This is a genomic window from Aeromonas salmonicida subsp. salmonicida (assembly GCF_001643305.1).
Taxonomy (GTDB): Bacteria; Pseudomonadota; Gammaproteobacteria; order Enterobacterales; family Aeromonadaceae; genus Aeromonas; species Aeromonas salmonicida.
Genome location: NZ_LSGW01000046.1, coordinates 1 through 56189, shown reverse-complemented (window position 1 = coordinate 56189; position 56189 = coordinate 1). Strand labels below are relative to the sequence as shown.

Sequence of the window (56189 nt, the reverse complement as noted above, 5' to 3'; positions counted from 1 at the left end):
GTTGCTACACCAGCTTGAGGCACCGGTTGGTGCGCCCGCATCCGCTGGGTTTGGCGAGCCAATGGCCCTGCCAATCGGTGACCAGCCGCAGCAGGGGATACTCCAGATCGAGCCTTGTCACCACCAGTTGGCCGATTTCGTCGCCGCTCACCGGTTCGCCGTTGGCCAGATCGACTATCTCGACGATGCAGCTCTACGTTGACGATAAAACCCAGACCGGGCTGGCTCTCGTAGGCCACCACTCCCACATCCTGCCATACCAGACAGTTGAGGGCTGCAATGCCGTGAATGGCGCGCAGCGGCGCGGTTTCAGGATGGGTAGCTTCGCACAGCAGGGCGCGGCGCAGCGAGTCGCTCGGGATCTCCGCCGCCTCGGCAGCCTCCAGCAGGTCGAGCAGGGTCACCAGCGGGCCGACGTAGCTGGTGGGCTGATAGCGCAGCAGCGCCTCCAGCTGGCGCTGGGTATCGTGTGGCCCGCAGGGCACCACGGGGGCACCGAGCTGGCGGGCACCGTTATCGAAGATAAAGGCGGTGGGGCCAGCGTGATAGTCGTGGCCGTTGAGCAGCACTTCCCCCGCCTTGAAACCGGCGGCAAACAGGGCCCGTGCCGCGCCCCACCAGTCCGCGCCCGCATATTCGGGAATGGCCAGCTGGCCCGGACAGGCGAAGACCCGCAGCGCCTGACTGGCCGGCCGACCCGTGAGGCCGGCGAAGGGCGGATGGGCCTGCTGGGCGGCAAACAGGTCGGTGGCGTCGAGCAGGGGCAGTGTGGCCAGCTCGCCCAACTCCTGCAAACGGCGCTGGCGATAGGCGCTGGAGTAACCGGCGCAATACTGGCCGACATGGGTGAGCAGGTGATTGAGCTGCTCCAGTTGTTGTTGCTCTCGCAAGGGGGAGGGGCGAATTTCCAGTCCGTCGTAATAGTGCTGCATGAGGCCTCCTTGGTCGGCTGATCCTGCTCAAGGTTAGTTCAAATGGCGATGCAGATGGGGGTGTGTTGCCGGCTCACTGGCTGGGGTAGACTGTGGTTCCTTATCTTCATCACGGACGAGATATCATGATTGCCATTGGCCAGACCCTGCCTGCGGGCGAATTTACCTTTATCACCGCCGAGGGCAAGCAGGTGCAGGATAGCCAGGCCCTGTTTGCCGGCAAGACGGTGATACTGTTTGCGGTACCCGGCGCTTTTACCCCCACCTGTTCCAATGCCCACCTGCCCGGTTACGTGGTATTGGCCGACCAGTTCAAGGCCAAAGGGGTGGATGCCATCTATTGCCTGTCGGTGAACGATGCCTTTGTGATGAAGGCGTGGCAGGTGGCCCAGAACGCCGACGCCATCACCATGCTGGCGGACGGCGACGGCAGCTGGACGCAAGCCTTGGGCCTTGCCAAGGAGACTGGCGCCTTCGGCGGCTTGCGGGCCCAGCGCTTTGCGCTGATCGCGTTGGATGGTGTGGTCACACGGCTGTTTGTAGAAGCGCCCGGCAAGTTCGAGGTCTCCGACGCCAGCAGTCTGCTGGCGGCACTTTGAAATCATCAATCAGTGTTTGATTTCCCCTTGAAAAGGCAAGTCGGACCGTTACACTGTGCCCAACTTGGAAGGGGTCAGGCTCAATACCTGGCTCCTGTTTTTTCATCTGATGAGATAGAAACATTATGACTCTGGCTGTTGTTGCCCTGATTGCCGGACTGGCGCTGCTGGTCTGGAGTGCAGACAAGTTTGTGGACGGTGCTGCCGCGACCGCCCGTTATGCCGGCATGCCGCCGCTGCTTATCGGTATGGTGATCATAGGTTTTGGCACCTCGGCTCCCGAGATGGTGGTCTCGGCGCTGGCGGCTTCTCAAGGCAATCCCGGTTTGGCCCTTGGCAACGCCTATGGCTCCAACATCACCAACATTGCGCTGATCCTGGGTTTGACCGCCCTTATCAGTCCTATTGCGGTGGCTTCCCAGGTGGTGCGCAAGGAGATCCCTATACTGCTCGGCATTACGCTGCTCTCCGGCGCCCTGCTGATCGATGGTCGGCTCGACAGCACGGATGCCCTGATCCTAGGCGCTGTGTTTCTGGTGCTGATGGGCTGGTCCATCTGGGCTGGCATGCATGGCAAGGGAGATGCGCTCGATGTGGATACCGAAGAGAGCATCAGCAGTGAAGGCATGTCCCTCAAAAGCGCCATTATCTGGCTCATCGTCGGGCTGGTACTGCTGATTGGCGCCTCCCGCCTGCTGGTATGGGGCGCCGTTACCATTGCCCAGGCCCTTGGCATCAGCGATCTGGTGATTGGCCTGACCATAGTGGCGGTGGGCACCTCCTTGCCGGAGCTGGCTTCTTCTCTTATCGCCATTCGAAAGAATGAGCACGATCTGGCGCTCGGCAACGTGCTCGGCTCCAACCTGTTCAATACCCTGGCCGTGGTGGGCATAGCCGCAGGCATAGCGCCGCTGGATGTGGCGCCCGAGGTGCTCAGCCGTGACTGGAGCATCATGATGGGGCTGACCCTGCTGTTGCTGGTGATGTGTCTGGGCCGCAAGGGACAGGGCCGGATCAGCCGACTGGAAGGAGGCATACTGCTCGCCATCTTTGTGGCTTACACCGGATGGTTGCTGACCAGCCAATTTATCTAGCCAGTCTGGATAAAGCGCAATGAGAGAGGGGGAAGCATCGGCTTCCCCCTCTTGTTTTTGTCTCTGGGCAGGCTCAGCCCGCGTCAGCGTTTATCTTCAGGCAGCCGCCACCAGCTTCTGACCTTGCTGCGCGCTGTCCAGGATCAGGATGCTCGCCTTGGGGAAGAAGTTGAAGGTCGAGGCTGAGGCCCAGGTGTAGGCACCCATGACCCGGCCCACCACCAGTTCGCCGATCGCCAGATCCGGCAGCATGATCTCCTCGCGGATCACGTCCACGCTGTCACAGGTCGGGCCGGAGAGCACAGAGTTGTGCTGCTCGCCACGGGCATAGGGGGTCGAGACCGGATAGGTGACGTGATCATAGAGCTGACCGTTGTAGCTGCCATACAGGCCGTCATCCAGGTAGTACCAGATCTTGTCACCGCGGTGGGCCTTGCCCATCACGCTGGAGATTGAAGTCATGGCTGGCGGGCTGATGAAACGGCCCGGCTCGGCAATCTTCTGCACAGTGGCGGGCAGCTTGGCAAGCGCCTCGCGGATTGGGGCGCAGAAGCCGTCGATGTCGAACTCGCCGCCATCATAATCCACCGGGAAACCACCGCCGATATCCAGCACCCAGGGTTTGAGCCCCAGATCCCAAGCCTGCTCCATGATCTCGCGACAGGCGTCGATGGCCTGCACATGGCGACGGGCGTGGGGCACCTGGGAGCCGACGTGGAACGACAGCCCCATCACCTTGATCCCCTTGGCGTGGGCCAGTTGCAGCAGCGGCAGCGCCTGCTCCGGGGTACAGCCGAATTTTTTGGAAAGGTCGACCTTGGTCTCGGGGTTCGGGAAGCTGACCCGCAGCAGCAGCTTCACTTCGTCCTTGTAGGGAATGAACTTCTCCAGCTCCAGCGGATTGTCATAGACAAACACTGTGCAGCCGTACTCCAGCGCATAGCGGATATCGCTGTCGCGCTTGATGGGGTGGGTATGAATACAGCGTCCCGGGCGAACCCCTTGGCTGCGCACCAGATCCACTTCGCCATTGGTGGCGAGATCGAAACAGGCCCCCTCTTCCTTCAATACAGAGACCACAGCCTCATGGGGCAGTGGCTTGAGTGCGTAGTGCAAGCGTACATCGGGCAGGGCGGCGACCAGGGCCCGATACTGTTTGCGGACGGCTGCCTTGTCGAGCAGCAGCAGGGGAGAGCCGAATTGTTCAACCAGTTGACGGTAATCTTGTGCTACCAGGGTCTCGTTCATTCTCTTTTGATCATCCTTAGGGGGCAGATTTGCCCTAGCCTTGGTTTGTTGAGACGGCAGCGGCCGGCTCAGGCGAGTGGTCCGGAAGTACCGACCAAACACAGTGCATAACTCCATCGCAAAGTGCTTAGTTATGCGCGGGATTATCGGCTTATTGCGTTTCTGTGCAAGCATTTTGATTGGATATGTTGGAAAGTTTTTCTGGTCGAGACGAAAGATCATCTTGATACGCGAGCCGGTCAATAATGTTGATCGGGTTGATCCAGCATAATGCTCGTTAACCTATTGATAGTTAACGAACAAGTAACATTTATCCCGACGATGGACTGAACGGAAAAAAAGCCGGGGCCAGGATGGCCGAGTGCGAGACAGCTCACATTTTTTGGATTAACATGCCCGCTTCCTAATCCAAACTAGTTCGGATGAAGGTAGCAGGAGAGCGATGGGGGACCATCCACCGAAGAAGTGAATCTTTCAGGTACCGGGCAACCGGTGTGGACTGCTACTGGACGATACTCTGGAGAGACCCGTTGAATCGGGCGCCGAAGGAGCAAGGCACCATGACTACCCGCAAGGGCAGGCTGGCGCCGGAAACTCTCAGGCAAAAGGACAGAGGGGATGGGATGGTTGTACCTGGGCTTGGCCCGCATCCGATCACCCTCTGGTGATCGCGACTATTTGGGAAGATCATCCTTCTCCTCCTTAATCTTTGTTTTTTAAGGAGGACGCATGTCATCAATTCAATCGGCGTTAACCGCCATCGATAATTTTATCTGGGGTCCGCCCCTGCTGATCCTGCTGGTCGGGACCGGTGTCTATCTCACCCTGCGTCTGGGTCTGCTTCAGGTGGTGCGTTTGCCGCTCGCCTTGCGGCTGGTCTTTGGTCGCGATCAGGGCCAGGGCAAGCAGGGGGACGTCTCCAGCTTCGGCGCTCTCTGTACCGCACTCTCCGCCACCATTGGCACAGGCAACATAGTCGGCGTCGCTACCGCCATCAAGCTCGGCGGCCCGGGGGCCCTGTTCTGGATGTGGATGGCGGCCCTGTTCGGCATGGCGACCAAGTACGCCGAGTGTCTGCTGGCGGTCAAATATCGCCAGCAGGATGCCAACGGCCAGATGGCCGGTGGCCCCATGTACTACCTGGAAAAGGGGCTCGGCTCCAAGCCGCTGGCCAAGCTGTTTGCCCTGTTCGGCATTGGTGTCGCCTTCTTCGGCATCGGTACTTTCCCCCAGGTCAACGCCATCTCCGACGCCATGAGCCTCTCCTTCTCGGTGCCCCGTGAAGCGACCGCCGTTGTGCTGACCCTGATAGTGGCGCTGGTAACACTGGGGGGGATCCAGTCCATCTCCAGCGTGTCGAGCAAGGTGGTGCCCTTCATGGCCATCTTCTACATCCTCGCCTGTGCCGGTGTGCTGGTGAACAACGCCGGCGCCCTGCCCGAGGCGATTGGTCTGGTGATAAGCAGCGCCTTTACCGGCCACGCGGCCACTGGCGGCTTTGTCGGCGCCAGCATCATGCTGGCGATCCAGTCCGGTGTGGCGCGGGGAGTCTTCTCCAACGAGTCGGGTCTGGGCTCGGCCCCCATAGCGGCAGCGGCGGCCAAGACGGATTCCTGCGTGGAGCAGGGGCTGGTCTCCATGACGGGCACCTTCATCGACACCATCATCATCTGCACCATGACAGGTCTGACCCTGGTGGTGACAGGGGTGTGGGGCGGCGATCTCAGCGGTGCCGCCATGACCAGTGCCGCCTTTGCGCAAGGCTTGGATGCCCATATCGGCCAGTATCTGGTGAGCATTGGCCTGTTGTTCTTCGCCTTCACCACCATCCTCGGCTGGAACTACTACGGCGAGCGCTGCACCGAGTACCTGTTCGGGGTCAAGGCGATCAAGCCCTACCGCCTCATCTATCTGGTGCTGGTGGCGAGCGGCGCCTTCCTCCATCTGGACATGATTTGGCTCTTGGCCGATATCGTCAACGGCCTGATGGCGGTGCCCAACCTCATCGGTCTCATCGGCCTGCGTCATGTGGTGATCGCCGAAACTCGCGCCTACTTCAGCCGGGATCGCGACACGGAGTCCGAGCCCGAGCCGCAGACCGCCTGACCCGGCCTCTGCACTACGCGAAAACGAAAAAGCCACGACCCGGGTCGTGGCTTTTTTTTGGGGGGCCGTAGTCGTTCTCAGCCTTGGTGAGTGAGATGTTTATTGCTTGGTCAGCAGGGTCTCCAGCCGTCCTCGCACCTTGTCCACCAACGCCTCATCGCTCCCCTGCCATGCAATGCAGCGGGCCAAGGTCGTCGAGGTGCCGGCCATAAAACGCAGCTCCCCGCCCGCCAGCTCGTAGAAACGACTCGCCATCCGGGTGCCCTCATCAACATCACCCGCCACCAGCAGCATGGCTTGCGCTAGCACGGCGCCGTTGTGATCCTGGCCCGGTGCCAGCCAGCGCTGGGCCGTGCCGGTGATCTTGCGATCCCCGATCACCAGATTGTACTGGCCATCGCAAAAGGAACCGGGCACGAAGTCGTAGCCGCCACTCAGGCCATGGTCGGCCAGCAGGGTCAGCAGAGGGGCGCCCAGTAGCCGGTAGTAGTGGCCAAGATCCGTGGTGGTGCGGGGCAATAGCAAAGAGAGGTTGAGAATACCCGCCCCGTGGGGCACGGCGGTGCCACCGCTGTCGCGCACATGGACGGGCCAGCCTTCGCGAGCGAGCTGTTCGCAGGCGGCCTGATAGCGGGGGAGTCGCGTGTCCTTGCGGGTGACAATCAGGCATTGGGGGGCCTGCCAGAGGTGCGCTCGGGCTTGGCCGTCACGGGCACAGTCCCGCAGCCAGTGCTGCTCTTGCGCCAAAATCAGGTCGGGAGTGTGGGCATCAGCTTGAGGAGGGAGCAGGGCATAGGGCATGACGGCATCCTTGGAAAAAGGCTGCCCAGCACACTACCTGCGGGAACCGGCAAGGTAAAGCCCCGCAGTGCGGGGCCTGGATCATCTACCTGGGTTATGCAATGTGCAGCGTTATCAGCGAGAGGCCACTCATGGATGAGAGATGCCGCGTTTGGGCAGCAGCAGGTTCATGATGATGGCGGTGAGGCCACCGGTGGCAACGCCATAGGAGAGCACGCTTTTGGCCAGCTCCGGCAGATGTTGCAGCACTTCAGGCACCTGTGCCACACCCAGTCCCATGGCCAGCGACACTGCCAGTATCATGAGGGCGCGCCTGTCCAGCTCCTCACGGGAGATGATGCGCACCCCGGCTGCGGCTATGGTGCCGAACATGACGATGGTGGCTCCACCCAGCACGGGTTCCGGGATCTGCTGCACCAGACTGGCGACCGCCGGGAACAGGCCGAGCAGGGCGAGCATGGCGGCGATAAAGAGGCCGACATGGCGACTGGCCACCCCGGTCAGCTGGATGACGCCGTTGTTCTGGGCAAAGGTGGACATGGGGAAGGTGGAGAAGACCGCCGCCAGCATGGAGTTGGCGCCATCGGCCAGCACGCCCCCCTTGATCCGCGCCATGTAGACGGGCCCTTTCAGCGGTTCCCCCGAGATGTCCGATGTGGCCGTCATGTCGCCGATGGCTTCAAGCGCAGTCACCACGAAGATGATGGCCAGCGGCACAAACAGCTGCCAGTCAAAGCCGAGCCCGTAGTGGAGCGGGATCGGCACCATCACCAGGGGACCGTCGAAGGTGGGGGCCGTGACCTTGCCCAGTATCAGTGCTGCCGCATAGCCCACCAGCATGGCGATCATGATGGCGGAGAGGCGCAGCCAGGGGTTGCGGCTGCGCTGCAGCAGCACGATAAGACCCAGCACCAGCAGGGAGAGAAAGAGGTTGCTGTGGCTGGCGAAGCTGCCGTCAGAGAGCGCGGCGTAACCGCCACCCATGCTGATGAGTCCCACCTTGATCAGGGTCAGGCCGATCAGCAGCACCACTATGCCGGTTACCAACGGGGTGATCACCTGCTTGACCAGATGGAGGAAGCGGCTCATCACCACCATGGTGAGGGCGGCCACCAGCATGGTGCCAAACAGGGTACCCAGCAGATCCTCGGTAGGCATGGCTGCCTGTTTGAGAGCGAGGCCACTGGCGATGATGGGACCGAGGAAATTGAAGCTGGTGCCCTGTACCGAGAGCAGGCCGGAACCGATGGGGCCGAAGCGGCGGGTCTGGATGAAGGAGGCGATGCCGGACATGACCAGCGACATGGAGACGATATAACGGGTGTCGGCGGCAGGGAGGCCGAGGGCGTTGGCGATGATGAGGGGCGGAGTGATGATGGCGACAAACATGGCGAGCATATGCTGCAGGGCGGCGAACAGGGTCTGGGGCAGGGGGGGGACATCGTCTATGCCATAGACCAGTTCGCTGTGGGCACGTCTGGGGGGATGTGCCTCTCTGGTTGCGCGCGCGGCGGCAGCCTGTTCCATAAATACCTCGAATGTGTGGGGGGAGGGGGGAGAAAATTGGGCGCTATTTTAGTGATTGAAATCAGGCTGACCAGCGCTAATTCGGGCTGAAACCGGTTTATTTTTCCATGGGTTGAAACGTTTGCGCATGGCGTTTATGATCCGCCGGTTTGTGTGACGGTGCTCGCCCTCAAATGGCGTCTGTTCCATAGGATTTTGTACTTTCACGGCGTAGAATGAGCCCTCTCTCGTGACTTGGAGGCTCTGGATGCTGAAGCTGTCGGAGTTCTGGAGTGCCCGTGCCCACTCCGAAGATTTTACCCTGACCCGCATGGGCTTTATGACGGTGCGTCTGCGTCTGCTCACTTGTTTACTGATGGTGGGGCTGCCCGCCTGGGCATTGGTGGACTGGTTGACCCTGCCTGCCGCCCAGTTTGATGCGCTGCTTCAGGCCCGGATTTTCTGCCTGCTGGCCCTCTCTCCGCTCATTCCCTTCTCCTATCTTATCCATTTCCAGCGCGAGCGCATGAAGTGGGCGCTGGGCTATCTGATGACGGTGATGCTGCTGTTTGCCCTTATCTGCCAGCACAGCTTCGGTGCAGATCAGGAGCTGCAAGCGGGCTACATGGCGTTTCCCTATCTGCTCATCAGCCTGTTTGCCATCTTCCCCATTCCGCTCTCCCTCAGTTTGCAGTTGACAGGGGGCATTATGGTGACCACCCTGGTGGGGAACTGGCTGCTGGTGGGGCAGCCGCTGTGGAGCATGCAGACCCTCAATCAGGTCTGGTTGCTGGGGTTGTTTGCCATGACCAGCGCCTGGGTGCAGTGTGGCCAGCTCAACATGCTGCTGCAGCTCTACCGGGAGTCCACCACGGACGAACTGACCGGCATGATGAACCGCCGCCTGCTGATGAAGCAGCTCGACAAAGCCAGGGTAACCATGGATCATAAGCACTCCCCCTTCGCCGTCATGCTGCTGGATCTGGACAGGTTCAAGCGCATCAATGACACCTTTGGTCATCTGGCGGGGGATGCGGTGCTGAAAGAGGTTGCGGCGACCCTGGCAGAACAGCTGGAGCCCGGCATGGTGCTGGGCCGCTATGGTGGCGAGGAGTTTGCCATCCTGTTGCCCCGTTGCGGCGAGCTGGCCCAGGCGAAGCGGGTGGCGGAGCGGCTGCGGGTGGCAGTAGAGGCGCGACTGGTGAAGAGCCCCACCTCGGATGAGCTGCTGGAGGTAACGGTGAGTATCGGTCTGACCCTGGCCCAGCGCGGCGAGAGCGTCGAAGATCTGCTCAATCGGGCTGACGAATGCCTCTACATGGCCAAGATGGCGGGGCGCAACTGCGTGGTCGGGGAGCTGGCGGGTGAGCCTGGTCTGAACCCGCCCGCAAAGACAGATGCCGCCTGAGGGCGGCATCTTGCTGGCAGCCTGGTTATCTCAGCTCAGCTGATATTTGCCAGAGAGCTGCTGGGCAAGCAGTTTGAACATGTTGAACACCGCCATTGTCTTGCCGGTTGGAGTGCCATCTTCGGCCAGGAAGAATTCCCCCTTGAACACCAGAATATCCCCTTTCTGTTCCACCGAATCGGCGCGCATGCCGTGGATGAAGTCTTCGTGGCTCTTGATGATGCCGTTGGCCATCTCCAGCAGGGCAGTCTCGGTGATCAGCTCTTTTTGTGGTTGCATGCTCGTCTCCTTAAACGACTACTGGACAGGGCATTGCACCACTTCACACAGTGGCGCCCTGTCTCTGATTGAAGAGGTGGAAAGCATACTGCAAACAGGGTTTTTCTGTCATTGATATGACCCCGTGTTTTGCCCCTTCCCGCTTTACCCCATCACCAGATTTCTGAGCCAGTGACGCTGGCGGATCCTGTGCAGTACCAGAAACACCTTGCACAGCTCCTCCAGCAGCACCACTGCCACCACCCAGGAGAGGGGCCAGCCGAGCAGGCTGACAGCTACCCAGGCCAGCGGCAGGCCGATGCACCACATGGCGATGATGTCGATGAAGATGCTGTAGTTCACATCGCCGCCTGAGCGCAGCACGCCTATGATGCCCACCATGTTGAACACCTTGAGCAGCATGCCCAGACACATGACGGCGAGCACCTGACTCGCCTCTCCCATCAGGGAGCCCGGCAGGTTGCCTACCCATTGCAGCAGATTGGTTTGCAGCAGCCAGACAGCTATCCCCACCAACAGAGCACCTATGGGGGCCAGCAGCAGGAACAGCTGGGAGTGCTGCCAGGCGGCTTCGTACTCTTCCGCCCCGAGTCGGTGGCCGAGAAGGGTGGAGCAGGCCACCGCCAGCCCGAAGAAGAGGGAGATGAGGATGCTCTCCAGCGTCCCCAGTGTGGTCATGATGGCGAGCGAATCCGTGTCAAGATGAGCATAGAGAAAACCGTAGATCAGCATGCCGAAGGCCCAGAGCCCGTCGTGGAACAGCAGTGGCAGGGCGATCAGGGTGAAGCGCACCACCTCCTTGCGCCGAAAGGCGGCCCGCCAGTCGGTTTTACGCGGGATCAGGCGGGGCTCCTGGCGCACCAGATAGAAGATCAGCAGTGCTGTCTGCAGCAGGCGTGAAATCGTGGTGCCCCAGGCAGAGCCTGCCACGCCCATGGCCTCGAAGCCAAAATGGCCGAAGATGAGGGCATAGTTGAGGATGACGTTGGCAATGATGGCGATGATGCCGATCCGGGTCGGGGCGGCGGCGTTGCCCACGGATCGCAGGGCCGCCTCCAGCGGCACTACGATGGCGGTGCAGAGTATGGTGGCGCCTGTGATCATCAGGAACTCATCGGCCAGCAGGCGCAGCTCGGGGTCCTGGCTGGCAAAGCCCAGTACGCTGCCCGGCGCGAGTACATAGATGAGCGCAAACGGCAGGCTCACAAGCAGGGCACCGACCAGCGCCAGCGCCAGGGAGCGGCGCACCCCGGCCAGCTCGCCGCGACCGTAATATTGGGCTGCCAATACAGAGACTCCCCCCGAGAGCCCCGCTATCACCAGCAGATTGAAGAAGAAGACCCGGTTACCCAAGCCGACCGCCGCCACTGCCGTGGTGCCAAGCTGGCTCACCATCATGATGTCGATGAGACCCAGCAGGGAGAACATCATGGACTGCAGTGACACTGGCAGGGCCAGTCGCCACAGTCGGGCCATGAAGTCGCGATCGGTGGTTTGTTTTAAAATCGCTTGCCAATAATTCATTTATGTTAACCGGGTATGTGAAAAGCAAGGTTTGTCATGGGTATGATAGGGGCTGGTGAGAGAGGGTTCACTGTGAGCATCTCTCGGCTTTCTTGTGCAAAACTATCTTGTTGAGGCGTTATGGCATTTATCAGCGAGTGTCTGGAAATTGCCCCTGGTTGCGAGGAGCGGATGCTGGGGCGCGAAGGGCTGCCCCTGCTCGGTGAGGCGGGGATCTTCCTCAGCGGTCTCTCCCGGCTCAGGGATCACTACCTCATTCGCCGCAACCGGCCCGAGTTCCACATCCTGATGGTGAGCCACGACGAGGGAGGCGCCCTGCTCACCGACGCGGGGGAGCAAGCCATTCCGGCCGGCTCGCTGATTTTCCTGCCCGCCGCCGTGCCCGGTGGCCTCAAGCTGATTGGGGAGCGCTGGCAGATCAGCTGGATTTTGCTCGATGACGTGCCGCGCTGGCAGCACCTGCATCGGCTTGGTCACCGTATCTGGCAAGGGGATGAGGGGGAGCAGCTCTACCATCTGCTCAGTCTGATGCAGGGAGAGGGAGTCCGTTCACCCCTGCAACCCCAGTTGCTCAGCCTGTTGTTGGCGCTGCTGGAACGCACTCTGCAAGGGGAGGTACGCGGCACCCCCGAGCTGAGGTTGCAGGCGCTGTTTCGCCGGGTGGAGGCGCGCCTTGACGAGCCCTGGAGCGTGGCCTTGCTCGCTGGTCAGATGGCCTGCTCTGTTCCCCATCTACATCGCCTCTGCCAGCAGGTGTTCGGCATGGGGCCCATGGCCTGGCTTACCCGACTGCGAATGAACAAGGCGCGCCAGTTGCTGCTCTACACCAACTGGCCCCTTGCCGAGCTTGCCAATCGGGTCGGTTACAGCGATGGCGCCAACTTTGCGAACCGCTTTCGCCAGCTGACTGGTCAGACCCCCGGTGCCTTTCGCCGCCTGGGTCGCAAACCTTTTGCAACGAATGTGCAAACTCTTTGAAATTCGTGGCGCAAGCTCATAGGATCGGCAGGTTCCTTCGTCCAGGCCATCGTTTAGGTACCAGAAACATGTTTGAAGATAATAATCAGAAACGTCCCCTCTACATCCCCTATGCCGGTCCCGCCCTGCTGGAGACACCGCTGCTCAACAAGGGCTGCGCCTTCACCAGCGAGGAGCGCAGCAGCTTCAATCTGGAAGGGCTGTTGCCCCAGAATATCGAGACCATCGAAGAGCAGGCCGAGCGTGCCTACCGCCAGTTCATGGCGTTTGGCAACGATCTGGACAAGCACATCTATCTGCGTAATATCCAGGACACCAACGAGACGCTCTTTTACCGTCTGTTGCACAACCACCTGACCGAGATGCTGCCCGTCATCTACACCCCGACCGTGGGCAAGGCGTGCGAGGAGTTCTCCAACATCTATCGCCGCGCCCGCGGTCTCTTCATCTCCTATCCGGACAAGGACAGGATCGATGACATGCTGCAAAACGCCACCAAGCAGAACGTCAAGGTAATCGTGGTCACCGATGGCGAGCGGATCCTGGGTCTTGGCGATCAGGGGATCGGCGGCATGGGCATTCCCATCGGCAAGCTGTCGCTCTACACCGCCTGTGGCGGCATCTCTCCTGCTTACTGCCTGCCTGTGGTGCTGGACGTGGGTACCAACAACCAGCAGCTGCTCAGCGACCCCTTCTACATGGGCTGGCGCAATCCGCGTATCTCGGGGGAAGAGTATGCCGAGTTCGTCGATGCCTTCATCCAGGCGGTCAAGCGTCGCTGGCCCGATATCCTGCTGCAATTCGAGGATTTCGCCCAGAACAATGCCATGCCGTTGCTCAACCGCTACAAGAACGAGCTCTGCTGCTTCAACGACGATATTCAGGGCACGGCCGCCGTGACGCTCGGCAGCCTGATCGCCGCCTGCAAGGCCTCCGGCGCCAAGCTCTCCGAGAAGCGGGTCGCCTTCCTCGGTGCGGGCAGCGCAGGTTGCGGCATCGCCGAGCAGATAGTGGCGCAGATGAAGGCCGAAGGGCTGACGGATGCCCAGGCCCGTGGCCGGGTCTTCATGGTGGATCGTTTTGGTCTCATTACCGACAAGATTCCCAACCAGCTCGATTTCCAGCGCCGCCTCTCCCAGCCGGTGGGTCGCATCGCTGACTGGCCGGTGGGGGACAACATCTCCTTGCTGGAGGTGATGGAGCATGGTCGCCCGGATATCCTGATCGGGGTTTCCGGTCAGCCGGGTCTGTTCACCGAAGAGGTGGTCAAGACGATGCACAAGCACTGCACCCGTCCCATCATATTCCCGCTCTCCAACCCCACCTCACGGGTGGAAGCGACGCCGGCGGATCTCATTCGCTGGACCGACGGTCAGGCGCTGGTCGCCACCGGCAGCCCGTTCGCCCCCGTGGAGTACAAGGGCAAGCGTTACGTCATTGCCCAGTGCAACAACTCCTTCATCTTCCCGGGGATAGGGCTTGGCGTCATCGCCTCCGGTGCCACCCGCGTGACCGATGCTATGCTGATGTCGGCCAGCCGCGCCCTGGCGGAGTGCTCGCCGCTGGTAAAGGGGGCTGAAGGTTCCCTGCTGCCGGATCTGGCAGACATCCATCAGGTCTCCCGCTACATCGCCAAGATGGTAGCCAAGACCGCCATGCTGCAGGGCAAGGCGGTACAGACCCCGGATGAGGTGATCGATCAGGCCATCGAAGCGAATTTCTGGCGGCCCGAGTACCGGCGCTATCGCCGTACCTCCTTCTGATCCTCTCGCTGCGCGCAACAAGCGAAAATGCAAAAGGGATGCCTCGGCATCCCTTTTTTGTGCACGGCTGACGAGTCTGGCCTGTTACATCTCGGCTTCTGCCACCGGTGCTTCGGGAGTACCTTGCACCCCTGTTACCCTGACTTCGACCCGGCGATCCGGCCCCAGGCAATCGATGAGGGCCGCTTTGGCCTTGATGGCATCACACTGACTGCCGGTGACCGGATTGCTCTCGCCATTGCCCTGAATGCTCACCTTGTCGGCGGGTAAACCTTTGCCAATCAGGAAGTTGGCCACAGTGCTTGCTCGGGCTTCCGACAGCGCCAGATTGTTGATATCCGAGCCGATGCGGTCTGTATAACCCATTACGAGAGCGCTGCCATCCTTGGGCTGAACATCTACTATCTGCTGGTAGAGTGCATCCAGTGCCTGCATCCCTTCCGGTTTCAGCTCTGCCTTGCCGAACGCGAACAGCACATCCGAGCTCAGGTTGAAGGTCTGATCTACTGGTTCCGGGGCGGGGGGTGGGGGAGGTGCGACCAGAACGGGGGCGGGGGCTGGTGCGACCGTCTTGCTGCGGTTGGGATGGATCACCAGCTCCAGCGTGGCGGTGCTGATGTCGCTCACCCAGCGCTGGGTGCCGCTGCCGACCTTGTCGTTGTCAGAGTCATCACCGACCCGGACCAGATAGCGGTAGCGTGCCTGGATATCGACCCAGTCGTGCAGTTTGGCCGTCAGCCCAAGTCCCGCCAGCGGAGCCAGGTTGTCATCACCACCGTTGATGGATTTGACGTGGTAAAGGTAACCGCCGCCCTCGGCAAACACCGAGAAGATGTCACCCAGTGGCAGCCTGCCGATCACAGACAGGGTGGCTCCCTGACTGCTGAAGTCGGTACCTTGTACATCCCAGTCACCGGTCGACAGATAGCCGAGCTCGGCCCCCAGATTTTCGGTGAAGTTGTAGCCGCCAAACAAGGTGAGCGCTGTGGCGTCCTTGCTCGCATCCTTGCCAAAATCACCCAGATCGTGGGCGATGGCCCAGCCTCCACCAGCCCCGACGTACCAGTCGTTGACCGGTGCTGCCAGCGCCCCCGCGCTCGCCAGTGCCAAAGCAATCCAAACAGGTTTCAGTTTTATGTTCATCGCGTATCCTCGTCGATGCATGGTGTCGTAGGGCTCCGGCCCTGTTATGTACAACCACCACTATTTATAGGCGATAAAGGGTGTTTGACCATGTTGGGCGACAAGGATGGGGAGAGGATCACGAAATGGTGCCGGGATGCGGCTGAATGCAGTAAAAACACAATAAAAAAGGAGGCCGGACGGCCTCCTTCATGTGCATTTAGGGCTTGTTACTGAGTCACTTCCTGAATGCCGGTGACGCGTACTTCAACACGACGATCCGGGGCCAGGCAGGCGATCAGCTGAGCCTTGGCCTTGATGCCGTCACACTGGGTGCCGGTCACCGGGCTGGCTTCGCCACGCCCTTCAATGGCAACCTTGCCAGCTGGCAGACCCTTGCCGACCAGGAAGTCTGCCACAGTGCGGGCGCGAGCTTCTGACAGCTTCAGGTTGTAGGCGTCAGAGCCGATGCGGTCGGTGTAACCGACGACTACGGCGCTGCCATCTTTGGGCTGCACGTCGACGATTTGCTGATACAGGGTGTTCAGCGCAGCAACCCCTTCCGGCTTCAGAGTGGATTTGCCAAAGGCAAACAGCACGTCCGAGCTCAGGGCGAAGCTCTTGTCGACCACGACAGGTTCAGGTACCGGCTCGGGCGCTGGCGCAGCGACAGGCGCCACATAGGAGGTGCGATTCGGGTGCATCACCAGTTCCAGAGTGGCCACACTCATGTTGGTTTCCCAGGTCTTCTGCTCATCACCCAGGTTCCACATGTAACGGTAGCGGGCTTGTACGTCGATGAGGTCGGAGAGCTTGGCGGTCAGGCCGACACCCGCCAGCGGCGCTGTGCCGTTGTCGCTGTTGCCGTTGCCGTTGACGTGGTTGAAGTAGGCACCGCCTTCTGCAAACACGGAGAAAATGTCGTTCAGGGGCAGACGGGCAAGGCCGGACAGGGTGGCACCCTGGGTCTTGAAGTCGACACCGTCGACGCCCGCTTTACCGGCATAGAGATAACCCAGCTCGGCAGCGTAGTAATCATTGAAGTTGTAACCACCAAACAGGGAGAGCGCTGTGGCATCCTTGTCGGCGTCTTTGCCAAAGTCGTTCAGGTCGTGGCCATAAGCCCAACCTGCACCGATACCTGTGTACCAATCGTCGGCTGCCTGAGCGGTAGAAGTTCCCATGGCCGCGATAGCCAGAGCAATCAGGGCGGGTGCCATTTTCATTTTCATCGTTTTATCCTCGTTGAGTTTGCCGTGCTAGGGCGTACTGCGCACTCTTCAGTTATACCGGTCGCAAGTGACATTTCAGCGGCGACCTCCGTGGCTGACCACGGGTGGTACGAAGTAAAAAATGGATGGTTCCTGGATACTCATGAAGCCTTGGCTTCATGGACAACTAACCGGGCAAGAAGCACTTTTAATAGTTCATCCAATGCCTTACAAGCGGGGTTACTGTATTCCTTTGACTCGTATTGATCAAGTTTCTGTACAGATATCCAGCGTTGGCGCAGGGTTGCATGAATAGGCAGCGAGTGTGGCGGGGGAAACGGTTTGACAGAAAGTGACGCGACTTGTTGTGTTTTTAATCAAGATGCAGAAAGTGGATAGACAAAGGGGATGCCGTGGCATCCCCTTTTCGCATTATCTGAACGGCGTCAGATTATTGCTGAACTACTTGTACACCGGATACGCGGATTTCAACGCGACGGTCCGGGGCCAGGCAGGAGATCAGCTGAGCTTTGGCTTTCACGCCATCACACTTGTTGCCGGTAACCGGGTTGGCTTCGCCACGACCTTCAACAGCAACTTTGCTGGCAGCCATACCTTTGCTGACCAGGAAGTTGGCAACGGTACGGGCACGGGCTTCAGACAGCTTCTGGTTGTAAGCGTCGGAACCGATGCGGTCGGTGTAACCAACAACAACGGCGCTGCCGTCTTTCGGCTGGAAGTCAACGATCTGCTGGTACAGGGAGTTGAGCGCTTCGACGCCTTCGGCCTTCAGGCTGTCTTTGCCAAAGGCAAACAGCACGTCGGAGTTCAGGGCAAAGTTCTTCTCAACAATCGGAGCCGGAGCCGGCGCTTCTTCAACAACAACCGGGGCAGGAGCCGGGGCTACGTAGGAAGAGCGGAACGGGTGGTATACGGCTTCCAGGGTCGCAACGCTCTGGTTGGACTTGTAGCGTACGTTGTCGGCGTGCAGATCAGCCACGTCCCACATGTAGCGGTAGCGAGCTTGCAGATCCAGCGCGTCGTTTACCTGGTAGGTCACGCCCAGGCCGGCCAGCGGGGATACTTTGGTATCACTGGTGCCCATGCCATCGGTGTGAGCCCAGTAGGCGCCACCTTCAGCGAAGGCAGAGAAGTCGCCCCCCAGCGGCAGACGAGCGATACCGGACAAGGTAGCGCCCTGGTTCTCGTAACGGTTGCCATCGGTGTTACCACGGCCAGTGTACAGGTAGCCCAGTTCGGAACCGAAGTTCTCGTTGAAGTTGTAACCTACGAAGGCGTTGGCCGCCGCAGCGTTTTCTTCACCATTTTTCACGCCTTCGATCTTGTTCAGACCGTTGAAGTGAGCAGCACCGGCACCGGCACCGAAGTAGATATCGTCAGCGGCGTGAGCTGCAGTTGCACCCATGGCGGCCATAGCGATGGCGATCAGGGAAGGAGCCATTTTCATCATAAAAAAATCCTCGTTGAGATGGCACGTTGGTTACGTGCTTCGCACTTTTTAATTTATGTAAGCTGCAGGCTCTGCCGAACAACAGTGTTGAAGCTGGCAGGGATCCCGGTTCCATCCGAGAGGCACTCATTCCTGGTGCACAAGCGAGCGGTTGGCATCGCATGCGATGCAATCAACCCTTCACGAACAGCCAATGTCATTCCGATGACGTGGCGCACTCTATGCCGATTTCAAAACATGATCAAGCTCACACATAGTCCATATGGCAAATTGTGTCGTGTGGATAACTGGCTGTTTATCCAAATTAATTAGTGATCCAAATAGGCTCTGTGCAGTTTCTTTTCGAGTTTCATATAGGCCTGAACCCAGTCAGATTGCGCCATGGCGGGACATTCGCGTGCCTGGAACACCGCCAGATAGTCGGCTTCGGTTGCTTTGCACAGTAAAGGGGTAAAACTGAGCAGGAAATGACGAGCCAGATAGGGGTCGAGTGGCCAGATGTTGAGGATGGCCCGTGCTACGGGCTGCACCGCGGCTGAACAGCGAAAGTGCAGGTGACCCGACTCCAGCCATTGCCCCATTTCGGCTAGCCCGGAGGCGGGCACCAGGCCTCCATCTCCCGGCACCTTGGCAAGGGTGATGCGGTTGCCGTTGCCAAGCAGCAGTGTGTGCGCTTCTTGCACCATGCCATCGTGACTGCGCAGGGAGAGGCCCGCAACGGGCTGCTCAAGAAACAGACTGCATTTGTCATCGAGCGCAGTCAAAACCGCTGCCGCCTGTTCATGCATGCTGGCGGGTAACCAGAACGCTTCGGCGCGTGTCTGCTGACCTTGCATCAGCTGGCGGGTGAGAGCTTCAGGATCTGAAACTGGATGTAAACAGGAGATTATGCCGGGAAGCGCCATGAGTTCTTACTCTTTAGGGATAGCTGGCGGATTATACGAGTTATTCTGGCGGCAACAATAAAGGTTTCTTTTCGAGACTGTTTACCTGAGGCGGTTGAGCGATTACCATCCCCGAGGTTTACAAGGGTTGTCGTCGAAAGACGCTGATTAAAGATAGAGGCTCGACCATAACGAGTCCGTTCAAAACTGATACACTTGACTACGAGTCGTCGCGAAAAATAAAGGTGGAGTCAATCCGCCGTACGGAGTATGGAACAATATGAATTCAAATATCGTAACTGTTGGCAAGAAGATCCGTCAGATCCGTGAAGCGGTCGGTTTGAGCCGTCCTAAATTTGCCGATCTGCTGGGCGTTCCCCCCACCACCCTGAAGAACTATGAACTGGGTTATCGTGAAGTAGGTGGCGCCTTCCTGGTGGCACTGGCTCATCACCCGGAACTGCACAAGTTCACCCTCTGGCTGCTGGCTGACAAAAAAGTCGCCGAAATCGGCCAGATCGGTCCGGACGATATTGCCAAGGCTTGATTTAATTGGGCTTTGACAAAAATGCCGCCATTGAGGCGGCATTTTTTTATCCATCAAATAATGACATCAATTAATTAAATTTGGCTAATTGTTCTCTCGTCCGGGATTTTAGCGAAAATATTTTGGCAAGCCGGATTAATCCTCAGAAAATTCTGACCCTGAAATTAGGGGTATCCCTTGCATGATGCGCACAGTGAGACAAGCATGAGCCAAATCCTTCCCAAGGCCAGAGATGGCTTTACCAGCAAATTCGGCGTCCTTGCCGCTACCCTGGGCTCTGCCGTCGGGCTAGGCAATATCTGGAAATTTCCCTACCTGACCGGTGAAAACGGCGGCGCCAGCTTCCTGCTGGTGTATGTCATTGCCACCCTGCTGGTGGGTCTGCCGGTGATGATTTCCGAGATCATGCTGGGCCGCAAGGGCAAAGCCGATGCGGTGACGACCTTGAGCAAGCTGGCACCCAGTGGCCAGCCCTGGTGGCTGATTGCCCTGATGGGGGTGGTTGCGGCCTTCCTCATCATGTCTTTCTATTCCGAGGTCGCGGCCTGGGTGTTTGCCTATATCTTCAAGGCGGCCAGCGGCGAGATACTGTCAACCGATCCTGCGGTCACGGGGGCAGCCTTCAATGCGCTTATCACCAATCCGCTACAGAGTCTGCTCTGGCAGTGGCTGGTGCTGGCGCTGATGGGGGGCATACTGCTGATGGGGGTCTCCAGAGGGATCGAGGCTGTTACCAAGAAGCTGATGCCCGTGCTCTTCATCCTGCTGCTGGTGATCGGCATTCGTAGTCTGACCCTGCCAGGGGCGAGTCAGGGGCTGCATTTTCTGTTCTCGCCGGACTTTTCCAAGATCACCGCCGGTGTGGTGCTGACCGCCATGGGGCTGGCGTTTTTCAAGCTTTCCATCGGCATGGGCTGCATGATGACCTATGGCAGCTATTTTCGGGATGATCAGAACATACCGCTGACTACCTTCCGGGTGATGTGCGCCGATCTGTTCGTCTCCATGCTGGCGGGGATCGCCATCTTCCCGGCTGTGTTTGCGTTCGGCTTCGAGCCAACGGCGGGTCCCTCCCTGCTGTTCATCACGATTCCGGCCGTGTTCGCCAGCATACCCTTCGGTCACCTGTTCATGGTGCTGTTCTTCGTGCTTTCCGCCATTGCGGCCACGGGCGCCATGCTCTCCATTCTGGAAGTCCCTGTGTCCGTGGTATCCGAGCGTTTTCACATGAGCCGTCCCAAGGCGACCCTGCTCAACTTGCTGGTGCTGGGGGCCGTCGGGTCGACCTGCGCGCTCTCCAACAGCTCACTGGCAGAGGTGCAGATCGCCGGCAAGACCTTCTTCGATCTGTTCGACTTCGTCTCATCCAATGTGTTGATGCCCCTTGGCGGTATCTTCCTCTGCCTGTTCGTGGGCTGGGTATGGGGTTTCGAGCGGATGAAGGCGGCGTTGACCAACGACGGCGAACTGGAGCTGGCCATCCTCAAGCCGCTGTTTTTCATCATCCGTTATGTGTCACCGCTGCTGATCCTGATCGTAATGTTAAAGGGGCTGGGGCTGTTCTGATGGCTTGCCCACCGCAAGAAAGCAAAAGAGCGCCGCTGGCGCTCTTTTTTATGGGCTCGTCAGGTTGGCGCCTGGCGTCAAATCAAGCCGAGACGGGAAAGCTCATCCTTGAGTTGCTCCATGTTGCGTTCGACACAGGCTTCCCCTTCGTTGATGGCATCGGAGGCCCGGTGGAAGTCCATGATGGAGAAGCTGCCAAGGCGCGGGCAGAGCTGGATTTCGGGGGGATCCCCCGCCATACGGGCGCGGGTGATGCGTTCCTGCATTATGTTGATGGAACCCGTCATCACGCTCCACATCCCCGGGGTATTGGGGCCATCGCCCCGGTTCAGCCACTGACTGAAGCGGTTGCCGGTGACGGGCTCGTCCGGTTCATCTGTCCAGGGCTGGTGCATGTCGGCGTTGAGGTTGACGGCGATCACCACCTCGGCCCCCATGGCGCGGGCCAGCGAAATGGGCACGGGGTTGACCACGGCGCCATCTACCAGCCAGCGATCCTCGACCAGGGTGGGGGTGAGTATGCCAGGCATGCCGCAGGAGGCGCGTACACACTGGCGCAGCGGCCCCTCTTTCAGCCAGATCTCGCGGCCGGTATCGAGCTCGGTGGCAACGCAGGCGAAGGGAAGGGGCAGGCTCTCGATGACGGGGTCGCCCAGGTGATTGGCGGCGATGCCAAACACCTTTTCCCCGCGAAACAGCCCGCCGGAGAGGGCGGGGTCGAGCAGGCTGACCACCTGCAACCGGCTGAAGCCGCGCACCCAGGACTCCAGCTTGTCCAGCTCGCCAGCAGCATAGGCGGCACCGACAAAGCTGCCGATGGAGCAACCTGCCACCAGATCCGGTTTGACGCCCAGGCGCTCCAGCGCCCGTATGATGCCGATATGGGCCCATCCTCGGGCAGCACCACTGCCCAGAGCCAATCCCACGCGGGGTTTTCGTGACACTTTGTCTCTCCTGAGGTGAGTTAGGCTCCCAGCTTACCCCGTGTTTTTGGCGCCGTCATCCTGCCAGCCTTCGCTTCGATTGCGTCCATTGGCTTTGGCTTGATAGAGGGCGAGATCCGCCCGGTGGATAGCCTCCTTCAGTGGAGTCCCGGCACGGCAATGGTGATAGCCCAGACTGATGGTGACCGCAAGATCTGGCGCTATCTCCTCCCATGGATGTTCTGCTATCTGCAGGCGCAGCCGCTCGGCCAGTTGTTCGAGGGGCTCGCGCCCTCTGGCGAGCAGCAGAAATTCCTCGCCACCCCAGCGGATCAGGGCATCTTCTTTCTTCAGCAGAGGCTGGCAGAGTGTGACCAGCCGGATCAGCACCTGATCGCCAACCTCGTGACCGAAGCGGTCGTTGACCTGTTTGAAGTGATCGCAATCGAACATGACCACTCCGACTTCACGGGCTTTGGCTCGCAGATGAAGGCGCTCGAATTCGTCGAAATAGTGGCGATTGTAGGTGCCGGTCAGGGCATCGTGACTGGATAAATAGTCGAGCTGCCGGTTCAGACGACGGGCTTTGAGGCTCGAGAGCGCCGCCCACATCATGAAGAAGATGGTGATCAGGGAAGGGAGTGAATGCCAGAACAGTGCCTGGGTGAGTGCGGTCAGCGGGATACGGTGGATCAGGGTGAGTTGCGTATCAGGAATAGTCTGGACCAGTTGGAGTGCTCCTTGCCGCCACTGGTAACCATGCCTGTCAGTCTGGAACTTTGGGACAAAGTCAGCCCCCTGCGCGCTGCTGGCCAGGATCTGCTGGTGTTGATTGACCAAAAACAGCGTGCCAATGGCGGGGGTGGATTCATGCAGCAGCCGATCGAGCCGCTCGAGCAGCACATCTATGCTGATGACCCCCACCAGCACCTGGTCCTTCACTATGGGTTGTGACAGGGAAATCATCTGGCCCTCCCCGGCAAAATCTTCGTAGGGGCGCGATACGATGGCGCGCTGGCTGGGGTTTTGCTGTTTCAGGGCATCCTGCCAGTAAGATTTGAGATAGATGGCGCGATGAAAGCGAAACTCGCTGGAGGGGATCCAGGGGTAGAGATAGATAAAGTCATCTACCCCGGTGAAGTAGAGCCAGGCAACTTTGTCCCCCAGCAGTTTGCTGGCGGTGGAGAGCAGGGGCGACAGACTGAGCGCCAGATGCAGTCTGGCTTCTCGCTCGCTGCCCGGGGCAGGCAGTCGGCCCAGCCCGGTCAGATTGCCGCTGAGCCCGGCGGGCAGGTTGGCGGGAACCTTGTCCAGCGAGAATCCCAGCTCAGGATCTGTGCGCAGGGCTTGATAAAGCTGGCGGGTCAGGGCCGACTGAGGATTGCTGCGCAGCCGCTCCTCGGCCTGACCACGCATGGCCTCGAGCACGGTTTCCATCTGCTGGAATTGGGATCGCAAACGGGCGGCCATGTTGAGGGTATCGCGCTCGTTGAGTTCGGTGACCTGTTTCAGAGTCTGATGGAAGGTGAGGGCAAGCAGCAGTATGACGAGGGTACCAAGTAGCCAGTGCTGGCTGCGTGTGACGATATGAATGCGTGGTGCTGGCATAGGCGGCCGGGCCTGATCTGGACTGGTTCGGTTCATCAGTTTAGGGCAGAACCATCAAGAACGTCTCCTGTGGTGACGATTTCGGTGATCTTCCACCGCTTCTGTTACGTTTTGTCACATTTATACATAGTCACGGCATAGTCAGGGGGTAACATGATGCCCATCATTGATGAAGTGCCTCCTTTTTCCCTAATTTCATGGATTGCTTGATGAAAATGCGTATGTGGCTGTCGATCGCCTGTCTCTCCCTGCTGATGCTGGGTGTCTGGTACTACCGTAACGGTGAAGCTGTCAGCAAACCCCAGCCCAAGCAGGTCAATATCAGGGCGCAAACGGTCAAGCAGAGTCTGGCTGAACCCTCCATCAAGCTGGTGAGCAAGCTGGCCGCCAATCGCTCCGTGGTGATAAGCCCCGAGGTGACAGGGCGTATCGTCAAGATAGCGGTGCGTTCCGGTCAGCAGGTCAAGCAGGGCGATACCCTGATTGCGCTGGATGCGGGCAAGCAGCAGGCGGAGCTCGCCGAGCAGAGTGCCAGTGCGCGCGATGAGGCTCGCAAGCTGCGGGACATGCGCCGGCTGGTGGCGCGCGGCGCCGTGACCCAGTCAGAGCTGGAAGGGCAGGAGGCCACAGTGGCGCAAGTCCAGGCAAGGGTGGATGCCGCACGTTACGAGCTCTCCTTGCGCACCCTGCAAGCGCCGTTTGACGGCTCCGTCAGCCTCATTGACTTGAGTGAAGGGGCCCTGGTCAACAGTGGTGACACCCTGCTCCATCTCGATGAGCTTGCCAGGCTGCGGCTCGATCTGGCGGTGCCCGAGCGTTACCTCTCCCTGCTGCGCCCCGGCATGGCGGTGACCGCCACCAGCTCGGCCTGGCCGGATCAATCGTTTCATGGCGTCCTGGAGACCCTCGACAGCCGAGTGTCCAACGATACCCAGAACATCAAGGCGCGGGTCATCATCCCCAATCCTGACGGTCAGCTGCGGCCCGGCATGTTGCTCAATGTAGAGCTCTCCCTGCCGCCCCAGAAGATGACCCTGATCCCCGCCCAGTCAGTGGAGTACGCCGGTGAACAGCGCTTCGTCTATCGCCTCGAGCCCGATGGTCGGGTCAAGCGGGTGGCCGTGGTACTGGGGGATACCCATGGTGAAGAGGTGTGGGTCACCGAGGGCTTGAAAGTCGGCGATCGCATAGTGGTAGAGGGGCTGGTCAATCTGCGTGACGGCATCAGTGTGCACGATCTGGCGGAGGTCAAAGGCTGATGTGGCTCTCCGATATATCTGTTCGTCGCCCCTTGGTGGCTGTGGTATTGAGTGCCCTCTTGACCGTGTTCGGTCTGGTGGCTTTCAGCAAATTGACGGTGCGCGAGATGCCGGATGTGCAGACGCCATCCGTCTCCATCACCACCATGTACGAGGGGGCGGCCCCCGCCGTCATGGAGAGCCAGGTCACCAAGCCCATCGAGGATCAGCTCTCCGGTATCAGCGGCATCAAGAACATCAACTCGGTGACCCGCAAGGGGCGCTCCGTCATCACGGTAGAGTTCAAGCTCGGCTGGAACATGGTGGAGGGCACCTCGGATGTGCGTGATGCTCTCTCCCGCGCCCGGCCCAGGCTGCCGGACGACGTGGATGAACCCATGGTCACCAAGGACAACGGCAACGGCGATGTCGCTGTCTGGCTGAATTTCAGCAGCACCCAGATGGACCGTACCGCCATGACCGACTACGCCAACCGCGTGCTGGTCGACCCCTTGAGTCTGGTGGACGGGGTGAGCGAGGTGGCCCTCTCCGGCGATCTGACCCAGGTGATGTACGTGCGGCTGCGCCCGGCGGACATGGCGGCCCGTGGCATCACGGTGGCGGACGTGCAGGACGCCCTCAAGCGGGAGAATATCGAGCTGCCCGGGGGGGAGATCCGCAACAACAGCATGACGATGGCGGTGCAGATTGCCCGCCTCTACCACACTGCCGCCGATTTCCAGGCCTTGCAGGTGCGCAGTGCCGACAATGGCCAGAGCATCTATCTGGCGGATATCGCCGATGTGGAGGTAGGCGCCAAGAATGAAGACAGCGCCTACCAGCGCAACGGTCGCGAGAGCCTGGGGATCGGTATTGTCGCCCAGTCCACCGCCAACCCGCTGGCGGTGGCCCAGGGCATCGAGCAGAAGATAACCGAGATGCAGCGCTTCCTGCCGGAAGGGGCCAAGCTCGAGGTCGACTATGACTCCACCATCTTCATCAAGCAGGCCATCGACGAGGTGTACGAGACGCTGGCCATCAGCGCCGAGCTGGTGGTGGCCGTGCTCTATCTGTTTCTGGGGCAGGGGCGTACCACACTGATCCCGGCCATTACGGTCCCTGTGTCGCTGATCTCCGCCTTTATCGGTGCCTGGTATCTCGGTTTCTCCATCAACCTCATTACCCTGCTGGCACTGATCCTCGCCATCGGTCTGGTGGTGGATGACGCCATAGTGGTGGTGGAGAACATTCACCACCACCTGCAACGGGGTGAGCCACCGCTGATGGCGGCCTGGCACGGCACCCGCGAGGTGGGTTTTGCCGTGGTGGCGACCACGGCTGTGCTGGTGATGGTGTTTGTGCCCATCGCCTTCATGGATGGCATGGTGGGGCGGCTCTTCACCGAGTTCGCCATCCTGCTCTCCCTGGCCGTGCTCTTCTCCTCTCTGGTGGCACTGACCCTGACGCCAGCCATGGGCTCCTGGCTGATGCGCTCTGTCGACAAACCCAATGTACTGACGGCGGCGCTCGATCGCGGCCTCGGCTGGGTGGAGAAACACTACCGACGCCTGCTTGGCTGGGTGCTGCGTCGTTCAGCCTGGACGCCGCTGGTGCTTTTGCTCTGCCTTGGCGGAATCGGCGCCCTGTTTGGCCAGCTGCCCACCAGCCTGACCCCTACCGAAGACAGGGGCGTGCTCTATGTGTTCGTGAAGGGGGCCGAGGGCACCAGCATAGAGCGGATGAAGCGAAATATGCAGCAGGTGGAGGCCGCCATCATGCCGCTGCTGGGCAAGGGAGTGGTGCAGGCCATGAGCTTCAGTACCCCGGCCTTCGGCCGTGGCGGGGATCAGACCGGGATGGCGATCATTCAGCTCACCGACTGGACCGAGCGGGACGAAACCGCCACCGAGTTTGCCCAGTCCCTGAGTGGACGACTGGCGGGGATCCCGGATGTGATGATCCGCACCTTCCAGCCGGGCTTTCGGGGCGGCTCCACCGCTGCCGTCCAGTTCGTGCTGCAGGGCTCCGACTATGCCGAGCTCTACCAGCAAGGGCTGGCGTTGAAAGAGGCGGCGGCCCAGAGCGGCCTGATGTCGATGCCGGATCTCGACTACGCCGAGAAGACCCCCGAGCTGCAAGTGACCATAGAGCGGGACAGGGCCAGCCAGCTCGGCATTCCGGTGTCGACAGTGGCCAGTTCGTTGCAGGCCCTGCTTGGCGGCGTGAGCCAGACCACCTATGTGGACAGGGGCGAGGAGTACGACGTCTATCTGCGTGCCAATCAGCACGACTTCAACGGCGTGTCCGATCTTAGCCGTATCTATCTCAAGGCTGCCAGTGGCGAGATGGTGAGTCTCTCCACCCTGGCCACCGTCAAACAGGTGGCAAGCCCGCAGCGGCTCAACCACTACCAGCGGCAGAAGGCTGTGACCCTCACCGCCGATCTGGCGCCGGATCGCACCCTGGGGGAGGCGCTGGACTTCCTCGATGGCTGGGCCAATGCCAATCTGCCGAGCGGCATGACGGTGGATTACGCCGGTGAGTCCAAGGATTATCGCGATAACCAGGGCGAGATGGTGATGGTGTTCGGTCTGGCCCTGCTGGTGGTCTATCTGGTGCTGGTGGCTCAGTTCGAGAGCATGCTGACCCCGGCTGTGGTCATGGTGACGGTTCCCCTTGGCATCTTCGGTGGCCTGCTCGGCCTCTGGCTGACGGGACAGGAGCTGAGCATCTACAGCCAGATCGGCATGATCATGCTGATCGGCATGGTGACCAAGAACGGCATCTTGATCGTGGAGTTCATCAACCAGCTTCGCCAGCGTGGGGAAGCGTTCGATGAGGCCATCATTGCCGGCTCGGTGCGCCGCCTGCGGCCCATTCTGATGACGTCGTTGACCGCCATCATAGGGGCAGTGCCGCTGATGCTCTCCATGGGAGCGGGTTACGAGAGCCGGATGGCGGTGGGCACAGTGGTCTTCTTCGGGCTGTCTCTCGCGACTCTGGTGACCCTGCTGATGGTGCCTGCCATCTATCATCTGCTGGCCAAACGGGCGGGCATGACAGGGGCGCGAGATCTGCTGGTGGACGAGGCGCTGGCAGCCGAGTTGGCGGTGAAAGCTGAGGATAAACCGGCTGCATGATACCTACACCCATATAGGTGCAAGCCGCAGAAAGCGGATGGTATCACGGCAGCCGGCGGTTAATATGTAACCAGTTTTAACCTTGAGGTGAGCTATGTTGCCATCTGCTATCTATGAGCCGCTGCCTTTTGCCTATATGGGCAGCGGTTTGCTGTTGCTGGGGGTTGCCGAGCAACCGGGTCTGCTGCTGGCCGGACTGGCGTTCTATCTGGCCGGTTCCCTGGCCTGGTTCAGACGCAGTGCCCATAGGCGCATCGACAAGCCACTCCCTGCCCGCAAGCAGGGCTGGCCGCTGTGGCTCTACGAGAGCCGTCCGTTTGCGCTGATCCTGCTGGGGTTGCTGATGCTGCGCCTCGCGACCCACCCCATCTTCCTGGTGCCGGCCCTGGTCTGGTGTCTGCTCGGTGGTTATCAGCTGCTGCAGCGCCATTACAGCCGCATAGTGCTGGCCCGCGTCCTGGCCTGATCCCGTTCAACCCGCGTTATTGAGGCGAGCCCGTCACTGGCTCGCCTTTTTCCTCGTGCTCTGTAGGGGCAAAAAGCCATCGCCGCCGCTTCGCTCTGCCGGTATAATGCGCGACCCGAATTGTTCCAGGTGTTCAAAATGCAGCCGGTTACCCACCTTTTCTCCTATCCCCGCTACTGGGCAGAGTGCTACGGCACAGCGCCCTTCCTGCCCATGTCCAGAGCGGAGATGGACAAACTCGGCTGGGACAGCTGTGACATAGTCCTGGTGACCGGTGACGCCTACGTGGATCACCCGAGTTTCGGCATGGCGGTGATCGGCCGCATGCTGGAATCCCAGGGCTTTCGGGTCGGCATCATTGCCCAGCCGGACTGGTCATCCAAGGATGACTTCATGCGTCTGGGCAAACCCAACCTCTTCTACGGGGTGACGGCGGGCAACATGGACTCCATGATTAACCGCTACACCTCCGACAAGAAGCTGCGCCACGACGATGCCTACACACCGGGAGACATAGGCGGCAAGCGGCCCGACCGCGCCACCCTGGTCTATACCCAGCGCTGTAAAGAAGCTTTCAAAGAGGTGCCTGTAGTCATCGGTGGCATAGAGGCGTCGCTGCGCCGCATCGCCCACTACGACTACTGGTCCGAGACCATACGCCGCTCCATCCTGCTCGATGCCAAGGCCGACATCCTCATCTACGGCAACGCCGAGCGGCCGCTGATCGAGGTGGCGCACCGCATCGCCAATGGCGAAACCATCGACACCATGCAGGACATTCGCGGCACCGCCGTGATCCGCAAGGAGCCGCTGCCCGAGTGGCGCGGGGTGGATTCGAGCAAGCTGGATCAGATCGGCCGCATCGACCCCATCATGAACCCCTATATGGAAGGGGCGCCTTGCTCGGATGACGAGGGCACGGCGCCAGTGGAGCAGGAGGCCAAGCCGGTATTGGTGCAGCCACCCAAGCAGAAGCCGTGGGAGAAGACCTACGTGAAGCTGCCGGCGTTCGAGCGGGTGAAGGAAGACAAGGTGCTCTACGCCCATGCGTCGCGCATCCTGCACCACGAGACCAACCCGGGCTGCGCCCGTGCGCTCTCCCAGGCCCACGGCGATCGCATCATCTGGGTCAACCCGCCCGCCTTCCCGCTGGAAACCGACGAGATGGACGGCGTGTTCGGCCTGCCGTACCAGCGGGTGCCGCACCCGGCCTATGGCAAGGAGAAGATCCCGGCCTACGAGATGATCAAGACCTCGGTCAACATCATGCGCGGCTGCTTCGGCGGCTGCTCCTTCTGCTCCATCACTGAGCACGAGGGGCGTCTCATCCAGAGCCGCTCGGAAGAGTCGATCATCAAAGAGATCGAAGAGATCCGCGACAAGGTGCCTGGCTTCACCGGCGTCATCTCGGATCTCGGCGGCCCCACCACCAACATGTACAAGCTGCGTTGCAAGAGCCCCAGGGCCGAGCAGACCTGTCGCCGCGCCTCCTGTGTCTGGCCGACCATATGCCCGCACATGGACACGGACCATACTCCGACCATCAACCTCTATCGCAAGGCGCGGGATGTGAAGGGGATCAAGAAGATACTGATCGCCTCCGGGGTGCGTTACGACATAGCGGTGGAAGATCCGCGCTACATCAAGGAGCTGGCCAAGTACCACGTCGGCGGCTACCTCAAGATTGCCCCCGAGCACACCGAGGAGGGGCCGCTCTCCAAGATGATGAAGCCGGGCATGGGCAGCTACTACAGCTTCAAGGAGCTGTTTGACAAGTATTCCAAAGAGGCGGGCAAGCAGCAGTACCTGATCCCCTACTTCATCTCCGCCCATCCGGGCACCACGGATGAAGACATGGTGAACATGGCGCTCTGGGTCAAGACCAACAACTTCAAGCTCGATCAGGTGCAGAACTTCTACCCGTCGCCGCTCGCCAACGCCACCACCATGTATTACACCGAGAAAAACCCGCTCAACAAGGTGAGCCGCCAGGGCGGGGACGTGTTCGTGGTCAAGGGCGAGCGCCGTCGCCGCCTGCACAAGGCGCTGCTGCGCTACCACGATCCGGCCGGCTGGCCCATGATCCGCGAAGTCTTGCTGGAAATGGGCAAGGGTCACCTGATCGGCAACGGCCCCAACTGCCTGGTGCCGCCGGAAGGACGTGGCGAGGCGGTGGCCTCGCGCAGCATCAACAAGGGGCTCAAGCCCGCGTTGACTCGTCATAGCAACATTGTTCACCAGCGGGGTAATGGGGCGGGCAAGGGTGCCTCTGCCGGTAAGGGCGCAGTGGCTGCCGCCTCGCAAGGCAAGGCTCGCAACGACACTCCTGCCGCCAGCAAGGGCGGCAAGGCGGGCAATGGCAAGCCAGTCGGCTCCCAGCTCAGCAAAGGTGCTGGCGCCAACGGCAAGCCTGCCGCGCAGGGCGCAGGTCAGAGCAAGCCAGCAGGGCACAAGGGTAAAACCCCGACTCGTGCTGGCTCTGCCAAACCTGCCACTCAGGGCGGCAAGCCTGCGGCCAAAGGGAATGGTGCCAAGCGACCTGCTCGGTGAGTTTTCCTGATTGGAAAGCGATAGAAATAAAAAGGCGACCGGGGGTCGCCTTTTTATTTTATGAACATGGTAGTAGGTGTCTTAGAACAGCTTTTAAAAAAGCACTAGTATTGTTGTTTTGGATGCATTCAACTTCACCAGTGCTAATATGATACCCTTGAGATACAGACATCTTATCGTCTGAACATCTATTTATAATATATTGTGCAACTGGGAATAATAAAGAGTCGAATGTCCCCGGGGTAGTAGTGTTTATATTATTTTCAAACATCTGTACATACAGCGCACCCAAATCATCAATCCATAAGTAATATTCAATATTGCCATCACCTTTTATCTTTGGTGCTTTCCCTTGAAAACCCTCTATTTTTTTCATGTCAACTCCATATTGAATTAAAATAATTTGGATACCCACCTTTTTGACCGCGGTGGACCTTCTTATTCGGTGAGAATGCTAATTTCGGTCAGCGAAATGGTGTGTGTTCCAGCTTGTTTTTTGAGGATTATTTATTCCATACGTTAACAGTGGCTGCATCATAAATTTCAAATTTCTTTTTAGGAAATGCTTCACGCCACATTTCTACTTTATTCAATATCCTTTTGTTATGTTCTTGATCAAGGTCGCCAAAAACTCCAATGAAAATAGTAAGTTTACTATTATTATGGTTTATAAAGTCAAAGACATGATTATCTTCATCCCTAATTGAATGTCCGAATATGAATAAAGATCCTGTAATGCTTTTTAATGATGAAAATGTTCTAGATAGATAACCATTCTTCTTTATTCTTGCAAGCTTATGACTTGTTCTGCAAGGGGGATGCCAGTGCTAGAATAAGAGAGTTTCTCAATATCTGAACCATCACTGAAAATGTGCATGGCTCCGTGTATATAATAAACAGATTGCCCTTGTTCCATGCCTATCTCCCAGTGGAGTGATGTGTCTCTTTCTTCAAGGGGAAGATATTCATCTTGATATGGATATCGAAAACCATCATCACACTTCAACTTCTGGTTCGGCATATCCATAAAATGCATGTACACCCAGTATAAAAGGAGGTCATAGTTGAATGTATATACTTTGCCACCATCAAAATGCATTAGAAACTCACGACAACTATTATATTGTCTATCAGTGATTTCTGATGGCTTAGGCGGGTGGGCTTTACTTATTACATGAATTAATGTTTGTTTTAACTCTTCAATGTCATTGCTAATGTAGTCTGATATAACCCCATCTGTATCATAGTGCTGTATTATATCAAGAGTCTCTAGAAGACGTCGCATAACAAATTCGAAGTCATACGTACCAATAGAACTAAATAGATCTTTCATCCTTTCTGAGTCAATATTTTCTGATAATGTCTTATAATTAAAAATTTTAGGGAATAGTGATATGCTGAAACCATTACCTAACATTAGGTGTTTTTTAGTATTTCCAGCAATAGCTAAACATTCAGCAAAACTTTTAATGTTCATTTAATATCTCGCAAATATGTTGAAACCAAACTTTTAGAGAAAAAATTTGGGAGGGAAATCTGGGACACCCGCTGTTTGTATGAGGCGTATCACCACCAAATCCTACGCTACCGCCCTTGGATGACAGCTTCCAATATGCTCCATTGACCTGTGAGGGTAGTAACCCATCGCAGCTCAACAGGTTCTGAATGGCCATGGTAAGCCAAACGCAACTGCCGAGGTGAGCCTTAAAGTGATGTAACTATCAGAAAAATCTAGTTTTTTTTACCTCTATCAAACTCTCCTTTCTCTGCGACCTTGCCACCAACCGGACAGAGATCGGGCGCTGGCTGCTGGCCATCCTGTGGCTATGGCTTGGCGCTGGATCCCCCTAGATTGTTTTGCTGGTGCAACGTATAAGCTGTCAGCTGCTGCGCAGATGGAGCAATCAAGGGGCTGTGCCGGTAGGGCAATTGAGGCAGGGAGGAAAAAACAGCCCCTCTGACCTGAACGATGGCATGGCCGACAAAGCAGTCAGCGGGCGGTTTACTCGATACGCACCACATCGGGATGGGCGGCGCTGGCGGCTTCGTGATAGATATCGTCAAGCCAGCGCGCGATCTCATCCTCGGTCAGAAAGTCGGGAATAATGACGTCGCGGATCCGCGAATATTTACGCTCGGGCAGGCTGACGTTAAACAGCAGCCACTGCTTCCCCTCTCGTTTTACGCCAACCAGCCTGCCAAAGACGCTGAATATCATCATGTCCATGCTCCTTCTCGTGCTCTTTGCCAACGCCGCTGTGGCCTGTTGCGTACTACTGCTTTACCGCGCTGCGTTATCGACTGAGCCTGCCTAAATGCCTTGCTTAATACCACGCCAACATGGCATCGAACACGCGGGTATGGGTTACCTGCAGGTTATCCTCCTTGACCGCAATGGCGGCGCTATAGAGCTGGGCATCGGACTCATTATAAAACTGCACCAGATAGTTCTTATGGCGACAGGCTCCATAGAGAGACAGGCTGTTTCTCGCGCAGTGGCCGAGAAACAGCGCTGAGCCAAGGCCGATCATCAGGCCGGACATATCCATCAGATTGACGGCGGGCAGGGCAAATAGTGCCTCGGCTTGCTGCGCGAGTTCATAGAGCGACATGGCAAACATGGCGCCACAGAGCAACAGTTTGAGGCGGGCTAGGCTGGTGAGCTTTGTCTGCATCAGTTCTGGCGAGACAAAATAGAGGTTCTCCAGATGTCGTCTCTGCTCCGTGACAAGGATCCCGCGTACATTGACATCGACCTCGACCAGGGTCGATTCGCGATAGACCAGCCCCTCTTTTTCCCAGTCGTTCGCCAGCATGGCAACCAGCACCGGATAGACAACCACGGCGAGGCCGCAATAGATCGGCAGCGCATTGTATCCGCTGGATAGCAGCCCAACTGACAAAATGACGAATATATAGGGCGACAGGGCTTTGACTGCAATGGATGATTTCATCGTTATATATCCATCGGAAATCTGGGTCATCCACCGTTCTGGGCAAGGCATAACGCCACCGAATCTCACGCTGCCGCCCGTGGATTACAGCTTCCAATATGCTCCATTGACCAGCGAGGGCAGTGACCTATTGCAGTTCAACAGGTTCTGGATGGCTATGGTAAGTCAAACGAAGCTGAGCCAGCGAGCACAACACGGAGGCAACCATCAGAAAATCATCGTTTTTTGAACTGCGTCATCAAAGCGCTTAAGCGGACGGGATAAAGGCGGGCAAGCAGGCGCGGCTTTGCTATCTTGTTCGGCCTATGGATAAGGGGAGGGGCTGAATGGCCGGCTCCCTTGCACAGGAGCAATAGATGGCGGTGAAAGCCAAATCCAGAAGAGAGAAAATGGGCAGCGGGCTGGGGCTGCTGCTCGGGATCCTTATTTTCAATCTGATTGCCTACCAGTTTGTTCAGACAAAAGCGCTCTCCGAGACCAACCGGGTGATAGGGGCCATTGTCAGCGCCCTGCTCTGCTCCGAGCTGGGGGTCAGAGTGGGCAAATGGTTGGATGCCAGGGAGCAGGCCAAGGGGCTGGGGAAAGAGCTCGAATAGAAAGCTCTCTATAGAAAGGTCGGATGTTACCCTGTGCCATCGCATCCATCACAAGGAGTTCCCCCATGCGCATTGCCCTGATTGGCCTTGGCGATATTGCCCAGAAGGCCTATCTGCCGCTGCTGGCCAGCGACGAGCGAGTCACCCCGCTGCTCTGCACCCGCAATCCGGCGGTGCTGGGCAAGCTGGCCCGCCAGTACCGGATCCCCGAGTGCTTTACCGATGTGGATGCGCTGCTAGGGAGTCGCCCGGATGCCGTGATGATCCATGCCGCCACCGCCGTACATGGCAAACTGGCCGAGCAGTGCCTGCGTGCCGGCATCCCTACCTTTGTCGACAAGCCGCTCTGTGACAACGCCGCCGAAGTGGAGGCGCTCGCCAATCTGGCCATGGCGCAGGATTGCCCGCTGTTTGTCGGCTTCAACCGCCGCTATCTGCCCGCCATGAGTGCGGCCCGTACAGATAATCAGCCGCTCACCGAGCTTAACTGGCAAAAACACAGACACGCCCTGCCGGGGCTGCCGCGCCAGTTCCTGTTCGATGACTTTATCCATGTGCTCGACAGCCTCTATTTCTATGGCGGCCTGCCTACCGGGGATCTGCATGCGGTGCTGCGGCGAAGTTCCCAGCAGCCCGAACTGCTGGCCGGGGTGAGCGTCGCCTGGCAGAGCGGGCAGACGGCGGTGAGCGGCAGCATGAATCGCGGCGCCGGCATCACGGAGGAGCGTGTCGATGCTTACGGCGACAACCTCTCCCTGCACCTGGAAAACTGCACCCGGGGCACGATTGCCCGAGACAAAACTGTGCAGACTCTGGCACCGGACGACTGGCAGCCGGTACTGGCCCAGCGGGGCTTCGTGGCAATGCTCGATCACTGGTATCGGCAAATCGAGCTGGGCAAGGCCGATGGGGCACTCATCGAGAGCTATCTGCATGGCCATCGACTGGCCGAGCGGCTGGTGGCGCTGGCGGACTGACCTTTCTCCTGCGCCTGCCGTGCCTGATTTGGCGGGCTTGCACGGGTGAGTAAATAGGCAAACCACTGTACAAGATGACGGATCCCTGCGCAGTCAGCCGGCGAGGGCGCCGCCGCGCGAGCCAAGCGGACGCTTGTTTGCTATCTTGGCGCCCATGAACTGCCTTCAGAGCAACAGAGTGTCATGAGCATTATTTTGGGCATAGACCCGGGGTCGCGGATCACAGGCTACGGCGTTATCCGCATAGTCGCAGGCAAGGCGGAATACCTGGGCTCCGGCTGTATTCGCACCGACTTCGGCGAGCTGCCGTCGCGCCTCAAGCAGGTGTATGACGGGGTGAGCGAGATCATCACCCAGTTCAAGCCCGACGAGTTCGCCATCGAGCGGGTCTTCATGGCCCGCAACGCCGATTCGGCCTTGAAGCTGGGTCAGGCCCGTGGCAGTGCCATAGTCGCGGCGGTCAACGCCCTGCTGCCGGTCAGCGAATACTCGGCGACCCAAATCAAGCAGGCGGTGGTGGGCACGGGCGGCGCCGCCAAGGAGCAGGTGCAGCACATGGTGACCCATCTGCTCAAGCTGTCGGCCACGCCCCAGGCGGATGCGGCGGATGCGCTGGGGGTGGCTATCTGCCACTTCCATACCCGCCAGAGCCTGATCAAGATGGCGGGGCGGGCCACCAGCTCGGTGCGCGGTCGCTATCGCTGAATCCAGCCGACGCTGACTGGTGTCTGAGTACCACTGTAAGAGGAGGGCGCCCGTGCGCCCTCCTCGTTTATCCGCTCCATTGATCCACTCGCATGCTGACTTGTTGTCAAAAGAGTCAGCAGTGTCACAAGTTGTCGCATGGCATGGATGAGCTCCGTCTGGTGCAGTTTGCATCTTGACGGCAATCCCCCTAACTAATCAATAACTTGTGATTCTCATCACATTTCAGGAATAAGGCAGGCCCACTTCGCCTTGTTATTTCACACTCCCATAATGTGTCGCCCGTTTAATAACGGCGACCTCATGAGCGCTGGCTCATGTTCCATTCATCATTGGGAGATATAAATGTGAAACCTTTTGCAGCTGAGTTTATGGGCACCTTCTGGCTCGTGTTGGGGGGCTGTGGCAGTGCCGTCTTGGCCGCCGCCTTCCCGAACGTGGGGATTGGTCTGCTGGGCGTGGCGCTGGCATTTGGTCTGACTGTGCTGACCATGGCCTATGCCGTCGGCCACATTTCAGGTTGTCACCTGAACCCGGCCGTGACACTGGGGCTGTGGGCCGGTGGCCGCTTCCCGGCATCCGGCGTGTTGTCTTACATAGTCGCTCAGGTATTGGGCGGGATTGCTGCCGCGGCCGTGCTCTATGTGATTGCCAGCGGTCAGGCCGGCTTTGATGTGAGTGCCGGCTTTGCCTCCAACGGCTATGGCGAGCACTCACCAGGCGGTTACAGCCTGCTGGCGGCCCTGGTGTGTGAAGTGGTCATGACCGGCTTCTTCCTGTTCGTCATCATGGGTGCCACCGACAGCCGTGCACCGGCCGGTTTTGCCCCCATTGCCATCGGTTTGTGCCTGACGCTTATCCACCTCATCAGCATTCCGGTGACCAATACCTCGGTCAACCCGGCGCGCAGCACAGGGGTTGCCCTGTTTGTGGGGGATTGGGCCGTCAGCCAGCTGTGGCTGTTCTGGGTTGCTCCGATCGTCGGTGCCATTCTGGGTGCGTTGGCCTATCGCGTGATTGCAACGAAAGCGTGATCCGTGACGAAAAAGTGTGGTATCGACACGCCCCCGGGCGTGTTTTTTCGTTTCAGGGGGAGGCATTCAAAGACCCCGAGCGCTCAGCATCTCCTTGTAGCGCAGGTGCAGCAGTTGCACCCGTTCCACATAAGCGCGGGTCTCGGCGTATGGGGGTATCCCCCCATGTTTTTGCACCGCACCGGCCCAGGCGTTGTAGGCGGCGGTCGCCAGCGCTATGTTGCCGCCATATTGCTTGAGCAGACCTGCCAGGTATTTCACCCCGCCAAAGATATTCTGCTCCGCCATCAGGGCATCACCGACCCCCAGCTCACGGGCCGTGGCGGGCATCAGCTGGGTCAATCCCATGGCCCCCTTGCGGGAGATGGCTTGCGGGTTGAAGGCCGACTCTGCGTGGATCAGCGCCCGTATGAGTGCGGGCTCCACCTGATAGGCCTTGGCCGCCGCCTGTATGGTGCTGGCATAGTCATAGAGAAAGAGACCCGTGGTGTGCCAGTTGACCCTGGAGGCCGGGTTGCAGGCGTAGCAGTCGTTGAACAGCAGCAACTCATAGTGACCCTGATCCGGCATCAGGTCGGAATAGCGCACCACGCCATTTTTTTGCACCGATTTGTAGACCTGGATCTGGCGAGTGCCGGATGGCTGCGTGATTTTTGCAGGCGCTGGCACCGGTGCAGAAACAGGGGAGGGTGACACGCTGGGGGCAGGTGCCGCCTTGGGAATGTGAAGGGGAGCCTGGGTCTCGGCGGTCAGGATCACCACCTCCGCCGGCGGTGGCGTCCGGCTCCAGCCGGGCGGGGAAAACAGCGGGATCAGCCCCATCAACATCCATGCTTTCAACGGCTTGCTCCTTCAGCCTGATTGGCCTTGTGAGTAAAGCATCCTGATGGTGGCAGAACAAGCTGCCGATGAGCGCCGGGTTGAAATAGGCGGAGTAAACAAGCGGGGCCGCGCAGTGGCGGCCCCTGGCAGAGTAATACTCCTTATTCTTGCAGCCAGAGTCGGGCGCTGCGGGCGGGAATGGCGACCCGCACCCACTGACTCTGCACATTGATGACGGCATTTTGATCGAGCACATCCCGGTAATTGCGATACCAGTTCATCTCGAATTTGGCGGTATCGAGCCAGTACTCCTGCTCGTACTCGCACTTGTTGACACCAACCAGCCCCTGCTTGCCCCGTTTGAACAGCACGAAGCAGTCGCCGCTGCCGACCAGTTGCATGGGCTGGCCCTGTACGGCGTTATGGAAGCGGATCATGCCTTTGAGATCCGCGCGCTGGTAATAATCCTGCCAGCGCAGCCCATCCTTGGCCTGGGTCTCGCCGTGATCGGAATAGACCAGCGGCGAGCCACCATCGCGACCGAGCAGGTAGGCATAGGCCAGCTTCTCGTCGGTCTGGTTCAGGATCTGGTAGCGAAAGCCATCGTTGGTGGGAATGTCGTGGGTGATGGCGAAGGTGACGGCACGGCTGCCCGGCAGGGCCTGACCGTAGGCACCGGGGTCGGCCAGCAGGCTCATGCTGCCGCCATAACCGAGCGCCCCGCGCAGGGAAGCAAACAGCGGAAAGTCATAGGCCCCCTGACCGCTGTTGTCGAGATAGGGTTTGAGGAAGCGCTCGTAATCCGTGCTGCCGGCGCCCCCCGTGGTGATCACCTCGCCAAAGACGTGCATGCCCTGTTTTATCTCTGGGGTGAACACTGCATTGATCTGGTAATCGCTCATGTGCTTGACCGCATCGACCCGAAAGCCCTTGATACCCATCCCCTTGAGCGCCTTGAGATAAGCCTGCTGCTGGCTCACTACCCAGTTGTTGGGATCAAGGTCCGGCAGCCCCTTGTCACCGGCGCCGCCACACAGGCGCCAGTACTGGACGTGGCCCGGATCGCTCCAGTCGGTGATGCAGCCTTCGGGGTGAAAATCCGATCCGGCCAGCAAGTTCTGGCCGAGATCGCCGAACAGCTTCTGGCGTTCGAAGTAGGTGGGGTTGGCCGCATACTGGCCGAGCAGCTCGCTGCCCGGGTAGTTGAGATCGCTGCGCTTCCAGCTCTCGTTGGCCATGTGGTTGAGCACAATATCGGCATAGACGGCTATGCCTCTTGCCTGCATGGCGGCGATCAGCTGCTCGAGATCCTGTTTGTTGCCAAGGGGGGTATCGATGAGGCGCAGATCCTGCGGTTGATAGCGTGCCCACCACTCGTTGCCCGATGATTTGAGGGGCGGCGAGATGAGCACCTGCTTGTAGCCGGCGGCCTTGATGAGATCGGCCTTGGCGATGACTTCGCTGTATTGCCAGTTGAAGGCGTGCAGTATGACGTCGGCGTGTGCCAGAGGGGCGATCAGCATGCCTGCGATCACCCAGATTCCCGCTGTTTTTTTCATTATTGTCTGTCCTTGTTTGGGTGCCCATGTGGGCACCCAGAGCCTCACACCGGCCCTTCGGGCCGGCAATCTCCTTTTGACTGTTTTGTGAGCGTTTTCAAAGCAGACTGTGCGGATCTGTGACGGCTTGCATAAAACCGCCTGGCCCCGTCATTACTGACTTTCCCATCACTGCAGCGGTTGGCCGGCAACTCAGTCGAGGCCGTTGTTATAGAGTGGCTGCCAGGCACAGAAGCGCTGGCCGTTGCGGCTGTTCTGCAGCCAGAAGCGGTTGCAGTTGTCGTCGTAGTTGCTGGCGCCGACGTTGACGGCATAGCTGCTCAGACGCTGTCCCTGCAGGGACTGGAACACGCCGTTGTAGAGCAGGGAGAAGTGCAGGTGCGGACCCGTGGAGGAACCGCCCTCGCACAGCGCCTCGTTGCGATTGCTGGCGTAGGTGCCTATGGGGGTATCCGCCGCCACATAGTCGCCGCTGCGTACCGAGATGCCGCTCATGTGGTAGTAGTTGGTGGCCCAGCCGTTGGGGGCCGTGATCCGCACCTGGCAGCGGGAGAAGACGGTGACAGTGCCGCTGTTGGCGGCGGTGACAGTGTAGGTGGCACCGCCCCAGCCCGGCCAGTCGTAGGAGACGTCGATGGAGGAGTAGGGGTAGCCCGAACCGGTATGGGAGTGGGCGCCGTTCACCTTCCAGCTGTAGCCCTGGCGCCAGGGCAGCTGGAACTGGCCACCGGCCAGCCGGGCCGAGGGAAGCGCAGCAGGGGCTTTGGGCGACGTCATGGCTTCCTTGCCAAACAGGGTCTGCCACTGCTCGCTCAACTGCTGCCGCTCGTGCGGGCCAAGCAGACTGCCCAGGGCGGCCTGATGCGCCGCCAGCGGGGGGAGGGCAGGGACGCTGCGCTGGCTCAGTCGCAGCTGGGCTTTGGCCTGGTAGAAGCGCTCGGAGAGCTGGCGTGCCATCTGTTCGAGCTGGTTATCGAATCCCCGGGCCTTGACCAGCTTGGCGAAGGGTGCCGCCATGGCTTGCTTGGAGGGGGCCGAGATGAGCTGGCTGTTTGCCTCCATAAGGGCCAGCAGCAGTTGGGGGTTGAGGCTGGTAATGCCGCTCCAGTGCAGGATCACCTCTTCCTTGGGCAGCAGGTGAGGCGCCTGTTGCAGCAGAAAGTCGTGCAGATCGAACGCCATGGCTGCCTCGCCAAACACGAAGTGGGCCTCGTCCAGTGGCACAGTGGCGCCGCCGGTGGCGTTGAGCTGCTGCTGGGTGAAGTGGTAGGGAGCAATCGGGATGTGGATGTCGCCGGCCCAGCTGGCGGTGGGCAGCAGTGCCAGCATCAGCAGGGAAGGGATAGGTTTGAACATGGTATCTCCTTGGCAAAGTGGTGAGGTGACAGCGTGGGGGTTGTCCCACTCAGGCAACGACAGCGCTATGCTATGCCAAGGCTTCACCATAGGGTGAAACACCAAGATTGCTATTCGATTGAGGCTTTTTATGGCTGGGTGTAACTCATCAGGCTTGTTAACAAATGTTTACGAAGTGATTTTGATATTTTAAATCATAGGTTTACGTACGATTAAATAGTCCCTTGCCGTAAAATTAATCACCGCGAGCAAGCCGTGCCCACATTGGGATACCGTGGTAGCATTGCCTGTGATTTATGCGGTCAGCAGTGTGTTAAAAAGTGTACAAATAGGCGCGGTTACTGGCTTTTTTGTTACTAAAAGGCGTGATATCTTGCTGACTTGTCTGGTCGGATCTCTTTCCTAGCAGCCACTGACATTTGAAGACTGGCCGAGCGGCCAAGGATGGAACGGGTGTGATAAGCAAGCGGGCGATGGAACTCACGTTCGAAGAGTACTGTGATGCGGATCTTTCCCTGATCAGGGATTACTACGAAACGACTTTCTCCCATTACGTGCCGGATTTGGCTGAGCGTATCTTCGTGGTGCGCGATGCGCACTGGCTGGTGGGCGCCGTACGCCTGCGCGACGAACAGGATTACTACCACCTGTGCGGTTTTCGGTTGCTGCCCCACTACCAGTCACTGGGGCTGGGCTCCCGTTTGCTGCAACATGCCTGCAGTGATCTGGTGGACAAGCCAGTGGTGTGTCAGGCATTGCCATTCGAGAAGCCGTTTTACCTCAAGGCCGGTTTTGCTGACCTGCCCCTGCATGAGCTCGATGGCCCCCTCTTTTCTCTCTATGACCAGCAGCGCGAACAGGGTTACCAGATCGAGCTGCTGGTGCGTCAGGCCAACACCCCCGTCTACAACTGACGACTCACTGCGGCTTGGTCAGCAGGTGGATCTTGCCCGGTGACAACTCAAGCCCCAGCAGATTCTCTTTCAGCCAGGCCTGGTTCGGGTCCTTGTCGTTCAGCCGATAGACGGGCTGGGTCTCCAGCCGTTTCTCCATGCTTTGCAGCAGCATGCCCAGCATGAAGCCGAACTTCTGCTGCGCCGCTTCCGGTTCCAGCTTGTACTCAATCAACTTGATGTTGTCGAGGAAGAGGGCGCTCTGAGCCTTGTCATAGCGTGGTCTGGCCTCGTAGGTCATGTTCAGACGCGCATCGTATTCGGTCTGATCCGGCAGGGCGATCCTCAGTTTTCCCTTGCCATAGACACGGGCGGTATCCGGGCTCTGACGCCCTATCTGGACGTCACTCTGCTCGAGCTGTACGTGGGCCTTGATGATGCCGGGTAATTCCAGCTGTTTGTTCACTTGTACCTGGGATTGCAGGTACTGATTTATTTGTTGCTCATTGATGTCATATGAGCCTTGACCTAGCATGGCCAGACTGAGCAGCATAGATTGCAGGATCATGCTAACGACCTGATAGAATGGATGTGTTTCACAGCATACCATCCTGGCCCCGTGGGGTCTGCCCACCGCATTTACCCTGATGTAAAAGGAGTCCTCTTGATCAATGGTTTGGAGTACGACATCCAGCTGCTGTTTTCCCAGTTTCTTGGTTGGCTGCTGCTGCTATTTCACACCGTGATCGTGGCAGGGATCTCCTTGCGGGTGGTGATGAAGCGGCGCCCCATCGGCGTCTCGCTGGCCTGGCTGGCGCTCATCTATGCCATCCCGTTTGCCGGGGTCGGCTTCTATGTGCTGTTTGGCGAGATCCGGCTCGGTCGCCGCCGCGCAGAACGGGCCAAGGCCATGTACCGCCCCTACGCTATCTGGATCCGGCAGCTGGCCAGGCTCTTTCCCCAGCACTGCTGCGAGGTGGGCAGCAAGGCCCAGCCATTGCACGATCTGATCCAGGGGCGGCTGGCCATGCCCATGCTCTCCGGCAACCGCATGACCTTGCTGAGCCAACCCGAATCGATACTGCGCGAGATAGCGCGCGACATCCGCCAATCCTCCCAGTCCTGCTATCTGGAGTACTACATCTGGCACCCCGGCGGCGATACCGACGATGTGTGCGACGCCTTGATGGAAGTGGCGGCGCGCGGCGTGGATTGTCGTCTGCTGCTCGATTCCATGGGCAGCAAGGCGTTTTTCCGCTCGCACTGGCCCAAAAAGCTGCGCAAGGCCGGGGTCAAACTGGTGGAGGTGCTGCCGGTCGGTGCCTGGCGCATCCCGTTCCAGCGCCAGGATCTGCGCATGCACCGCAAGCTGGTAGTGATCGATGACAGGGTGGGTTACACCGGCTCCATGAACATGGTGGATCCCCGCTTCTTCAAGCAGAACGCCGGGGTAGGCCAGTGGGTCGATATCATGATCCGGGTGCAGGGGCCCGTGGTGCCGCTGATGTGGTCCATCTTCGTCTGGGATTGGGAGATGGAGACCGGCGAGCGGTTGCTCGACAGCCTGCAGCATGATCCGGAAGCCTGGCCCCAGAGCAACTACCGGGCCCAGCTGATCCCGTCCGGCCCCTTCGTTGGCGGTGACTGCATCCAGCAGAGCCTGTTGCTGGCCATCTACCAGGCCCGTCACCACCTGGTGCTGACCACCCCCTATTTCGTGCCGGACGATCCCCTGGCGGCGGCGCTCTCCTCGGCGGCGGCGCGAGGGGTGCAGGTGCAACTGGTGTTGCCTGCGCGCAATGACTCCATCATGGCCAACCATGCCTGCAATGCCTTCATGGAGGAGCTGCTGGAGGCCGGGGTTGAAGTCTATCGCTACGATGCCGGACTGCTCCACACCAAGAGCGTGCTGGTGGATGACGACTTCGCACTGGTGGGCACGGTAAACCTGGACAGACGCAGCCTCTGGCTCAACTTCGAGGTGACCCTGCTCATCGACAACCCGCTGTTTGTCGCCGAGATGACCCATCTGGTACAGGGTTATATGACGGAGGCGACACCCATGTCCCTGGCCAAGTGGCGCGATCGTCCCAGGTACAAGAAGGTAATGGAGAACATCTTCTATCTGTTCAGTCCCTTGCTGTGACATTACATAATTGCGGTCGATGCTGAATTGGACTTGCCTAGCCCCGATATCGCCCCGTAGAGTGCGGCAATGAGCCTTTGGAGAATCATATAAAAATGAAGAAGCGAGTAACGCTGGCCGTGTGTGCGGCCTTGGTAGTGGGTGGGCTGGGTGCCTGCTGGTACACGGGCAATACGTTTGACCGCATCATGGACGAGCAGATCGCCAAGGTGAAGCAGGAGAGCGGCGTCGAGCTGAGCTGGGTGCCTGGCGCCAGCAACCTGTTTACCCGTGACGGCATCTTGAAGGTGGTGGTCACGCCGCAAACTCTGGCCAGCCTGGACGGTCAGCTGGAAGGGAGCGAGCCGGTCGAGGCGCAGTTCATCGTCAACAGTCGTATTCTGCCGCTCTATATCAAGAGCAACATGCTGCTCGACACCAAGCAGGGCACGCTGGCCACTGTGTTCAGCGCCCTCAAGCTGGAGCAGTGGCAGTTTGGCATAGAGTCGGTCAGCAGCCTCTGGACCATGAGCAACAGCAGCCGCTTCTGGGCCAACGAGTTCAAGGTCAAGCAGGGGCTCGACGAGTTCAGTTTCCTGCCGATGACGGGCGACTACCGCGGCGATATGGATGGCAACGGTCACGTTACCTTCCACTGGCAGGGCATGACACTGCATGAAGAGCAGAGCAAGATGGACATGGTGCTGGCCGAGCTCAAGGGCAGCGCCGACATGGCCGAGATCAGCGGGATCTGGCTCTCTCCCCGTAGCGACATGACCCTCTCTGCGCTGTCGGTGCAGCTGCCAGACAGCGTCAAGGTGTCACTGCAGGGCCTGACCACGGAAACCCAACTGGAAGGCGATGATGCCCAGACCCTCTCCAGCAGCTATCAGATGAAGGTGGATACTCTCAATCTGGAGAACGAGACCGATAATCTGGCGCTGACCCAGAGCAAGCTGGCCCTGAATCTGAAAGGGCTGGATCTGGAAGGCTATCAGGCACTGCAAGCCTCCAGCGGGCAAGGGGTGGAAGATGAAGCCATCCAGCAAGCCCTGGACAAGCTGCTCAAGCGCGGCGCGACCCTGGAGCTGGTGGACTTGAGCGCCCAGCTCAACGGTGAGCCTGTCTCCATGAAGGGGGACGTCAAGCTGGCATCCACCTCGCTGGAACAGTTGTTCAATAGCGAACAGGGAATGCATGCCCTCTCCGGCCTGATGCATGCCAATCTCAGTGACAAACTGGGCAAAGCGGTGCCGCAACTGGCCCCCATGCTGGAACAGTTCGCTGCCATGGGGTATCTCAAGGCGGACAAGGCCCAGCTGACCGCCGAGCTGAAGCTCGACAAGGGTGCCATGACCATCAATGGCCTGCCGCTGTAAGTCGGTGGCAGAAACAACAAAGGCTCCCTCGGGAGCCTTTGTTGTTTCTGGCGTGGTGCGGCAGGTGGGTTACTTGAACACCACCGTCTTGTTGCCGTAGACGAACACCCGTTCATTGAGCACCAGCTCCAGCGCGCGGCTCAGCACGGATTTCTCCACGTCACGACCGGCTTTGGCCATGTCATCGGCACTGAAGGCGTGACCGACATGGATCACGTCCTGCTCGACGATGGGACCCTCATCCAGATCGTCGGTGACGAAGTGGGCGGTGGCGCCAATCAGCTTGACTCCGCGATCGAAGGCCTGACGGTAGGGACGGGCACCGATGAAGGCCGGCAGGAAGGAGTGGTGGATATTGAGGATCTTGCGCGGATAGGCTTCGACGAAGCTCGGGGTCAGCACTCGCATGTACTTGGCCAGGATCACATAGTCGGGCTGGTAGCCGTCTATGATGGCACGTACCTGCTCCTCGTGTTCGGTGCGGCTCAGGTCCTCATGGCTGACGGTGTGGAACGGAATGTCGAACTTGCCCGTCAATTCGGCGAGCGTATCGTAGTTGCCGATCACCGCCACTATGTCCATGTCCAGCGCACCGGCATAGTTCTTCATCAATATGTCGCCGAGGCAGTGGGTCTCCTTGGTCACCAGGATGACGATGCGCTTCTTGCCCGCCTTGACCAGGCGGCGCTGGGCGCCGGCGGGCAGGGCATCATCCAGATCCGCCAGCAGGGTCTCGTCGTTGAAACGCCCCTCCAGCTCGGTGCGCATGAAGAAGCGACCGTTTTCATGATCCACGAACTCGTCGTTCATGTTGATGTTGAGCTGGTGCTTGTAGCAGATGTTGGTGATCTTGGCGATGAGGCCCTTGGCGTCCGGACAATCCGTCAGCAGTATTTTCTTTTCCATCTCTGTCATGATTCCGTTTGTGGTGTTGGCGCCTGAGTCTGCGCAGGCAGCGCGTTTTTTCAGGCACTATGCCATAAACAAAATCAGAAAAGACAGCGCGCCGTGCGTCCTTGGGTCAAGTCGTTGTCTACGGGCGCTGGTCGGTTCCGTATTCATCTTTGATGGGTTTTGGACTGGTATCCTGCGTTTTTTTTCTTTAGGCTGTCTGCGCTTATTCTCAGGGCGGGGTGCAATTCCCCACCGGCGGTATCCCGATCTGACTCGGGGAGCCCGCGAGCGCCCGACTTTGGTTTCACACCTGAGTCGGGGTCAGCAGATCCGGTGAGATGCCGGAGCCGACGGTCATAGTCCGGATGAAAGAGGATAAGACAGATATTGCAGGCATGCCCTCGTTGGGCCGGCCGCTGCATACCTATCTCTGTCTGCCTTTCCATGCCCTGATTCTGGTCCTTGTCTTATTTAGGAGTCTTACCATGAATCAGTCTCTACTCAGTGAATTTGGTGATCCCCTTGCGCGCGTCGAAGCGGCGCTCGCGGCCTTGCGCGCCGGTCGCGGCGTTTTGGTGGCCGACGATGAAGATCGGGAGAACGAGGGGGATCTCATTTTCGCCGCACAAACCATGACCAATGAACAGATGGCCATGATGATCCGCGAGTGTTCCGGCATCGTTTGCCTCTGTCTGACCGATGAGCGCGTTCGCCAGCTGGCGTTGCCCATGATGGTGGAGGCAAACTCCAGCCACTATCAGACCGCTTTCACCGTCACCATAGAGGCGGCGCAAGGGGTTACCACGGGCGTTTCAGCGGCCGATCGCATCACGACCATTCGCGCGGCCATCGCCGATGGTGCCAAACCGTCCGATCTGCATCGCCCAGGCCATGTCTTCCCGTTACGGGCTCGTACCGGTGGTGTGCTGACGCGCCGCGGCCATACCGAAGCCACAGTCGATCTGATGCAGCTTGCCGGCCTCAAACCGTTCGGGGTTTTATGTGAGCTGACCAAAGAAGATGGCTCCATGGCTCGTCTGCCAGACCTGGTTGCCTTCGGTCGCCTGCATCAGATGCCTGTGCTGACCATCGAGGACCTGGTGCAATATCGTCAATTGCTGTCAGAACGTTCTGCCTGAGCCTCATACGAAATTGTAATAAGCACAAAATTTGGTTACGCTCTGTGCGAACCTCATCCAGAGGCACTCGTTTTTGATTAAAATTTGCACATAAAGTGTGCAACTAAAAAAAAATGAGGGTTTTAATGCATTTATCTGTGATGAGGCCTATCCAAAGTATGATTCTTTTGTGCCATAATCACGCCGCTTGCTAAACGTCTGGCGAGTTAAAGGGAGCTTTTAAAAATGAAAAAATTGTTGTTGGTAGGTGTTGTTGGTCTGTCCGCTCTGCTGGGCGGTTGTGCAAACACCAGCGAACTGGAAACCTCCGTTCAGAATCTGTCTAACAAAGTTGACCAACTGGCTCAAGATGTTAGCGCAGTTCGTGCTGATCAATCCAAGATTGCTGCTGATGTTGCAGAAGCCAAGCAAGAAGCTATGCGTGCTAACCAGCGCATCGACAACATGGCTACTTCCTACAAGAAGTAATCCATGCGAAAAAATGGCGCATTCATGCGCCATTTTTTTTTGCCTGAAACTCGTCAATTCCCCGCTTTTCTTCCATATGCTCTCGCCTTGCCAGAGCAATGCCGATCTCTCGGCATCACTCTCACTTTTTATCCCTTCATTATTCAGTAGAGCAGGCTGTATAGCTTGCGACGGTAACTCTGTGCGGCCGGATGGGCACCCATGGTGGTCAGTATGTCCAGATAGGTCTTCTTGGCATCGCCAAAGGCCAGATCGCGTTTGAGAATGGTGAACAGTAGCGCCAGTGCTTCCTCCTGACGGCCCGCCTGGCTGTATTGCACCGCCAGCTCCTGGGTCAGGGTGAAATTGTCCGGCTCCTGCTCGTAACGGGCTTCCAGCGCACGCAGCTCAGGGCTGTCTGCGGCTTGCAGCGCCAGCGCCAGACGAGAACTGAGGGTCTGGTAGTGGTCATCCTGCGCAGCCATGGGGATCTTGCCGAGCCGCTCCTGGGCTTCATCCAGCAGATTGATGTCCAGCGCCGCCTGAATGAGCCACAGGCTGATGTCGTGGCGATCCGGCGCCAGCTGGTGGGCCTTGGTGAGATGGGCATAGGCCACATCTGCCTGATCATCTGCCAGTGCCTGCTGTCCCTTCTCGAACAGCAGCTCCTCTTCCTTGGGAGCGAAGGCGGCAAAGTAGTGGCGCAAGGTAGCTTCATCCTGCGGCCCTTCCAAAATGGCCTGTTCATCCGGGCGCCCCTGATGGAACAGTACCAGAGCGGGCAGGGCACGCAGGCCGAGCTGGCTGGCCAATGGCTGCAACTGCGGATCGTTCATGTCGACCTTGGCCAAGGTTACCTGGGGATTGTCCGGGCCAACCAGTGACTCCACCAGTGGGGTCATGCCCTGACATTCCGGCATCTGGGGTGCGTGAAAATAGATGACGACCGGCTTTTTCATGGAAGCATCGATCAGTGCGGCTTGAAAATTCTGGGGATTGATGTCGACGATCATGAGGCTGACTCTTGGAAAATGGTGTGAGTTAACATGGGGTTGATAGCGGTGGATTTCAAGTTTTCATCCAGCAGGTAACCGTTGACGGCCAGGGTCGGGGCGGCGAGGCTGAGCCAGCCGCTGCCAATAGGCCAATCCTGCACCCGGTATTCGTGCTCATCGAGCCGGTTATCAAGGCGCCATCCCTCTTGCGGCAGAAAGCAAACTTTGTCGAGCCCCGCGGCAATGCCGCCGCCATGGGCCTTCAGTACCGCCTCCTTGCGTGACCAGAGCCGATAGAAGGCGCCGTCCTGCTCTTCTGCCGGCAAGGCGGCGAGCCATTCATACTCGCTGGTGGCATAGAAGCGTCTGGCCAGTGGCAACGTCTGCCGACGGCGCCTGCCCATCTCTATGTCTACCCCGAGCGGTCCAGTGGCACACAGTGCGATCACCAGCCAGTCGCCGCTGTGGCTCTGGTTGAACTGCCAGCGCGGGTTACTCAGCGCCGGCTTGCCGTGGAGATGAGTACAAAAAAGCAGTTCGCTGGCCTGGCATTGAAGGCGAGCGGCCAGCAGGCACCTTAGCAGTGACCGACTGACCAGAAATTCCTGGCGCCGATCCGGATGCTGGATCTCCTGCCACTGTTGCAGCTCTGTTGGTGAAAGCGTTTCTGGCAGCATGGCCAACTGAGCGGCGCTGACCTGGGCGGGTTTTAACAAATAGAGATCCACAGAGATCATGATTTTTCACTTTAAAAGAGGACTGAAACAGCGATAAAAGTCAGTTTGATCGAGTCTGCACGGGCGCTTTCGAGATTGTATATTGTTTGGCCATGATCACATTAATCATGAAAAATAATGCATTTCCTTGCGAAAATGTGATGTCGATAGGGATTTTCGCTTGCCTCGATAGAATTCTTGGATATAGTCGGGTGCTGTTGCCTTATAAATTGCCCTTCTGGGCCGTATTTTAACAAGTTTTACTCATTGCGGGGATAAAGGATTGCGCCACCTGATACTACTACTGGTCGCGCTCGGAATGGTGGGTTGTGCATCTGCACCCCAGCCCGAGGTTGCGAGCAAGATTGAAGTTTCCATGATGGAACCCGTGATTGAACCGGAAGCTTCGCAAACCCCAGATGTGAATGAAATCCTGACAGTGTACAAAGAGTGGCGCGGTACCCCTTATAGCTTTGGTGGTACCAGCGAACGCGGCATAGATTGTTCCGCTTTTGCCCGTGAAGTGTTCCGCAATGCCGTCGGCATCGAATTACCCCGTGATACCCGCTCTCAAGTCCATGAAGGCACTCGCGTTTCCAAACAAGACTTGGTCGAAGGTGATCTGGTTTTCTTCAAGATAAATCGTCGTCTCAATCATGTGGGTATCTATGTGGGCAATGGTGAATTCATCCATGCCTCTACCCGTGCTGGTGTGACGCGCTCCAAGCTGGACAATTCCTACTGGCGCAGCAGATTCTGGCAAGCACGCCGGATCGATATCTGAGTCAGGCTGGACAAACGGCTCGCAGTACGGACTGTTTTTCCAACCTCACTTGAACCGGGCTCCTGAAGCCCGGTTTTTTGTGGCTGCTATTTAGACTTTCTGGGGCCAAATCACTATAGTGTGGGCCCGTTTTCCCTCGGCAGGCCCAGCATGAAGACCCACTCCGACCGCAAATCCGGATTACACCCACGCAATCGCCATCAGGCTCCCTATGATTTTGATGCGCTCTGCCTGCGTACCCCCGAGCTTCGGCCCTTGGTATTCGTCAACGAGCACGGTACCCAGACCCTGGATTTTGCCGATCCTGCCGCCGTCAAGGCGCTGAACAAGGCCTTGCTGGCACTGCACTACGGCATTGCGCACTGGGATCTGCCGGCGGGTTATCTCTGCCCGCCCATTCCGGGACGGGTGGATTATCTGCATCGGGTGGCGGATCTGCTCGCCGAGAGTGCGGGCTGCGTCCCGACCGGCAAGGGCGTGCGGGTACTGGATATAGGGGTGGGGGCGAACTGCATCTACCCGCTGCTGGGAGCTCGCGAGTATGGCTGGCGTTTTGTTGGGTCCGATATCGACCCCGTGTCCGTCAAGGCGGCGGCTCTGCTGGCCAAAAGCAACGGTCTGGGCGGGCAGATAGAGTGCCGCCATCAGGGCAATGCCAAACACGTCTTTCGCGGCATCATAAGCCCGCAGGAGCGCTTCGCCCTGACCCTGTGCAACCCGCCGTTCCATGGATCGCTCGATGAGGCCAGCAAGGGCAGTGAGCGCAAGCTTGGTAAAACCGTGCAGGGGCAGCCAGTGCTCAACTTCGGCGGCCAGAAGGCCGAGCTCTGGTGTGAAGGGGGAGAGGCCGGGTTTCTTGCCACCATGATCGTCCAGAGCAAGGAGTTTGCTGCCCAGTGCCTCTGGTTCAGCTCGCTGGTGTCGAAGAAGGAGAACCTGCCGGCGGCGAAGAAGGCACTGGCCCAGGTCGGGGCCCGCCAGGTGCGGGTGATCGACATGGCGCAAGGCAACAAGGTGAGCCGGATCCTCGCCTGGTCTTTCCTGGATGAGGTCGCCTGTGGGCAATGGTGGCAACCCGCGCTTCGTGGCGGTGTTTGACGGGGGAGGGGCAGCCTCCTGTCGGTATCCCCCTTTTTGTATCTGTACTCATGGTGGCAAGCACCTGCCATGATAATCGTTTTCCTCCTTGTTCCATCAGGCTTGCCGTACTTGTGTTAGTGACCACTTCTTTGCTTGGTACAGCTGTACGCTGAGATTTTTTTGCACTTGCAGTTGAAACTTTCATAAAATAGGACTGGTTAGACCTCTTTACAGGCTTTGAATTGAATAGGGATCGGTAGATGAAGGTTGTCGATTTTCTGAAGCGCAAGCGCGAAATCCTGGCGCAGCACCCCTTTGAGCTCAAGGATTGGCTCTCTCCGGCGATCCGTGACTACTGGCGTGAGTTTCAGCAAAAGGCACACCTCCACCCTCTGTTGGGTCGTGTGCTGGACCTGCAAGCTGACAGCCAGTCAGTACGGCAAGTGCAGACCGCCAATGGTCAGCCAGTGCAGACTGACGAGACTGCGGTTGAACTGAGTGGTGAGGCGGCGGCCCTGTTTGCTGCGCTGCAGCCGAGCATTGGTGAAGAGACCCATGTGGGAGAGTGGCTGCTGGTCAGTCAGCAGATGATCAACGAGTTTGCCGCCGTGACCGGCGACAACCAGTGGATCCACACAAACCCTGAGCGTGCTGTTGCCGAGTCACCGTTCAAGACCACCATAGCCCACGGGTTTCTGACCCTGGCGCTGTTGCCACGTCTGACGGGCAGTATCAACGAGGCGACCCCCGAGTTTCCTGCTGCCCGCATGGTGGTGAACTTTGGTCTGGATCAGGTGCGTTTTCCGTATCCAATCAAGGTGGACAGCAACATCCGCGCACGTACCAAGCTGCTGAGAGTGACACCGATCAAGGGCGGTCTTGAGCTGCTCAAGGAGATCAAGGTCGAGATTGAGGGCATTCGTCGTCCCGGCTGTGTCATTGAATCCGTCACCCGGATCTACTTCTGATGTCGTGACGGTTGTCACCGCCGTGGCGTAAATAGTATTGAAATAAAACAGGCTCACCTCGGTGAGCCTGTTTTATTTCTGGCGTTGTGCCGCCTGTCTGGGGCTCATCCACTCGCCGAATGGTTTGCCCTGATGACTAGAAGCTGGCTCCCAGGCTGATGAGATGGCGCCACTTCTTGCCTGATAACGGTGTCTGAACACCTTGATAATCCAATCTGGACTCTTCCCAATCGAGCTCGCTCGACCAGGAGAGGCGCAGGTGATCGTTGAAGTAGTAGCGCATCCCCAGGCTGCCCTGCACGGCCTGTTCCCGGGTGATGTAGGGTGAGGGTTGGTCTAGATAGCGCTTGTAGGTGCCCTTGCTGAACAGCTCCAGTTGCTCTGACCAGAGCGCAACGGGTTGGCGGTAGTCCCAGCCAAGGCCCACCAGGGGATAGTTTATGATCCTGTCGTTGAAGATATCGGGAATGATGAAGTCGTCCCAATAACCCGGCCTGAAGTAGGAACGCTCCAATCCGGCTTGGCTTATCAGTTCCAGCCGTCGCCGTTTGTCGTTCCAGAACCTGTACCCCGGGCCTGAGGCATAACCCAGATTCATGTAGTCTGGGTCAAGCATCTGGTATTGATAGTCGACGGTGGAGCGCACAAACCAGTTCTGGTCGAAGAAGAAGTCCAGCATGGGTTTGAGCCGATACTCATGGCTATTGGTGACGTTGTTGGCGGTTTCGTAGATGTACTCCCCATCCAGGCTGTATCGCCAGTCGAGATTGGCAACCTCGGTTGTGGCCTTCAGGTTGACGTTGTTGGTTTTCTTCTCGCTGTGCTTCAGCTTCACGTTCAGATCGCTGCTGCCTGTCCAGAGCCAGGCGCGCGTGTCATCCGGGGTGAGCGCAAGCAGGGTGATGCCTGTCTTCAGCGTCGGTTTTGGTTTGTCCTGTTTTTCGAGGCGCCAGCGTTTGACCGCCTCGCGTTTGACCGTGACCGGCGAGCTGTAGGGCAGCGCTATGCGCACCTGTTCATCCGTGATCTCCTCTATGGTGCCGGTCAGTCGATCGCCGTTGTGCATCCAGAGGATATCGGCCAGCGCCATCGGGCTGAGCAACAGAGAGAGCAAGAACCAGAAGGGGTATCTCATGGAAAGTCCTTCATGAACACAGGGTTGCCGTTAGCCGCTGACGGGGCGTGGAATGCCGTTCTTATTGTTCAGCACGGCAGCCACCTTGTCACCGTCGATCTCGGACGCTGCGATAAAGGCCTCTACCTCGGGTGAGAGGATCAGGGGGGCGCCCTGCTCCAGCTCCAGTTCGGTGCGAGAGAGCGGTGAATGCACCTCCAGCCAATGACTGCCATCGGGTTCGATGGCGGTCTTGACCGGCTGATTGATCACCCGCACTGTCGTGCCGACAGGAACCAGCTTGAACAGTGCCTCTATATCGTCAGGACGCAAGCGAATGCAGCCTGCACTGACTCGCAGCCCGACACCAAACTCCTTGTTGGTACCGTGAATGAGGTAATCCCGCTTGCCATAACCGAGGCGCATGGCGAATTTTCCGAGAGGGTTGTCCGGACCCGGCGGCACGACGGCAGGCAGGGAGATCCCCTTTTGCTCCAGCCAGGATTTGCGCACCATGGGGCCGGGCACCCAGGTCGGGTTGGGGTTCTTGGCGATCACTGTCGTGATCATTTCTGGCGTCTCTCTCCCGATATCGCCAATCCCGATGGGCAGCACTATCACCTCATTTTTCCCCTTGGGAAAATAGTAGAGGCGCAGTTCTGGCAGGTTGATGACTATGCCCTCCCGGGGCACATCCGGCAGCAGCATCTGGGTCGGCAGGGTCAGGCGTGTACCAGGTTTGGGTAAATAGGGGTCAACCCCGGGATTTGCCTCGAGCAGTGCCAAAAAACCAATCTGGGTGTGCTTGCCGATAAGTTCAAGGTGTTCATCTGGCTGGACTATGTAGTCCTCCAGTTCACCGATCAGGCGGCTGCCAGCCGGTGGCAAGGGATAGGTTGTAGCCCCGCTTGGCGTTGTCCAGAGGCTGGCTGCCACCAGCAGCAGTGAGACGATTCGAGCATTGAACATGGTACTTCCTATCAGATCGCGTGAAGGCGGGTCACTACCCACCCAGAAAAAAGAAGTGAAATTGTTAACCAATCCACTCGTGATTACCAGCCTGTCCCGCAAGGGGTACAGAGGAGTCTGCTCTGGATAAGTCACTATTTTGAGGAATTTTCGCACTTTGTTATGACAGTGCCGGATAATGCGACGAATGGGGTCATGTGCAGGGCAGGATTGTGAACAAGCCGGTATCTGTCATAGCCTGTGTCTGGCGACGTGGGCGCCAGTAAGGTACCAAGAGCGTGGGATCACCTTCCAGGACTGTGCCTACGTGTCGTGGCCCGGGCCATAACAGCAGCCATGGTAACAAACGCAGTAGCATAGTCTTTTTTATCGACAGTTATTTGATCTTTAAAGAGATTCAAGTTGATTTATCAGGCCTGGTCCGGTAAAAGTTAAGCCCCGTGGAGAGATGCCGGAGTGGCCGAACGGGATTGACTCGAAATCAATTGTGGCAGTAATGCCACCCAGGGTTCGAATCCCTGTCTCTCCGCCATCTTAAAGACCCAACTTATTGAAAAAGTTGGGTTTTTTATTTTAGTGGTTTTTTCGGTATGCCAGTGAGCATGCCATTAGGTGTTGGCTGTCCTGCTCCTTGATAGCACTCCTTTGGGCAGGTCATTGCCACTACTCCCTTCAAGTTACCCAAAGCAAGAGAGGGCCGTTGAGTTAGCCAAGAAGCCCCCCAGAATGCCTAGAATTTATTGTGGTTCATGAGTTGGTGCATTTACATGAACGCAAACATAACCAGTGATTTATTTCCATTATGGACCTGCATCTGCCCAAATTGGCGAGAGCACAGAGATAGGCATCAATAAGATGCCCTTCGTGTTTAACCGGTGGGGATATTAGTTGGGCAGCATTTTCATCAACTGGAGTGAGGATTCACCTAGAAGAGCGGTTAACGTTCAGGGTAAACTTTTGCTAATTTTCTCTTAAGGTCCTGCATTTGAGGTCGAGGTCGGGAAGAAACTACTTTAGTAACTAGGAAAAAACGTAACGCTATCAGTTGCTTTTGTGGTGAAATCCAATTACTTATTCGCTCCATTTTAATTTCTATAAAGATATATTCTGGACGGATTTTTCTTACATAAGGACAGATGTCAGCTGTGTTGAAATTAGTGTTTGGATCACGGAGTACCCCGTTGGGTCATTGTACTCGTAGGCGCGTTGTCCGATCTCATCCAGGCCCTGCTTTTGGACACTTTGGTAGCCAAGTGCCTACGGCATAAGAACTCTCTAAATTTTCGAAAAATTATCATGGATGTCTAGATGGAATCAAACGATTCAGGTGGTGTAGCAGCTAAACACGGTTTCCTATTTCAAGACTGTGTAGCCGCTTACCATGTCACCCGAATGCTTCGTGATAAGACTATCCGCAGTATTCGCTGCGAGGTCACAGACGATATCGATATCTTATCTGATGGGTGCATTGACTTCGTACAAGTGAAAAGTACAGAGAAAACAAGATGGAACATCTCTGACATAGCCAATGATTCCAAGGGCGTTAATAATAAAAAAATTCCCTGCAGCTCGATATTGCACAAGTCGATGCAATGCGAGTCAGGTGCTGGTCTGTCCCGTAGATATTTGATAGTCACTGAAGATAAGGTGAATAAAACCCTAGAATACTTGACGGTCAGCCCAACAGCCCGGGTAGGTAAGCTAAATAGCTGTTCCGAA

Annotated in this window: 49 protein-coding genes, 1 tRNA gene, 2 pseudogenes and 2 riboswitches; of the genes and pseudogenes, 27 read left to right on the top strand and 25 right to left on the bottom strand. The window is 58.3% G+C overall.

Going from position 1 to position 56189, the window contains the following annotated elements:
- Positions 1-4 precede the first annotated feature (4 nt).
- Positions 5-932, bottom strand: a pseudogene (locus tag AXW79_RS05455) (phenylacetate--CoA ligase family protein).
- A 125-nt stretch (positions 933-1057) separates the two neighbouring features.
- On the opposite strand from AXW79_RS05455, the gene AXW79_RS05450 reads away from it, so the two are divergent.
- Both AXW79_RS05450 and AXW79_RS05445 read left to right on the top strand, forming a co-directional pair.
- Positions 1058-1531 (top strand): peroxiredoxin, encoded by a 474-nt coding sequence (locus AXW79_RS05450; RefSeq protein WP_005316834.1) that lies wholly within the window; start codon positions 1058-1060, stop codon positions 1529-1531.
- Positions 1532-1656: 125 nt separating this feature from the next.
- Complete coding sequence (locus tag AXW79_RS05445) at positions 1657-2625, top strand: calcium/sodium antiporter (RefSeq protein WP_005316832.1); 969 nt, start codon at positions 1657-1659, stop codon at positions 2623-2625.
- Positions 2626-2721: 96 nt separating this feature from the next.
- On the opposite strand, the gene AXW79_RS05440 is transcribed toward AXW79_RS05445, so the two are convergent.
- Positions 2722-3873: a type III PLP-dependent enzyme gene (locus AXW79_RS05440; RefSeq protein WP_005316830.1), complete on the bottom strand. Its 1152-nt coding sequence runs from the start codon at positions 3871-3873 to the stop codon at positions 2722-2724.
- Positions 3874-4380: 507 nt separating this feature from the next.
- Positions 4381-4496, top strand: a riboswitch (glycine riboswitch).
- 106 nt (positions 4497-4602) lie between these two features.
- Between AXW79_RS05440 and AXW79_RS05435 the strand changes: the two genes are divergently transcribed.
- Positions 4603-5979 (top strand): alanine/glycine:cation symporter family protein, encoded by a 1377-nt coding sequence (locus AXW79_RS05435; protein ID WP_005316826.1) that lies wholly within the window; start codon positions 4603-4605, stop codon positions 5977-5979.
- Positions 5980-6078: 99 nt separating this feature from the next.
- Here the strand turns inward: AXW79_RS05435 and AXW79_RS05430 are convergent, their stop codons facing one another.
- Both AXW79_RS05430 and AXW79_RS05425 read right to left on the bottom strand, forming a co-directional pair.
- Positions 6079-6780 carry a lipoyl protein ligase domain-containing protein gene (locus tag AXW79_RS05430; protein ID WP_005316821.1) on the bottom strand — a complete coding sequence of 234 codons (702 nt, stop codon included), beginning with the start codon at positions 6778-6780 and terminating at the stop codon, positions 6079-6081.
- A 129-nt stretch (positions 6781-6909) separates the two neighbouring features.
- Positions 6910-8307 (bottom strand): nucleobase:cation symporter-2 family protein, encoded by a 1398-nt coding sequence (locus AXW79_RS05425; RefSeq protein WP_005316820.1) that lies wholly within the window; start codon positions 8305-8307, stop codon positions 6910-6912.
- Positions 8308-8554: 247 nt separating this feature from the next.
- On the opposite strand from AXW79_RS05425, the gene AXW79_RS05420 reads away from it, so the two are divergent.
- Positions 8555-9694 (top strand): GGDEF domain-containing protein, encoded by a 1140-nt coding sequence (locus tag AXW79_RS05420; protein ID WP_005316819.1) that lies wholly within the window; start codon positions 8555-8557, stop codon positions 9692-9694.
- Between the two features lie 30 nt (positions 9695-9724).
- Here AXW79_RS05420 and AXW79_RS05415 read toward each other — a convergent pair whose 3' ends face one another.
- Entirely contained in the window at positions 9725-9973 is a 249-nt protein-coding gene (locus AXW79_RS05415; RefSeq protein WP_005316818.1) for a YciN family protein, read from the bottom strand.
- A 144-nt stretch (positions 9974-10117) separates the two neighbouring features.
- Positions 10118-11497 (bottom strand): MATE family efflux transporter, encoded by a 1380-nt coding sequence (locus tag AXW79_RS05410; protein ID WP_005316817.1) that lies wholly within the window; start codon positions 11495-11497, stop codon positions 10118-10120.
- 120 nt (positions 11498-11617) lie between these two features.
- Here AXW79_RS05410 and AXW79_RS05405 point away from each other — a divergent pair, with 120 nt between their 5' ends.
- Together AXW79_RS05405 and AXW79_RS05400 are read left to right on the top strand one after the other, a co-directional pair.
- Positions 11618-12475, top strand: coding sequence for a helix-turn-helix transcriptional regulator (locus tag AXW79_RS05405; RefSeq protein WP_042467953.1), 858 nt, complete (start codon positions 11618-11620; stop codon positions 12473-12475).
- A gap of 68 nt (positions 12476-12543) precedes the next feature.
- Positions 12544-14238, top strand: a complete 1695-nt coding sequence (locus AXW79_RS05400; protein WP_005316813.1) for an NAD-dependent malic enzyme — start codon at positions 12544-12546, stop codon at positions 14236-14238.
- Between the two features lie 84 nt (positions 14239-14322).
- Here the strand turns inward: AXW79_RS05400 and AXW79_RS05395 are convergent, their stop codons facing one another.
- The 4 genes from AXW79_RS05395 to AXW79_RS05380 form a co-directional block, all read right to left on the bottom strand.
- Positions 14323-15381, bottom strand: coding sequence for an OmpA family protein (locus AXW79_RS05395; RefSeq protein WP_011898479.1), 1059 nt, complete (start codon positions 15379-15381; stop codon positions 14323-14325).
- A 209-nt stretch (positions 15382-15590) separates the two neighbouring features.
- Positions 15591-16592: a porin OmpAII gene (ompAII, locus tag AXW79_RS05390; RefSeq protein ID WP_005316811.1), complete on the bottom strand. Its 1002-nt coding sequence runs from the start codon at positions 16590-16592 to the stop codon at positions 15591-15593.
- Between the two features lie 430 nt (positions 16593-17022).
- Positions 17023-18042 carry a porin OmpAI gene (gene ompAI / locus AXW79_RS05385; protein ID WP_005316809.1) on the bottom strand — a complete coding sequence of 340 codons (1020 nt, stop codon included), beginning with the start codon at positions 18040-18042 and terminating at the stop codon, positions 17023-17025.
- Between the two features lie 308 nt (positions 18043-18350).
- Positions 18351-18947: a hypothetical protein gene (locus AXW79_RS05380; RefSeq protein ID WP_011898480.1), complete on the bottom strand. Its 597-nt coding sequence runs from the start codon at positions 18945-18947 to the stop codon at positions 18351-18353.
- A 259-nt stretch (positions 18948-19206) separates the two neighbouring features.
- Here AXW79_RS05380 and AXW79_RS05375 point away from each other — a divergent pair, with 259 nt between their 5' ends.
- Both AXW79_RS05375 and AXW79_RS05370 read left to right on the top strand, forming a co-directional pair.
- Complete coding sequence (locus AXW79_RS05375) at positions 19207-19473, top strand: helix-turn-helix domain-containing protein (protein ID WP_005298604.1); 267 nt, start codon at positions 19207-19209, stop codon at positions 19471-19473.
- A 204-nt stretch (positions 19474-19677) separates the two neighbouring features.
- Positions 19678-21039 (top strand): sodium-dependent transporter, encoded by a 1362-nt coding sequence (locus AXW79_RS05370; protein WP_005316804.1) that lies wholly within the window; start codon positions 19678-19680, stop codon positions 21037-21039.
- A 77-nt stretch (positions 21040-21116) separates the two neighbouring features.
- Here the strand turns inward: AXW79_RS05370 and rssA are convergent, their stop codons facing one another.
- Positions 21117-21983, bottom strand: coding sequence for a patatin-like phospholipase RssA (gene rssA / locus AXW79_RS05365; protein WP_011898481.1), 867 nt, complete (start codon positions 21981-21983; stop codon positions 21117-21119).
- Between the two features lie 33 nt (positions 21984-22016).
- Positions 22017-23570 (bottom strand): sensor domain-containing diguanylate cyclase, encoded by a 1554-nt coding sequence (locus AXW79_RS05360; RefSeq protein ID WP_005316802.1) that lies wholly within the window; start codon positions 23568-23570, stop codon positions 22017-22019.
- Positions 23571-23779: 209 nt separating this feature from the next.
- Here AXW79_RS05360 and AXW79_RS05355 point away from each other — a divergent pair, with 209 nt between their 5' ends.
- The 4 genes from AXW79_RS05355 to AXW79_RS05340 all read left to right on the top strand — a co-directional run bounded on the left by AXW79_RS05355 (position 23780) and on the right by AXW79_RS05340 (position 30964).
- Positions 23780-24829 carry an efflux RND transporter periplasmic adaptor subunit gene (locus AXW79_RS05355; RefSeq protein ID WP_005316801.1) on the top strand — a complete coding sequence of 350 codons (1050 nt, stop codon included), beginning with the start codon at positions 23780-23782 and terminating at the stop codon, positions 24827-24829.
- On the top strand, positions 24829-27948 hold the full coding sequence (locus AXW79_RS05350) for an efflux RND transporter permease subunit (RefSeq protein ID WP_005316800.1): 3120 nt from the start codon (positions 24829-24831) through the stop codon (positions 27946-27948). The genes AXW79_RS05355 and AXW79_RS05350 overlap by 1 nt, the downstream gene beginning before the upstream one ends.
- Before the next feature lie 94 nt (positions 27949-28042).
- On the top strand, positions 28043-28414 hold the full coding sequence (locus AXW79_RS05345; RefSeq protein ID WP_005316799.1) for a hypothetical protein: 372 nt from the start codon (positions 28043-28045) through the stop codon (positions 28412-28414).
- Positions 28415-28552: 138 nt separating this feature from the next.
- On the top strand, positions 28553-30964 hold the full coding sequence (locus AXW79_RS05340) for a YgiQ family radical SAM protein (RefSeq protein WP_005316798.1): 2412 nt from the start codon (positions 28553-28555) through the stop codon (positions 30962-30964).
- Between the two features lie 58 nt (positions 30965-31022).
- Here AXW79_RS05340 and AXW79_RS22775 read toward each other — a convergent pair whose 3' ends face one another.
- From AXW79_RS22775 to AXW79_RS05325, 4 genes and pseudogenes are all read right to left on the bottom strand, one after another.
- Positions 31023-31340 carry a hypothetical protein gene (locus tag AXW79_RS22775; protein WP_011898484.1) on the bottom strand — a complete coding sequence of 106 codons (318 nt, stop codon included), beginning with the start codon at positions 31338-31340 and terminating at the stop codon, positions 31023-31025.
- A gap of 127 nt (positions 31341-31467) precedes the next feature.
- A pseudogene (locus tag AXW79_RS05335) lies at positions 31468-32381 on the bottom strand (DUF4917 family protein).
- Between the two features lie 585 nt (positions 32382-32966).
- Positions 32967-33185, bottom strand: coding sequence for a DUF7661 family protein (locus tag AXW79_RS05330; RefSeq protein ID WP_005316793.1), 219 nt, complete (start codon positions 33183-33185; stop codon positions 32967-32969).
- A gap of 103 nt (positions 33186-33288) precedes the next feature.
- Complete coding sequence (locus AXW79_RS05325) at positions 33289-33918, bottom strand: hypothetical protein (protein WP_005316791.1); 630 nt, start codon at positions 33916-33918, stop codon at positions 33289-33291.
- Between the two features lie 356 nt (positions 33919-34274).
- Between AXW79_RS05325 and AXW79_RS05320 the strand changes: the two genes are divergently transcribed.
- The 4 genes from AXW79_RS05320 to aqpZ all read left to right on the top strand — a co-directional run bounded on the left by AXW79_RS05320 (position 34275) and on the right by aqpZ (position 37230).
- A complete protein-coding gene (locus AXW79_RS05320) occupies positions 34275-34514 on the top strand; it encodes a hypothetical protein (RefSeq protein WP_005316788.1) in 240 nt (79 codons plus the stop codon).
- Between the two features lie 65 nt (positions 34515-34579).
- A complete protein-coding gene (locus AXW79_RS05315) occupies positions 34580-35491 on the top strand; it encodes a Gfo/Idh/MocA family protein (RefSeq protein WP_005316786.1) in 912 nt (303 codons plus the stop codon).
- Between the two features lie 183 nt (positions 35492-35674).
- The gene (gene ruvC, locus AXW79_RS05310; RefSeq protein ID WP_005316784.1) at positions 35675-36196 is read left to right on the top strand and encodes a crossover junction endodeoxyribonuclease RuvC; all 522 of its coding nucleotides are present in this window, start codon (positions 35675-35677) and stop codon (positions 36194-36196) included.
- 347 nt (positions 36197-36543) lie between these two features.
- A complete protein-coding gene (gene aqpZ / locus AXW79_RS05305) occupies positions 36544-37230 on the top strand; it encodes an aquaporin Z (RefSeq protein ID WP_005316782.1) in 687 nt (228 codons plus the stop codon).
- 66 nt (positions 37231-37296) lie between these two features.
- Here aqpZ and AXW79_RS05300 read toward each other — a convergent pair whose 3' ends face one another.
- The 3 genes from AXW79_RS05300 to AXW79_RS05290 form a co-directional block, all read right to left on the bottom strand.
- On the bottom strand, positions 37297-38058 hold the full coding sequence (locus AXW79_RS05300) for a lytic transglycosylase domain-containing protein (protein ID WP_005316779.1): 762 nt from the start codon (positions 38056-38058) through the stop codon (positions 37297-37299).
- A 155-nt stretch (positions 38059-38213) separates the two neighbouring features.
- A complete protein-coding gene (locus AXW79_RS05295) occupies positions 38214-39611 on the bottom strand; it encodes an alpha-amylase family protein (RefSeq protein ID WP_005316777.1) in 1398 nt (465 codons plus the stop codon).
- A 192-nt stretch (positions 39612-39803) separates the two neighbouring features.
- Positions 39804-40967, bottom strand: a complete 1164-nt coding sequence (locus tag AXW79_RS05290; RefSeq protein ID WP_005316775.1) for a M23 family metallopeptidase — start codon at positions 40965-40967, stop codon at positions 39804-39806.
- Between the two features lie 473 nt (positions 40968-41440).
- Between AXW79_RS05290 and AXW79_RS05285 the strand changes: the two genes are divergently transcribed.
- Positions 41441-41881 (top strand): GNAT family N-acetyltransferase, encoded by a 441-nt coding sequence (locus AXW79_RS05285; RefSeq protein ID WP_005316773.1) that lies wholly within the window; start codon positions 41441-41443, stop codon positions 41879-41881.
- A gap of 4 nt (positions 41882-41885) precedes the next feature.
- On the opposite strand, the gene AXW79_RS05280 is transcribed toward AXW79_RS05285, so the two are convergent.
- Positions 41886-42428: a DUF1439 domain-containing protein gene (locus AXW79_RS05280; RefSeq protein WP_005316771.1), complete on the bottom strand. Its 543-nt coding sequence runs from the start codon at positions 42426-42428 to the stop codon at positions 41886-41888.
- 96 nt (positions 42429-42524) lie between these two features.
- Here AXW79_RS05280 and cls point away from each other — a divergent pair, with 96 nt between their 5' ends.
- Together cls and AXW79_RS05270 are read left to right on the top strand one after the other, a co-directional pair.
- A complete protein-coding gene (gene cls, locus AXW79_RS05275) occupies positions 42525-44006 on the top strand; it encodes a cardiolipin synthase (RefSeq protein ID WP_005316769.1) in 1482 nt (493 codons plus the stop codon).
- A gap of 95 nt (positions 44007-44101) precedes the next feature.
- Entirely contained in the window at positions 44102-45364 is a 1263-nt protein-coding gene (locus AXW79_RS05270) for a DUF945 family protein (protein WP_005316767.1), read from the top strand.
- Between the two features lie 69 nt (positions 45365-45433).
- Here AXW79_RS05270 and purU read toward each other — a convergent pair whose 3' ends face one another.
- A complete protein-coding gene (purU, locus tag AXW79_RS05265) occupies positions 45434-46270 on the bottom strand; it encodes a formyltetrahydrofolate deformylase (RefSeq protein ID WP_011898492.1) in 837 nt (278 codons plus the stop codon).
- Between the two features lie 209 nt (positions 46271-46479).
- A riboswitch (FMN riboswitch) is annotated at positions 46480-46639 on the top strand.
- 104 nt (positions 46640-46743) lie between these two features.
- Here purU and ribB point away from each other — a divergent pair.
- Complete coding sequence (ribB, locus tag AXW79_RS05260; protein ID WP_005316761.1) at positions 46744-47397, top strand: 3,4-dihydroxy-2-butanone-4-phosphate synthase; 654 nt, start codon at positions 46744-46746, stop codon at positions 47395-47397.
- A 225-nt stretch (positions 47398-47622) separates the two neighbouring features.
- Positions 47623-47865, top strand: a complete 243-nt coding sequence (locus AXW79_RS05255; protein WP_005334342.1) for an Lpp/OprI family alanine-zipper lipoprotein — start codon at positions 47623-47625, stop codon at positions 47863-47865.
- 143 nt (positions 47866-48008) lie between these two features.
- Here AXW79_RS05255 and AXW79_RS05250 read toward each other — a convergent pair whose 3' ends face one another.
- Both AXW79_RS05250 and AXW79_RS05245 read right to left on the bottom strand, forming a co-directional pair.
- Complete coding sequence (locus AXW79_RS05250; RefSeq protein WP_005316757.1) at positions 48009-48857, bottom strand: tetratricopeptide repeat protein; 849 nt, start codon at positions 48855-48857, stop codon at positions 48009-48011.
- Positions 48854-49576 carry a 4'-phosphopantetheinyl transferase family protein gene (locus AXW79_RS05245; RefSeq protein ID WP_005316754.1) on the bottom strand — a complete coding sequence of 241 codons (723 nt, stop codon included), beginning with the start codon at positions 49574-49576 and terminating at the stop codon, positions 48854-48856. Before AXW79_RS05245 ends, AXW79_RS05250 begins: the two co-directional genes overlap by 4 nt.
- 298 nt (positions 49577-49874) lie before the next feature.
- Between AXW79_RS05245 and AXW79_RS05240 the strand changes: the two genes are divergently transcribed.
- The 3 genes from AXW79_RS05240 to AXW79_RS05230 all read left to right on the top strand — a co-directional run bounded on the left by AXW79_RS05240 (position 49875) and on the right by AXW79_RS05230 (position 52387).
- Positions 49875-50339: a C40 family peptidase gene (locus AXW79_RS05240; RefSeq protein ID WP_011898493.1), complete on the top strand. Its 465-nt coding sequence runs from the start codon at positions 49875-49877 to the stop codon at positions 50337-50339.
- A 150-nt stretch (positions 50340-50489) separates the two neighbouring features.
- Positions 50490-51437: a 23S rRNA (adenine(1618)-N(6))-methyltransferase RlmF gene (gene rlmF / locus AXW79_RS05235; RefSeq protein ID WP_005316748.1), complete on the top strand. Its 948-nt coding sequence runs from the start codon at positions 50490-50492 to the stop codon at positions 51435-51437.
- 242 nt (positions 51438-51679) lie between these two features.
- Positions 51680-52387 carry a MaoC family dehydratase gene (locus tag AXW79_RS05230; protein ID WP_005316745.1) on the top strand — a complete coding sequence of 236 codons (708 nt, stop codon included), beginning with the start codon at positions 51680-51682 and terminating at the stop codon, positions 52385-52387.
- Positions 52388-52523: 136 nt separating this feature from the next.
- Here AXW79_RS05230 and AXW79_RS05225 read toward each other — a convergent pair whose 3' ends face one another.
- Both AXW79_RS05225 and AXW79_RS05220 read right to left on the bottom strand, forming a co-directional pair.
- Positions 52524-53522: a DUF481 domain-containing protein gene (locus AXW79_RS05225; protein ID WP_005316742.1), complete on the bottom strand. Its 999-nt coding sequence runs from the start codon at positions 53520-53522 to the stop codon at positions 52524-52526.
- Positions 53523-53552: 30 nt separating this feature from the next.
- Positions 53553-54470 carry a L,D-transpeptidase family protein gene (locus AXW79_RS05220; protein ID WP_005316739.1) on the bottom strand — a complete coding sequence of 306 codons (918 nt, stop codon included), beginning with the start codon at positions 54468-54470 and terminating at the stop codon, positions 53553-53555.
- 442 nt (positions 54471-54912) lie between these two features.
- Here AXW79_RS05220 and AXW79_RS05215 point away from each other — a divergent pair.
- From AXW79_RS05215 to AXW79_RS05210, 3 genes are all read left to right on the top strand, one after another.
- Positions 54913-55002: transfer RNA gene (locus tag AXW79_RS05215), tRNA-Ser, on the top strand.
- Positions 55003-55212: 210 nt separating this feature from the next.
- Positions 55213-55260 carry a hypothetical protein gene (locus AXW79_RS24105; RefSeq protein ID WP_231112216.1) on the top strand — a complete coding sequence of 16 codons (48 nt, stop codon included), beginning with the start codon at positions 55213-55215 and terminating at the stop codon, positions 55258-55260.
- 518 nt (positions 55261-55778) lie between these two features.
- Positions 55779-56189: dsDNA nuclease domain-containing protein (locus AXW79_RS05210; protein WP_011898495.1), on the top strand; the 411-nt coding region annotated here is incomplete at its 3' end.

Bases quoted from the DNA above. Each gene is read 5' to 3' on its own strand.
- AXW79_RS05450 (WP_005316834.1), top strand. From the start codon at position 1,058: ATGATTGCCATTGGCCAGACCCTGCCTGCGGGCGAATTTACCTTTATC.
- AXW79_RS05445 (WP_005316832.1), top strand. From the start codon at position 1,657: ATGACTCTGGCTGTTGTTGCCCTGATTGCCGGACTGGCGCTGCTGGTC.
- AXW79_RS05440 (WP_005316830.1), bottom strand. From the start codon at position 3,873: ATGAACGAGACCCTGGTAGCACAAGATTACCGTCAACTGGTTGAACAA.
- AXW79_RS05435 (WP_005316826.1), top strand. From the start codon at position 4,603: ATGTCATCAATTCAATCGGCGTTAACCGCCATCGATAATTTTATCTGG.
- AXW79_RS05430 (WP_005316821.1), bottom strand. From the start codon at position 6,780: ATGCCCTATGCCCTGCTCCCTCCTCAAGCTGATGCCCACACTCCCGAC.
- AXW79_RS05425 (WP_005316820.1), bottom strand. From the start codon at position 8,307: ATGGAACAGGCTGCCGCCGCGCGCGCAACCAGAGAGGCACATCCCCCC.
- AXW79_RS05420 (WP_005316819.1), top strand. From the start codon at position 8,555: ATGCTGAAGCTGTCGGAGTTCTGGAGTGCCCGTGCCCACTCCGAAGAT.
- AXW79_RS05415 (WP_005316818.1), bottom strand. From the start codon at position 9,973: ATGCAACCACAAAAAGAGCTGATCACCGAGACTGCCCTGCTGGAGATG.
- AXW79_RS05410 (WP_005316817.1), bottom strand. From the start codon at position 11,497: ATGAATTATTGGCAAGCGATTTTAAAACAAACCACCGATCGCGACTTC.
- AXW79_RS05405 (WP_042467953.1), top strand. From the start codon at position 11,618: ATGGCATTTATCAGCGAGTGTCTGGAAATTGCCCCTGGTTGCGAGGAG.
- AXW79_RS05400 (WP_005316813.1), top strand. From the start codon at position 12,544: ATGTTTGAAGATAATAATCAGAAACGTCCCCTCTACATCCCCTATGCC.
- AXW79_RS05395 (WP_011898479.1), bottom strand. From the start codon at position 15,381: ATGAACATAAAACTGAAACCTGTTTGGATTGCTTTGGCACTGGCGAGC.
- ompAII (WP_005316811.1), bottom strand. From the start codon at position 16,592: ATGAAAATGAAAATGGCACCCGCCCTGATTGCTCTGGCTATCGCGGCC.
- ompAI (WP_005316809.1), bottom strand. From the start codon at position 18,042: ATGATGAAAATGGCTCCTTCCCTGATCGCCATCGCTATGGCCGCCATG.
- AXW79_RS05380 (WP_011898480.1), bottom strand. From the start codon at position 18,947: ATGGCGCTTCCCGGCATAATCTCCTGTTTACATCCAGTTTCAGATCCT.
- AXW79_RS05375 (WP_005298604.1), top strand. From the start codon at position 19,207: ATGAATTCAAATATCGTAACTGTTGGCAAGAAGATCCGTCAGATCCGT.
- AXW79_RS05370 (WP_005316804.1), top strand. From the start codon at position 19,678: ATGAGCCAAATCCTTCCCAAGGCCAGAGATGGCTTTACCAGCAAATTC.
- AXW79_RS05360 (WP_005316802.1), bottom strand. From the start codon at position 23,570: ATGCCAGCACCACGCATTCATATCGTCACACGCAGCCAGCACTGGCTA.
- AXW79_RS05355 (WP_005316801.1), top strand. From the start codon at position 23,780: ATGAAAATGCGTATGTGGCTGTCGATCGCCTGTCTCTCCCTGCTGATG.
- AXW79_RS05350 (WP_005316800.1), top strand. From the start codon at position 24,829: ATGTGGCTCTCCGATATATCTGTTCGTCGCCCCTTGGTGGCTGTGGTA.
- AXW79_RS05345 (WP_005316799.1), top strand. From the start codon at position 28,043: ATGTTGCCATCTGCTATCTATGAGCCGCTGCCTTTTGCCTATATGGGC.
- AXW79_RS05340 (WP_005316798.1), top strand. From the start codon at position 28,553: ATGCAGCCGGTTACCCACCTTTTCTCCTATCCCCGCTACTGGGCAGAG.
- AXW79_RS22775 (WP_011898484.1), bottom strand. From the start codon at position 31,340: ATGAAAAAAATAGAGGGTTTTCAAGGGAAAGCACCAAAGATAAAAGGT.
- AXW79_RS05330 (WP_005316793.1), bottom strand. From the start codon at position 33,185: ATGATGATATTCAGCGTCTTTGGCAGGCTGGTTGGCGTAAAACGAGAG.
- AXW79_RS05325 (WP_005316791.1), bottom strand. From the start codon at position 33,918: ATGAAATCATCCATTGCAGTCAAAGCCCTGTCGCCCTATATATTCGTC.
- AXW79_RS05320 (WP_005316788.1), top strand. From the start codon at position 34,275: ATGGCGGTGAAAGCCAAATCCAGAAGAGAGAAAATGGGCAGCGGGCTG.
- AXW79_RS05315 (WP_005316786.1), top strand. From the start codon at position 34,580: ATGCGCATTGCCCTGATTGGCCTTGGCGATATTGCCCAGAAGGCCTAT.
- ruvC (WP_005316784.1), top strand. From the start codon at position 35,675: ATGAGCATTATTTTGGGCATAGACCCGGGGTCGCGGATCACAGGCTAC.
- AXW79_RS05300 (WP_005316779.1), bottom strand. From the start codon at position 38,058: ATGTTGATGGGGCTGATCCCGCTGTTTTCCCCGCCCGGCTGGAGCCGG.
- AXW79_RS05295 (WP_005316777.1), bottom strand. From the start codon at position 39,611: ATGAAAAAAACAGCGGGAATCTGGGTGATCGCAGGCATGCTGATCGCC.
- AXW79_RS05290 (WP_005316775.1), bottom strand. From the start codon at position 40,967: ATGTTCAAACCTATCCCTTCCCTGCTGATGCTGGCACTGCTGCCCACC.
- AXW79_RS05285 (WP_005316773.1), top strand. From the start codon at position 41,441: ATGGAACTCACGTTCGAAGAGTACTGTGATGCGGATCTTTCCCTGATC.
- AXW79_RS05280 (WP_005316771.1), bottom strand. From the start codon at position 42,428: ATGATCCTGCAATCTATGCTGCTCAGTCTGGCCATGCTAGGTCAAGGC.
- AXW79_RS05270 (WP_005316767.1), top strand. From the start codon at position 44,102: ATGAAGAAGCGAGTAACGCTGGCCGTGTGTGCGGCCTTGGTAGTGGGT.
- purU (WP_011898492.1), bottom strand. From the start codon at position 46,270: ATGGAAAAGAAAATACTGCTGACGGATTGTCCGGACGCCAAGGGCCTC.
- ribB (WP_005316761.1), top strand. From the start codon at position 46,744: ATGAATCAGTCTCTACTCAGTGAATTTGGTGATCCCCTTGCGCGCGTC.
- AXW79_RS05255 (WP_005334342.1), top strand. From the start codon at position 47,623: ATGAAAAAATTGTTGTTGGTAGGTGTTGTTGGTCTGTCCGCTCTGCTG.
- AXW79_RS05250 (WP_005316757.1), bottom strand. From the start codon at position 48,857: ATGATCGTCGACATCAATCCCCAGAATTTTCAAGCCGCACTGATCGAT.
- AXW79_RS05245 (WP_005316754.1), bottom strand. From the start codon at position 49,576: ATGATCTCTGTGGATCTCTATTTGTTAAAACCCGCCCAGGTCAGCGCC.
- AXW79_RS05240 (WP_011898493.1), top strand. From the start codon at position 49,875: ATGGTGGGTTGTGCATCTGCACCCCAGCCCGAGGTTGCGAGCAAGATT.
- rlmF (WP_005316748.1), top strand. From the start codon at position 50,490: ATGAAGACCCACTCCGACCGCAAATCCGGATTACACCCACGCAATCGC.
- AXW79_RS05230 (WP_005316745.1), top strand. From the start codon at position 51,680: ATGAAGGTTGTCGATTTTCTGAAGCGCAAGCGCGAAATCCTGGCGCAG.
- AXW79_RS05225 (WP_005316742.1), bottom strand. From the start codon at position 53,522: ATGAGATACCCCTTCTGGTTCTTGCTCTCTCTGTTGCTCAGCCCGATG.
- AXW79_RS05220 (WP_005316739.1), bottom strand. From the start codon at position 54,470: ATGTTCAATGCTCGAATCGTCTCACTGCTGCTGGTGGCAGCCAGCCTC.